53 protein-coding genes and 5 pseudogenes (2 of these 58 cut by a window edge) are annotated in these 56,467 nt (G+C 71.1%); 30 read left to right on the top strand and 28 right to left on the bottom strand.

All coding sequences use genetic code 11. The features are described from left to right. Both cysC and ACN269_RS15455 read right to left on the bottom strand, forming a co-directional pair. Positions 1-1,081, bottom strand: the 5' portion of a protein-coding gene (gene cysC, locus ACN269_RS15460) for an adenylyl-sulfate kinase (RefSeq protein WP_421473111.1). It extends 449 nt beyond the left edge of the window; only the first 1,081 of its 1,530 coding nucleotides appear in the window; the start codon lies at positions 1,079-1,081; its stop codon lies beyond the left edge, outside the window. 87 nt (positions 1,082-1,168) lie between these two features. Next, positions 1,169-2,683: a glycosyltransferase family 2 protein gene (locus ACN269_RS15455; protein WP_421473110.1), complete on the bottom strand. Its 1,515-nt coding sequence runs from the start codon at positions 2,681-2,683 to the stop codon at positions 1,169-1,171. Between the two features lie 273 nt (positions 2,684-2,956). Between ACN269_RS15455 and ACN269_RS15450 the strand changes: the two genes are divergently transcribed. The 5 genes from ACN269_RS15450 (at position 2,957) to ACN269_RS15430 (ending at position 7,192) form a co-directional block, all read left to right on the top strand. Next, positions 2,957-3,871, top strand: a complete 915-nt coding sequence (locus tag ACN269_RS15450; protein ID WP_421473109.1) for an ABC transporter ATP-binding protein — start codon at positions 2,957-2,959, stop codon at positions 3,869-3,871. Continuing rightward, entirely contained in the window at positions 3,864-4,769 is a 906-nt protein-coding gene (locus ACN269_RS15445; RefSeq protein ID WP_421473108.1) for an ABC transporter permease, read from the top strand. The genes ACN269_RS15450 and ACN269_RS15445 overlap by 8 nt, the downstream gene beginning before the upstream one ends. Next, positions 4,769-5,683: an ABC transporter ATP-binding protein gene (locus ACN269_RS15440; protein WP_421473107.1), complete on the top strand. Its 915-nt coding sequence runs from the start codon at positions 4,769-4,771 to the stop codon at positions 5,681-5,683. Before ACN269_RS15445 ends, ACN269_RS15440 begins: the two co-directional genes overlap by 1 nt. Positions 5,684-5,751: 68 nt before the next feature. Continuing rightward, complete coding sequence (locus tag ACN269_RS15435) at positions 5,752-6,462, top strand: ABC transporter permease subunit (protein ID WP_421473106.1); 711 nt, start codon at positions 5,752-5,754, stop codon at positions 6,460-6,462. 85 nt (positions 6,463-6,547) lie between these two features. Then, the gene (locus ACN269_RS15430) at positions 6,548-7,192 is read left to right on the top strand and encodes a hypothetical protein (RefSeq protein WP_421473105.1); all 645 of its coding nucleotides are present in this window, start codon (positions 6,548-6,550) and stop codon (positions 7,190-7,192) included. A gap of 47 nt (positions 7,193-7,239) precedes the next feature. On the opposite strand, the gene valS is transcribed toward ACN269_RS15430, so the two are convergent. The 6 genes and pseudogenes from valS to ACN269_RS15400 all read right to left on the bottom strand — a co-directional run. Further along, the gene (valS, locus tag ACN269_RS15425) at positions 7,240-9,804 is read right to left on the bottom strand and encodes a valine--tRNA ligase (protein WP_421473104.1); all 2,565 of its coding nucleotides are present in this window, start codon (positions 9,802-9,804) and stop codon (positions 7,240-7,242) included. 79 nt (positions 9,805-9,883) lie between these two features. Beyond that, complete coding sequence (locus ACN269_RS15420) at positions 9,884-11,764, bottom strand: ABC transporter ATP-binding protein (RefSeq protein ID WP_421473103.1); 1,881 nt, start codon at positions 11,762-11,764, stop codon at positions 9,884-9,886. Then, complete coding sequence (locus ACN269_RS15415; RefSeq protein ID WP_421473102.1) at positions 11,761-13,689, bottom strand: ABC transporter ATP-binding protein; 1,929 nt, start codon at positions 13,687-13,689, stop codon at positions 11,761-11,763. Before ACN269_RS15415 ends, ACN269_RS15420 begins: the two co-directional genes overlap by 4 nt. Positions 13,690-13,726: 37 nt before the next feature. Then, positions 13,727-14,236: a methylated-DNA--[protein]-cysteine S-methyltransferase gene (locus ACN269_RS15410; protein WP_421473101.1), complete on the bottom strand. Its 510-nt coding sequence runs from the start codon at positions 14,234-14,236 to the stop codon at positions 13,727-13,729. Next, positions 14,233-14,595 (bottom strand): annotated as a pseudogene (locus tag ACN269_RS15405) (DNA-3-methyladenine glycosylase family protein); the annotation flags it as partial. The gene ACN269_RS15410 and the pseudogene ACN269_RS15405, both read right to left, overlap by 4 nt. Positions 14,596-14,682: 87 nt before the next feature. Continuing rightward, positions 14,683-15,705: pseudogene (locus ACN269_RS15400) on the bottom strand (bifunctional transcriptional activator/DNA repair enzyme AdaA); the annotation flags it as partial. A 240-nt stretch (positions 15,706-15,945) separates the two neighbouring features. On the opposite strand from ACN269_RS15400, the pseudogene ACN269_RS15395 reads away from it, so the two are divergent. Continuing rightward, positions 15,946-16,371 (top strand): annotated as a pseudogene (locus ACN269_RS15395) (hypothetical protein); the annotation flags it as partial. 370 nt (positions 16,372-16,741) lie between these two features. Next, positions 16,742-17,476 (top strand): Type 1 glutamine amidotransferase-like domain-containing protein, encoded by a 735-nt coding sequence (locus tag ACN269_RS15390; RefSeq protein WP_421473100.1) that lies wholly within the window; start codon positions 16,742-16,744, stop codon positions 17,474-17,476. 7 nt (positions 17,477-17,483) lie between these two features. Here ACN269_RS15390 and ACN269_RS15385 read toward each other — a convergent pair whose 3' ends face one another. Continuing rightward, the gene (locus ACN269_RS15385) at positions 17,484-17,819 is read right to left on the bottom strand and encodes a hypothetical protein (RefSeq protein WP_421473099.1); all 336 of its coding nucleotides are present in this window, start codon (positions 17,817-17,819) and stop codon (positions 17,484-17,486) included. Between the two features lie 109 nt (positions 17,820-17,928). Here ACN269_RS15385 and ychF point away from each other — a divergent pair, with 109 nt between their 5' ends. After that, positions 17,929-19,014, top strand: coding sequence for a redox-regulated ATPase YchF (gene ychF, locus ACN269_RS15380; protein WP_421473098.1), 1,086 nt, complete (start codon positions 17,929-17,931; stop codon positions 19,012-19,014). Between the two features lie 112 nt (positions 19,015-19,126). On the opposite strand, the gene ACN269_RS15375 is transcribed toward ychF, so the two are convergent. Continuing rightward, the gene (locus ACN269_RS15375; RefSeq protein WP_421473097.1) at positions 19,127-19,411 is read right to left on the bottom strand and encodes a hypothetical protein; all 285 of its coding nucleotides are present in this window, start codon (positions 19,409-19,411) and stop codon (positions 19,127-19,129) included. Positions 19,412-19,504: 93 nt separating this feature from the next. Here ACN269_RS15375 and ACN269_RS15370 point away from each other — a divergent pair, with 93 nt between their 5' ends. Then, positions 19,505-19,903, top strand: a complete 399-nt coding sequence (locus ACN269_RS15370; RefSeq protein ID WP_421473096.1) for a CPCC family cysteine-rich protein — start codon at positions 19,505-19,507, stop codon at positions 19,901-19,903. A gap of 485 nt (positions 19,904-20,388) precedes the next feature. Here the strand turns inward: ACN269_RS15370 and ACN269_RS15365 are convergent, their stop codons facing one another. From ACN269_RS15365 to ACN269_RS15355, 3 genes and pseudogenes are all read right to left on the bottom strand, one after another. Further along, complete coding sequence (locus ACN269_RS15365) at positions 20,389-20,928, bottom strand: hypothetical protein (RefSeq protein WP_421473095.1); 540 nt, start codon at positions 20,926-20,928, stop codon at positions 20,389-20,391. Positions 20,929-21,409: 481 nt separating this feature from the next. Further along, a pseudogene (locus ACN269_RS15360) lies at positions 21,410-22,287 on the bottom strand (aquaporin); the annotation flags it as partial. Beyond that, entirely contained in the window at positions 22,284-22,652 is a 369-nt protein-coding gene (locus ACN269_RS15355) for an ArsR/SmtB family transcription factor (protein WP_421473094.1), read from the bottom strand. The gene ACN269_RS15355 and the pseudogene ACN269_RS15360, both read right to left, overlap by 4 nt. 77 nt (positions 22,653-22,729) lie before the next feature. Between ACN269_RS15355 and ACN269_RS15350 the strand changes: the two genes are divergently transcribed. Both ACN269_RS15350 and ACN269_RS15345 read left to right on the top strand, forming a co-directional pair. Then, on the top strand, positions 22,730-23,161 hold the full coding sequence (locus ACN269_RS15350; protein ID WP_421473093.1) for an ArsI/CadI family heavy metal resistance metalloenzyme: 432 nt from the start codon (positions 22,730-22,732) through the stop codon (positions 23,159-23,161). A gap of 104 nt (positions 23,162-23,265) precedes the next feature. Continuing rightward, a complete protein-coding gene (locus ACN269_RS15345; protein ID WP_421473092.1) occupies positions 23,266-24,027 on the top strand; it encodes a class I SAM-dependent methyltransferase in 762 nt (253 codons plus the stop codon). Between the two features lie 656 nt (positions 24,028-24,683). Here ACN269_RS15345 and ACN269_RS15340 read toward each other — a convergent pair. The 4 genes and pseudogenes from ACN269_RS15340 to ACN269_RS15325 all read right to left on the bottom strand — a co-directional run. Beyond that, a pseudogene (locus ACN269_RS15340) lies at positions 24,684-25,904 on the bottom strand (MFS transporter); the annotation flags it as partial. Between the two features lie 144 nt (positions 25,905-26,048). Beyond that, a complete protein-coding gene (locus ACN269_RS15335) occupies positions 26,049-26,780 on the bottom strand; it encodes a class I SAM-dependent methyltransferase (RefSeq protein WP_421473091.1) in 732 nt (243 codons plus the stop codon). Positions 26,781-26,988: 208 nt separating this feature from the next. Further along, positions 26,989-27,351, bottom strand: coding sequence for a PH domain-containing protein (locus ACN269_RS15330; protein ID WP_355050625.1), 363 nt, complete (start codon positions 27,349-27,351; stop codon positions 26,989-26,991). Positions 27,352-27,361: 10 nt separating this feature from the next. After that, complete coding sequence (locus ACN269_RS15325; protein ID WP_421473090.1) at positions 27,362-28,252, bottom strand: LysR family transcriptional regulator; 891 nt, start codon at positions 28,250-28,252, stop codon at positions 27,362-27,364. Between the two features lie 117 nt (positions 28,253-28,369). On the opposite strand from ACN269_RS15325, the gene ACN269_RS15320 reads away from it, so the two are divergent. Together ACN269_RS15320 and ACN269_RS15315 are read left to right on the top strand one after the other, a co-directional pair. Continuing rightward, positions 28,370-28,723, top strand: a complete 354-nt coding sequence (locus ACN269_RS15320) for a DUF1801 domain-containing protein (protein ID WP_421473089.1) — start codon at positions 28,370-28,372, stop codon at positions 28,721-28,723. Beyond that, positions 28,720-29,142 (top strand): VOC family protein, encoded by a 423-nt coding sequence (locus ACN269_RS15315; RefSeq protein WP_421473088.1) that lies wholly within the window; start codon positions 28,720-28,722, stop codon positions 29,140-29,142. The genes ACN269_RS15320 and ACN269_RS15315 overlap by 4 nt, the downstream gene beginning before the upstream one ends. Here ACN269_RS15315 and ACN269_RS15310 read toward each other — a convergent pair. After that, entirely contained in the window at positions 29,129-29,437 is a 309-nt protein-coding gene (locus ACN269_RS15310) for a 4a-hydroxytetrahydrobiopterin dehydratase (protein WP_355050624.1), read from the bottom strand. The genes ACN269_RS15315 and ACN269_RS15310 overlap by 14 nt on opposite strands. Positions 29,438-29,620: 183 nt before the next feature. Here ACN269_RS15310 and ACN269_RS15305 point away from each other — a divergent pair, with 183 nt between their 5' ends. Continuing rightward, positions 29,621-30,061 carry a (deoxy)nucleoside triphosphate pyrophosphohydrolase gene (locus ACN269_RS15305; protein WP_421473087.1) on the top strand — a complete coding sequence of 147 codons (441 nt, stop codon included), beginning with the start codon at positions 29,621-29,623 and terminating at the stop codon, positions 30,059-30,061. A gap of 243 nt (positions 30,062-30,304) precedes the next feature. Here ACN269_RS15305 and ACN269_RS15300 read toward each other — a convergent pair whose 3' ends face one another. The 6 genes from ACN269_RS15300 to ACN269_RS15275 form a co-directional block, all read right to left on the bottom strand. Next, positions 30,305-31,369, bottom strand: coding sequence for a succinate dehydrogenase/fumarate reductase iron-sulfur subunit (locus tag ACN269_RS15300; RefSeq protein ID WP_421473086.1), 1,065 nt, complete (start codon positions 31,367-31,369; stop codon positions 30,305-30,307). Continuing rightward, positions 31,366-33,294, bottom strand: a complete 1,929-nt coding sequence (locus ACN269_RS15295) for a fumarate reductase/succinate dehydrogenase flavoprotein subunit (RefSeq protein WP_421473085.1) — start codon at positions 33,292-33,294, stop codon at positions 31,366-31,368. Before ACN269_RS15295 ends, ACN269_RS15300 begins: the two co-directional genes overlap by 4 nt. Before the next feature lie 12 nt (positions 33,295-33,306). Further along, entirely contained in the window at positions 33,307-34,113 is an 807-nt protein-coding gene (locus tag ACN269_RS15290; RefSeq protein ID WP_421473084.1) for a hypothetical protein, read from the bottom strand. A gap of 233 nt (positions 34,114-34,346) precedes the next feature. Then, positions 34,347-35,753, bottom strand: a complete 1,407-nt coding sequence (locus ACN269_RS15285) for a TldD/PmbA family protein (protein WP_421473083.1) — start codon at positions 35,751-35,753, stop codon at positions 34,347-34,349. A 58-nt stretch (positions 35,754-35,811) separates the two neighbouring features. Beyond that, positions 35,812-37,248, bottom strand: a complete 1,437-nt coding sequence (locus ACN269_RS15280; protein ID WP_421473082.1) for a TldD/PmbA family protein — start codon at positions 37,246-37,248, stop codon at positions 35,812-35,814. 32 nt (positions 37,249-37,280) lie between these two features. Continuing rightward, entirely contained in the window at positions 37,281-37,829 is a 549-nt protein-coding gene (locus ACN269_RS15275) for a Uma2 family endonuclease (protein WP_421473081.1), read from the bottom strand. 226 nt (positions 37,830-38,055) lie between these two features. On the opposite strand from ACN269_RS15275, the gene ACN269_RS15270 reads away from it, so the two are divergent. The 5 genes from ACN269_RS15270 to ACN269_RS15250 all read left to right on the top strand — a co-directional run bounded on the left by ACN269_RS15270 (position 38,056) and on the right by ACN269_RS15250 (position 44,003). Beyond that, positions 38,056-39,099, top strand: coding sequence for an ABC transporter ATP-binding protein (locus ACN269_RS15270; protein ID WP_421473080.1), 1,044 nt, complete (start codon positions 38,056-38,058; stop codon positions 39,097-39,099). Further along, positions 39,096-40,115 (top strand): ABC transporter ATP-binding protein, encoded by a 1,020-nt coding sequence (locus ACN269_RS15265; protein WP_421473079.1) that lies wholly within the window; start codon positions 39,096-39,098, stop codon positions 40,113-40,115. Before ACN269_RS15270 ends, ACN269_RS15265 begins: the two co-directional genes overlap by 4 nt. After that, on the top strand, positions 40,112-41,119 hold the full coding sequence (locus ACN269_RS15260) for an ABC transporter permease (RefSeq protein ID WP_421473077.1): 1,008 nt from the start codon (positions 40,112-40,114) through the stop codon (positions 41,117-41,119). Before ACN269_RS15265 ends, ACN269_RS15260 begins: the two co-directional genes overlap by 4 nt. Before the next feature lie 8 nt (positions 41,120-41,127). Beyond that, the gene (locus ACN269_RS15255) at positions 41,128-42,114 is read left to right on the top strand and encodes an ABC transporter permease (protein WP_421473076.1); all 987 of its coding nucleotides are present in this window, start codon (positions 41,128-41,130) and stop codon (positions 42,112-42,114) included. A gap of 146 nt (positions 42,115-42,260) precedes the next feature. Then, a complete protein-coding gene (locus tag ACN269_RS15250; protein WP_421473075.1) occupies positions 42,261-44,003 on the top strand; it encodes an ABC transporter substrate-binding protein in 1,743 nt (580 codons plus the stop codon). Positions 44,004-44,069: 66 nt separating this feature from the next. Here the strand turns inward: ACN269_RS15250 and ACN269_RS15245 are convergent, their stop codons facing one another. Beyond that, on the bottom strand, positions 44,070-44,834 hold the full coding sequence (locus tag ACN269_RS15245; RefSeq protein WP_421473074.1) for a DUF427 domain-containing protein: 765 nt from the start codon (positions 44,832-44,834) through the stop codon (positions 44,070-44,072). Between the two features lie 145 nt (positions 44,835-44,979). On the opposite strand from ACN269_RS15245, the gene ACN269_RS15240 reads away from it, so the two are divergent. From ACN269_RS15240 to ACN269_RS15215, 6 genes are all read left to right on the top strand, one after another. Further along, positions 44,980-45,273 carry a hypothetical protein gene (locus ACN269_RS15240; RefSeq protein ID WP_421473073.1) on the top strand — a complete coding sequence of 98 codons (294 nt, stop codon included), beginning with the start codon at positions 44,980-44,982 and terminating at the stop codon, positions 45,271-45,273. Between the two features lies 1 nt (position 45,274). Further along, a complete protein-coding gene (locus ACN269_RS15235) occupies positions 45,275-45,952 on the top strand; it encodes a uridylate kinase (RefSeq protein WP_421473072.1) in 678 nt (225 codons plus the stop codon). 16 nt (positions 45,953-45,968) lie between these two features. Then, positions 45,969-46,583 (top strand): ATP-binding protein, encoded by a 615-nt coding sequence (locus ACN269_RS15230; RefSeq protein ID WP_421473071.1) that lies wholly within the window; start codon positions 45,969-45,971, stop codon positions 46,581-46,583. 124 nt (positions 46,584-46,707) lie between these two features. Continuing rightward, positions 46,708-47,709: a hypothetical protein gene (locus ACN269_RS15225; RefSeq protein WP_421473070.1), complete on the top strand. Its 1,002-nt coding sequence runs from the start codon at positions 46,708-46,710 to the stop codon at positions 47,707-47,709. Positions 47,710-47,780: 71 nt separating this feature from the next. Beyond that, positions 47,781-48,155, top strand: coding sequence for a DUF805 domain-containing protein (locus ACN269_RS15220; RefSeq protein ID WP_421473069.1), 375 nt, complete (start codon positions 47,781-47,783; stop codon positions 48,153-48,155). A 256-nt stretch (positions 48,156-48,411) separates the two neighbouring features. Continuing rightward, a complete protein-coding gene (locus tag ACN269_RS15215) occupies positions 48,412-49,050 on the top strand; it encodes a DUF7003 family protein (RefSeq protein ID WP_421473068.1) in 639 nt (212 codons plus the stop codon). Positions 49,051-49,104: 54 nt separating this feature from the next. On the opposite strand, the gene ACN269_RS15210 is transcribed toward ACN269_RS15215, so the two are convergent. Both ACN269_RS15210 and ACN269_RS15205 read right to left on the bottom strand, forming a co-directional pair. Next, complete coding sequence (locus tag ACN269_RS15210; RefSeq protein WP_421473067.1) at positions 49,105-49,857, bottom strand: SDR family NAD(P)-dependent oxidoreductase; 753 nt, start codon at positions 49,855-49,857, stop codon at positions 49,105-49,107. 33 nt (positions 49,858-49,890) lie between these two features. Beyond that, on the bottom strand, positions 49,891-52,035 hold the full coding sequence (locus tag ACN269_RS15205; RefSeq protein ID WP_421473066.1) for a prolyl oligopeptidase family serine peptidase: 2,145 nt from the start codon (positions 52,033-52,035) through the stop codon (positions 49,891-49,893). Between the two features lie 87 nt (positions 52,036-52,122). On the opposite strand from ACN269_RS15205, the gene mshB reads away from it, so the two are divergent. The 3 genes from mshB to ACN269_RS15190 all read left to right on the top strand — a co-directional run bounded on the left by mshB (position 52,123) and on the right by ACN269_RS15190 (position 54,049). Further along, the gene (gene mshB, locus ACN269_RS15200) at positions 52,123-53,049 is read left to right on the top strand and encodes an N-acetyl-1-D-myo-inositol-2-amino-2-deoxy-alpha-D-glucopyranoside deacetylase (RefSeq protein WP_421473065.1); all 927 of its coding nucleotides are present in this window, start codon (positions 52,123-52,125) and stop codon (positions 53,047-53,049) included. A 17-nt stretch (positions 53,050-53,066) separates the two neighbouring features. Then, entirely contained in the window at positions 53,067-53,504 is a 438-nt protein-coding gene (locus ACN269_RS15195) for a hypothetical protein (protein ID WP_421473064.1), read from the top strand. A gap of 80 nt (positions 53,505-53,584) precedes the next feature. Next, entirely contained in the window at positions 53,585-54,049 is a 465-nt protein-coding gene (locus ACN269_RS15190; protein ID WP_421473063.1) for a hypothetical protein, read from the top strand. Between the two features lie 193 nt (positions 54,050-54,242). On the opposite strand, the gene ACN269_RS15185 is transcribed toward ACN269_RS15190, so the two are convergent. Next, the gene (locus ACN269_RS15185; RefSeq protein ID WP_421473062.1) at positions 54,243-55,205 is read right to left on the bottom strand and encodes a GNAT family N-acetyltransferase; all 963 of its coding nucleotides are present in this window, start codon (positions 55,203-55,205) and stop codon (positions 54,243-54,245) included. Between the two features lie 79 nt (positions 55,206-55,284). Here ACN269_RS15185 and fdxA point away from each other — a divergent pair, with 79 nt between their 5' ends. Then, positions 55,285-55,611 (top strand): ferredoxin, encoded by a 327-nt coding sequence (gene fdxA / locus ACN269_RS15180; RefSeq protein WP_007464872.1) that lies wholly within the window; start codon positions 55,285-55,287, stop codon positions 55,609-55,611. Further along, on the top strand, positions 55,608-56,467 hold the 5' portion of the coding sequence (gene dapC / locus ACN269_RS15175; protein ID WP_421476358.1) for a succinyldiaminopimelate transaminase. 250 nt of this gene lie beyond the right edge of the window; the window shows 860 of its 1,110 coding nt (coding positions 1-860); the start codon lies at positions 55,608-55,610; the stop codon falls past the right edge of the window. The genes fdxA and dapC overlap by 4 nt, the downstream gene beginning before the upstream one ends.

The raw sequence follows: 56,467 nt of genomic DNA, 5'->3' as shown, positions 1-56,467 counted from the left end.
GGGTCACCGACCGGTCGCCGTTCTCCCGCAACGCGTCGGCCAGCCCTCGGGCGATGGTGGACTTGCCGGACCCGGAGAGGCCGGTCAGGAACACCACGAGCCCCCGGTGCCGGCGCGGTGGCCGGGCCCGGGCCAATTCCTTCGCCACCGCCGGCGGGGTGTGCCACTCGGGCAGGGGAAAGCCTCGGTCGAGCAGATCGTCGATCTCGTCCTGGGTGAGCGCGAGACGCCGGTTACGCGGCGGGATGTCCTCCCGCCAGCGCCACTGCCCGTCCCGGTTGTCGTACGCCAGCTCGCGCGGCACCAGCACCCGTAGGCCCGCCCCGGAGAGCATCTCCCCGGTGGAGAGCAGGTGGGTGACCCCGTACGCGGCCGAGACGCGGGCCCGCAGCAGCGCGTCGCTGATCTCGTCGCGGCGGTGCGACAACGGCACCGCCACCAGGGTGGCCGGGGGCATCCGGTCGCGGGCGGCGAAGATCGTACGCACCAGCGCCTCGGGTGCGAGCCCACCGACCCCGCCCTCGCCGACCGGGATCATCACCAGCAGATGGGCGGCCAGGGTACGGGCGGCGTGCGCGATCTGGGCGAGCTGCGGCCGGTGCAGCGGACGGTCGGCGATGACCCCGAGCACCCGGCCCGGGGGAAGCAGCGCCCGCACCTCCTCGGGGCTGCGTCGCAACCGCTGGAACGGGCCGTGAGCGCCGTCGCCGAGCCGCCGGAGCGGGCCACCCAGGCCCGCGACGCCCTCGCGTACCGGCCAGACGTCCGCCACGTCGAGGGCGGCTGCCGGCGCGCCCTCGGCGTCGGTCAGCACCAGAACCCGGCGGGTCTCGTCGCGCGGGTCGAAGCCCTGCGCCAACGCGGCCGGCACCTGCAGGGTCACCGGCACCTGCCACGGCGTGCCGTCGGCCAGCCGGCCGCGTCGGCTCACCGACACCAGGTCGGCACGGGTCATGAAGCCGGTCAGGGGGGCGTACGCGCCGGTCAGCAGCAGCTCCAGATCCGCGAGCTCACCGGGACGCGGCGTATACGCCGGCGCGTCCCGGAGCACCTCGTCGGGCAGCACCCAGCCGTTGCTCATTCACACCCCCCACTCGCTGACGGCACACAGTTTCGCAGCCGACCGCCGTTCGGTCGAGGCCGCCACTCCACGACGTGAGCGGTCGGGTCAGCGACGGACCCGGCGTCCCACCGCCGACCGCAGCCAGTTCCAGACCTTCCGCTCGTCACGGATCCGCGGCGTCGCGCCGTCGGCCGGGCAGATGAAGAGCAGCGGCAGCCGGGCGTCCTCGGTCCATCCGGCGTTGGTGATCCGTGCCTTGAGGAACCACTTACCCCGCGTACGACCGCCGTTGAGGGCCCGGAAGTCGATCGTGGTGGTGGCGCGCTGCACCAGATGGACGGTGTCGGCGTCGCCGGGCGCGGCGACCCGCTCGATCTGGAACTTCACCGGCAGGAAGATCTCGTCACCGGTCTCCCGGCGGCGGGCGACCACGTCCAGGCGAGCCTTACGGACCTGCGCGGTGGAGTCGAGCACGTCGGCGGAGATCTCGTCGACCGGGAGCACCAGCACGTCGCGTTCGCCGTCGGCGCGGAAGCCGATCGGCTGGTCCGCGGAGCGCAGCTCGGCCGCCACGCTCACCGTGACGGTGTGCTCGTTCGGCTCCAGCGCCTCGATCCTGGTGTGCCCGGCGATGCCCGACTCCCACTTGGCCAGCCGCCGCAGGTCCGCGACCCGTCCCCGTTCGACCAGGTACGCCACGGCCCGTTGCAGCGGTGGCAGGCCGGCCGCGACCCCGGGAGCGAACCGCTCCTGGATGATTTTCTGGGCTTCGGCGGCGACCTGCGCCACCCAGTCCTCGGGCGCCTCCAGGAGCCGCTTACCGCGCAGCCGGTTGATCATTTCGTTGCGCAGCCACCGCCGGTGCAGCCGGTCGCGCAGCGGCCCCGGCTCGGTGTGGGCGGTGACGACGTCGAGCGCGTCGCGCACGCTCGCGAAGTAGCTCGCCGGCTCCAGCCGGGCCGCGGTGACGTTCTTGGCGTCGGGCCGCTGGGTGTGGTGGTAGCAGGTGTAGTCGGACAGCACGCAGGTGCGGCGGGACGCGAAGTAGGCGCGTACGACGAACGAATGGTCCTCGAGCCGCCGCTTGCCGCCCTCCGGGAACCGCAGCTTGTGCTCGTCGAGGAAGGTGCGGCGGAACAGCTTGTGACAGGTCAGGCTGTCGATCAGCGGCGCGTTCTCCAGGGTGGCGTCGAAGCGGTTCTTGCGGAACAACTCCCGGGGCACACCGCGCCCGTGCCCGGCCATCTTCCCGATCACCAGGTCCGCGTCGTACTTCTTCGCGCAGTCGTAGAGCCGTTCCAGCGCCTGGTCGGCGAACCAGTCGTCGTCGTCGGCGAAGAACACGTACTCGCCTCGGGCCCGCTCGATCCCGACGTTGCGCGGGCGCGACGGCCAGCCCGAATTCTCGATGTGTACGACCTGGATGTGCGGGTGCTTGGCGGCCAGCTGGTCCAGCCGCGCGCCCGTGCCGTCGGTGGACCCGTCGTCGACGAAGATCGCCTCGAACTCGTCGGCGGGTAACGACTGGCGTAGCAGCGAGGCCACCAGCTTCTCGATGTGCGGGCCGCAGTTGTACGCGGGCACCACGACACTGACCTTGGGGACGCCAACCTCGACCATCACGATCCTTCCCGCGTCGGCGGTCGAATATCCCCCGGAACACTGCCCGGTGAACGGGAAGTGAATCGTGCCACCCCGGAGTGGACTTTCCGGCGGCGGGGTCCGGGTGAGCGCAGGACCGGCGCAAACGTTCACCGGACCACGGGGTCCGACTCCGCCTCGGCCGGACCGCCCCGATGGAACAGACCCTAGGGGTGCGGCGCCGCGAGGATCAGGGGAGCGCCGGGGGCGCGCCGGTGTCGACCTGGGGCATCGACTCCCTACGCTGGCCTGGTGACACTGATCGCGACCCAGTCGCTCACCAAGACGTACGGAGGTCGGGTCACCGCGCTCACCGATCTCACCGTCGCCGTCGAGCCCGGGATCATCGGCCTGGTGGGGGCGAACGGCGCCGGCAAATCCACCTTGATCAAGATTCTGCTCGGCCTGATCGCCCCGACCAGCGGGAAGGTGTCGGTGCTCGGCATCGACCCGACCGCCGAACCGGCGGCGGTCCGCGCCCGCGTCGGCTACATGCCCGAGCACGACTGCCTGCCACCCGACCTGTCCGCCGCCGAGCTGGTCACCCACCTCGGGCGGATCAGTGGCCTGCCGCGCACGGTGGCCCGCGAGCGCGCCTCCGAGGCGCTGCGGCACGTCGGGCTCTACGAGGAGCGCTACCGGCCGGTGGGCGGCTACTCCACCGGCATGAAGCAGCGGGTCAAGCTGGCCCAGGCGCTGGTGCACGACCCCGACCTGCTGTTGCTGGACGAGCCGACGAACGGTCTGGACCCGGCCGGGCGGGACGCCATGCTGGCGTTGGTGCACCGGATCGGCACCGAGTTCGGCATCTCCGTCCTGGTGTGCTCGCACCTGCTGGGCGAGGTGGAGCGGATCTGCGACACGCTGATCGCCATCGACGGTGGCCGGCTGCTGCGCGCCGACCACATCTCCGCGATGACCTCGGCCACCGACGTGCTGGCCGTCGAGGTCAGCGAGGGCACCGAGGAGCTGGCCGCCCGACTCGCCGCGCTCGACCTGCCGGTGGCGCGCGACGGTCGGCTGCTGCTGGTGCCGCTCGCCGACGACAGCACCTACGACCTGATCCTCGGCGCGGTCGCCGAACTGGACCTGCCGCTGCACCGGCTGGACCAGCGCCGGCACCGGGTGGCCGAACTCTTCGCCACGAGGGAGCTCACCCATGCCTGAGCCGTCATCCGCCGTCCGGTCCGCGCCGGCCGGCGTCATCCACGACATCGGCTACCAGCGCTACGAGGGCCCCCGCCTGGGCCGCCGGCACGTCTTCGGCGCGCTCTACCTGCACGGGCTGCGGACCATCTTCGGGCTCGGCCGCAGCGCCAAGGCCAAGATCTTCCCGTGGCTGGTGATCGGCATCGTCACCCTGGTCGCGGTGGCCCTGGCCGCCGTACGTAGCCAACTCGGTGAACCGGTCGCCACGTACGCCCAGTTCGCCGACGCGATGAGCTGGCTGGTCCTGTTCTTCGTCGCGGTGGCCGCGCCGGAGCTGGTCTCCCGCGACCTGCGCAGTGGTGTGCTGCCGCTCTACTTCTCCCGCCCGCTGCCCCGCGCCGACTACGCGATCGCCAAGCTGCTGGCGCTGGTCACCGGCCTCTGGCTGTTGCTCGGCGGGCCGCAACTGATCATGTTCCTGGGTGCCGCGTTCACCACCAAGGACGGCCTGAAGGGCGTCTGGAACGAGCTGCTCGACCTGCTTCCGGGCCTGCTCTACGCCGGGCTGTGGGCGGTGGTCTTCGCCTCGGTGGGGTTGCTCGTCGCGTCGCTGACCGGCAAGCGCGCGTTCGCCGCCGGTGGGGTGGTCGCCGTCTTCCTGATGACCACCCCGATCGTCGGCACGCTGAGCATCCTGCCGTCGCGGACGGCCAACGAACTGGCCGGGCTCGCCTCGCCCTCCACCCTGGTCCAGGGGGTGGGCATCTGGTCGCTCGGTGACCTGCTGGTCCCCGACAACCAGGGCGGTGGCCCGTCGATCGGCGGGTTCGGCCCGGTCTACGCCTTGGTCGCGGTGCTGCTGGTCGTCGGCGCGACCACCCTCCTGCTGGCCCGCTACCGGAAGGTCGCCTCCTGATGAGCAGCACGCTGAGCCTGACCGGGGTGTCCCGGTGGTACGGCAACGTGGTGGCCGTCAACGACATCAGCATGACCCTCGGCCCAGGGGTCACCGGCCTGCTCGGCCCGAACGGCGCCGGCAAGACCACGCTGCTGCACATGATGGCCGGATTCCTCGCCCCGTCGCGCGGCACGGTGACCCTCGACGACGAGCCGACCTGGCGGAACCCCGGCGTCTACCGCCGGCTGGGCCTGGTCAGCGAGCGGGAGGCGGTGCAGAGCTTCCTCACCGCGTACGAGTTCGTGCTCGCCAGCGCCAAGCTGCACCGACTGACCGACCCGGCGGCGGCGGCGCGACGCGCCATCGACCTGGTGGAGCTGGAGTCGGCGCAGGACCGTCGGATCGGCACGTACTCCAAGGGCATGCGGCAGCGCGCGCGGGTGGCCGCGGCGCTGGTGCACGACCCGCAGGTCCTGCTGCTCGACGAGCCGTTCAACGGGATGGACCCGCGTCAGCGGCTGCACATGATGGAGCTGCTGCACTCCCTCGGCGACTCCGGCCGGACGATCCTGTTCAGCTCGCACATCCTGGAGGAGGTCGAGCAGGTCTCCGGCACGGTGCAGGTGATGGTGGCGGGCCGGCTGGCCGCCTCCGGCGACTTCCGGACCATCCGTCGGCTCATGACCAACCGGCCGCACGTCTTCGCGGTGCGCTCCACCGACGACCGGGCGCTGGCCGTCGCCCTGATCGCCGAACCGTCGGTGAGTGGCGTCGAGCTGGACCGCGCCGGCCTGACCGTGCGCGCCGGCGACTACGGCGCCTTCACCCGGGCGCTACCCCGGATCGCCCTGCGCCAGGGCATCCGGGTGCGTCAGTTGGTGCCGTCCGACGAGTCCCTGGAGAGCGTCTTCTCCTACCTGGTGGAGGCCTGACGTGAGTGCGAGGAGTAAACGAGCGCAGCGAGTGAGCCCCGCAGTCACGAACGAAAGAGGCTGAGAACATGTCGACCATTACCTGGATCACCGCGCGCGGGCTGTTCGGCCGGCGCCGGTTCCTGCTGCTGCTCCCGCTGCCGCTGGTGCTGCTCGGCCTGGCCGTCCTCTGCCGTTCGCTGGGTGTGGACCCCCGCCAGTGGGGCCCGCCGGTGCTGGTCGGCCTCGGCCTGGCGGTGGTGCTGCCGGTGGTGGCCCTGATCATCGGCACGGGCGTGCTGGGCGCGGAGATCGACGACGGCACGGTCGTGCACATCCTCACCAAGCCGCTACCGCGCTGGCAGATCGTGCTGCCGAAGCTCGCGGTCGCGACCGGGGTCACCGCGGCCACCGTCGCGGTGCCGCTCTACGTCGCGGGCGTGCTCGCCGATTCGGTACGCCTCGGACTGGCGCTCGCCGCCGCGTCCGCGCTCGGCGCGCTGGCGTACTCGGCGCTGTTCCTCGCGCTCAGCCTCGTCACCCGGCGTCCGGTGCTGCTCGGCCTGGTCTACGTGCTGATCTGGGAGGGGCTGCTGGGCAACTTCGTCAGCGGCACGAAGGTGCTCTCCATCCAGCAGTACGTGATCGCCCTCGCCGACCGACTCGCCCCCAGCGGGCTGCTGGAGACCACCGTCTCGGTGCCGGTGGCCGGCGTGATGACCGCGCTGGTGAGCGTCGGCTTCACCGTGCTGGCGATCGACCGCCTGCGCTCGTTCAGCGTGGCCGGCGAGACGAGCTGAGGCGTGCGGAGTCCGGCCAGCCCTCCGGCGACGGGTAGGGCTGGCCGGATGGACCGGGCGGGTCCCACCGGCGAGGCTGGTGGACGTGACTGTCGAAGCGGAGCGCAGACCCTTGGCTGACCCGTACTCCCGCAGCAGCCGGCCGTGGTTGATCAGCCTGGCCGCTGCCGGCCTGGCGTCCGCGACGGTCGCGACGGCCGCCCAGGGCAGCGGCCGGTTCCACTGGTGGGCCGGCTTCATCCTGATCCCGGCCGCGCTGATCGCGGCCAGCGGCGGGCCGCTGCTGGCCCGTGGTGGTGGTCGCGCCTTCGCCGGGTACGTCGTCGCCTCCGTCGGGGCGCTGGCGTTCGTGGTGGGCGCGCTGCTGATGTTCGGTGCGATGGGTAGGGGCTGGCCACTGCTGGTGGTGCTGCCCTGCCTGGCGGTGGCCGGCACGTACGGCTGGCGGGCGGGCCACCCGCTGGCCCGTGGCCTGCACCGCGTGGTGGCGCTGCTCGCGCTGACCGGCGCGCTGGTCGGGGTGACCCTGCAACTGCTCCACGTCCGGGTGATCCACCTCGGGACGGGCTGGTGGGGCGCGTTCATGATGCTGGCCGGGGTCATCGTGCTGGGCAACGCGGTCGAGTTGGCCCGGCACCGGATCCCGTACCGGCTCCAGGCGATCACCCTGCTGGTCGGGCCCTCCGTGGTGGCCTTCCTGCTCGGCCTGCGCTTCCTGCGCGGCTGGTGACGGCCGGTCCGCCGCCGCCCCCGGGGGGTGGGCGGCGGCGGACCCGGTCAGAACGCGCAGGCGATCACGAGCTCCGGGGTGCGGTCGGGGAGCAGGTCGAGCTTGCCGATCCGGCCGGCTGCCCGCAGGTCGTCGGCGACCAGGGTGAGCTGCTCCAGCAGCGCCGCCGGGCCCAGTGCCTCGGCCAGCGGCACCTCCGCCTTCATCGACAGTTTCCGCTCCGACTTGGCCCGCCGCACCTGGCCCAACGCGTCCCCGGCCAGCCGCAGCAGCGCGGGCTCGCCCGTTCCCTCGATCGCTCGGGCCACCTCGTAGGTGGTGGGCCAGGGCGCGCGGTGCACCGACCCGTACCGCCACCACGACCAGATCTCCTCGGTGACGTACGGCAGCACGGGGGCGAACAGCCGCAACTGCACCGACAGCGCCGAGGCCAACGCGGCGCGAGCCGAGTCGGCAGCCGCTCCGGTGCCGTACGCCCGTTCCTTCACCAACTCGATGTAGTCGTCGCAGAACCGCCAGAAGAACGCCTCGGTCACCTGGAGGGCGGCCGTGTGGTCGTACCCGTCGAAGGCCGTGCTCGCGGCGCTGACCACCGTGCCCAGTTCGGCGAGCATGGCCCGGTCGAGCGGGGCCGTCGCCGACGCGCGCAGCGCGTCCGCGGCGCCCAGGCCGAGCGCGAACTTCGACGCGTTGAGCAGTTTGGTGGCCAGCCGACGGCCGACCTTGATCTGCGCCGGGTCGAAGGCCAGGTCCATGCCGGGCTTGCCGCTGGCCGCCCAGTAGCGCACCGCGTCCGAGCCGTGCTGCTCCAGTAGCGCGAGCGGGGTGACCACGTTCCCCTTGGACTTGGCCATCTTCTTGTGGTCCGGGTCGAGGATCCAGCCCGACAGCACGGTGTCCCGCCAGGGCAGCACCCCGTGCTCGAAGTGCGAACGGATCACCGTGTCGAAGAGCCAGGTCCGGATGATCTCCTGCCCCTGGGGGCGGAGGTCCATCGGGAAGACCCGCGCGAACAGCTCCGGGTCGATCTCCCAGCCGCCGACGATCTGCGGCGTCAACGACGAGGTGGCCCAGGTGTCCAGCACGTCCGGGTCGCCGACGAAGCCGCCCGGCCGCCCGCGCTGCGACTCGTCGAAACCGGGCGCCGGGTCGGTGGACGGGTCGACCGGCAGCGCCGACTCGTCCGGCGTGAGAGGGTGGGACCAGTCCGGCTCGCCAGTGTCGTCGAGCCGGTACCACACCGGCACCGGCACTCCGAAGAAGCGCTGCCGGCTGACCAGCCAGTCGCCGGTCAGGCCACCCACCCAGTTGTCGTAGCGGTGTTTCATGTGCGCCGGCACCCAGTGCAGCTCCGCGCCCCGGGCCAGCAGCGTCGCCCGCAGGTCGGCGTCCCGTCCGCCGTTGCGCAGGTACCACTGGCGCGTCGAGACGATCTCCAGTGGCCGGTCGCCCCGTTCGTAGAACTTCACCGGGTGGGTCACCGGACGCGGCTCGCCGACCAGGCCACCCGCGTCGGCCAGCATTGCGACGATCTCCCGGCGCGCGCCGTTGACGGTCTGCCCGGCCAGCGCCGCGTACGGACCCGAGGGCACCCCGGCCGGTGGCTCCGGCAGCAGACGCCCGTCCCGACCGATCACCACACGGGTGTCCAACCTCAGCTCACGCCACCAGGTCACGTCGGCGAGGTCGCCGAACGTACAGACCATCGCGATGCCGGTGCCCTTCGCGGGATCGGCGAGCGGGTGGGCGCGCACCGGCACCTCGACGTCGAACAGCGGGCTGCGCACGGTCGCGTCCACCAGATCGGTGTACCGCTCGTCGTCCGGGTGGCAGACCAGCGCGACGCAGGCCGGCAGCAGCTCCGGCCGGGTGGTGTCGATGAGCACCTCGCGCCCCCCGGGCCCGGCGAACCGCAGCCGGTGGTACGCGCCGGGACGTTCCCGATCCTCCAACTCGGCCTGGGCGACCGCGGTGGCGAAGCCGACGTCCCACAGGGTCGGCGCCTCCGCCTGGTACGCCTCACCCCGGCGCAGGTTGCGCACGAACGCCCGCTGGCTGGTGGCGCGGGCCACCCGGCCGATCGTCGTGTACGTCAGGGACCAGTCCACCGAGAGCCCGAGTCGCCGCCAGAGGGACTCGAAGATCTGCTCGTCGGCGACCGTCAGCCGCTCGCACAGCTCGATGAAGTTGCGCCGCGAGATCGGGGTCGGGTCACGGCGCGCGGCGTCGTCGACCGGGGTGGCCGGCGGTCGCCACACCGGGTCGTACGCCAACGCCGGGTCGCAGCGCACCCCGTACACGTTCTGCACCCGACGCTCGGTGGGCAGCCCGTTGTCGTCCCAGCCGATCGGGTAGAAGACCGCCCTGCCCCGCATCCGCTGGTAGCGGGCGACGGTGTCGGTGTGCGTGTACGAGAACACGTGGCCCATGTGCAGCTCGCCCGATACGGTCGGCGGCGGGGTGTCGATGGAGTACACGTCCTTCCGCTCCCGGGAACGGTCGAACGCGTACGTGCCCTCCTCCTGCCAGCGCTGCGCCCAGCGCTCCTCGAGCCCGTCCAGACTGGGACGCTCGGGAACGCCGGCGCGGGCCGTCCTCGCCGTATCGGTCATCTGCCGATCGTAGGCATCGGCCGGGTGCGGAACCACGCAGTTGCCGATCGCCGTCGCCGTTGGTCGGCCGGCGCGTGGCTCAGACGAGCGAGTCGCGCCACTGCCGGTGCAGGGCCGCGTACCGGCCGCCGGACGCGGCGAGCACGGCCGGCGAGCCGTCCTCCACGACCCGCCCGCCGTCGACGACCAGCACCCGGTCCGCGGTCTCCACTGTGGAGAGCCGGTGTGCGATCACCAGCGCCGTCCGGTCCCGCAGGATGGTGCCGAGTGCGCGCTGCACCAGCCGTTCCGTCGGCACGTCCAGCGACGATGTGGCCTCGTCGAGAATCAGTACGGTCGGGTCGGCGAGGAACGCCCGGGCGAACGCGACCAGTTGTCGCTGGCCGGCGGAGAGCCGGCCGCCGCGTCGGTGCACCTGCGTGGCGTACCCGTCGGGCAACGCCGCGATGAACTCGTGTGCGCCGATCGCCTGGGCGGCGGCCCGTACCTCGGCATCGTCGGCACCCGGTCGGCCGAACCGGATGTTGTCCGCCACCGTGCCGCTGAACAGGTGGTTCTCCTGCGTCACGAGCACCACGGCGCGGCGCAGGTCGGCGTCGCACACCGCGCGCAGGTCGATCCCGTCCAGCAGGACCGTGCCGGCGTCCGGGTCGTGGAACCGGGCCACCAGCTTGGCGATCGTCGACTTGCCCGCGCCGGTCGGCCCGATCAGCGCGACCGTCTGTCCGGCGGGCACCCGCAGGTCCAGTCCGGCGAGGATGGGGGTGTTCGCGCGGTAGCCGAACGAGACGCCCCGGAAGGTCAGCTCGCCGTGGCCGGGCCCGCGCGGCAGCGGCACCGGCCGGGCCGGCTCGGCGACGCCGGGCCGCTCGTCGAGCACCCCGGCCAGCTTCTCCAGCGCCGCCGTCGCCGACTGCAACGAGTTGTAGAACTGGCTCAACTCCTGCATCGGCTCGAAGAAGCGGCGCAGGTAGAGCAGGAACGCGGCGAGCACACCGATCTCGGTCCGCCCACCGAGGACCCGCCATCCGCCGTAGCAGAGCACGACCGCGACCGTGAGGTTGCCGATCAACTTGATCGCCGGCGAGTACGTGGCGATCAGCCGGAACGCGTGCAGGCTCGTACGTCGGTAGTCGTCCCCGAGCGTCACGAAGATCCGCTGGTTGCGCGGCTCCCGACGGAACGTCTGCACCGCCCGGATGCCCCGCATCGACTCGACGAAGTGCACGATCACCAGCGCGACGGCCTCCCTCGTCCGACGGTAGGCGGTGGCCGAAGCCCGGGCGAACCAGCGGGAGAGCCAGAACAGGAACGGGAACGCGAGCAGGGTCACCGCAGCCAGTGGCAGGTCCAGCCAGAGCAGGATGGCGGCCACCGACAGGATCGACAGCGCGGCGAGCACCAGGCTGTCGATCCCCCCGTCGACCAACTCGGCGATGCTGTCCAGGTCGCTGGTGAGGCGGGACACCATCCGACCCGACGTGTACCGCTCGTGAAAGCCCACCGACAGCCGCAGGAAGTGCCCGAACACCCGCTGCCGCAGGTCCAGCAGGACGGCCTGGCCGATGCGGGCGGAGAGGGTCAGGAAGCCTCGGCGGGCCGCGTACTCCGTCCCGGCAGCGGCGGCGAACGCCCCGGCCACGGCGACCAGTCCGGTGGCGTCTCCGGCGCGCAGCGGAGCGATGGCGCGGTCGATGCCGACCATGACCAGGTACGGGCCGGCCATCGCGGCGGCGTTCTGTGCGAGCAGCAGACCGACGGCGGCGGCGAGCCGCCCCCGGTGCGGGCGCAGCAGATCGGCCAGCAGGGCCCGGCTGTGCCGGCGCAGCCGGGCGACGGCCTCCGGGGTGTTCGCCTCGGCCCGACTCCGATCGGCCTCCGGGTCGGTGGCCGTCCCCCGCCAGCGGCTCAGCTCCGGCTCCCCAGCGGGAGACGGGTCGGCCTGCTCCGGGGACGTCACGAGCGCACCAGCCCCCAGCCGCCCGAGGTGGACGCGCCGGGTCCCGTCGGCCCGACGCTCCCGGGCCCGGTCCCGGCCCGGTGGACGGCGGCGGCCGGTTGCGCGGGCGGTGCTCCGGCGGCTCCCGGCTGCGCCTGCTGCCTGGGCCCCGGCTCGGCGGCGAGCAACGCCCGGTAGGCGGGCACCGTGGCGAGCAGTTCCGAGTGCCGGCCGATCGCGGCGATCCGTCCACCGTCGAGCAGGGCGACGCGGTCGGCCAGCGCGATCGTCGACGGCCGGTGCACCACCAGCAGCGCGGTGCTGGCCCGCAGCACCTGCCTTAGTGCCCCCTCCACCAGCGCCTCGGTGTGCACGTCCAGGGCGGACAGCGGGTCGTCGAGCACCAGCAGCGCCGGACGACCGAGCACCGCCCGCGCCAGGGCCAACCGCTGCCGCTGGCCACCGGAGAGGGACAACCCCTGCTCACCCACGCGGGTGGCCAGACCCCACGGCAGGTCGTACGCGAAATCGGCCTGTGCCAGCGCGAGGGCCGCGCGGACCTCGTCGTCGTCGGCGTCCGGGCGGCCCAGGGTGAGGTTCTCCCACACCGACATGGAGAAGAGGGTGGGCTCCTCGAACGCCACCCCGACCAGCCGGCGCAGCGAAGCCAGCCGCAGGTCGCGCAGGTCGTGCCCGTCGAGGGTGATCCGGCCGCCGGTCACCTCGTGCAGTCGGGGGACCAGCGAGAGCAGGGTGCTCTTGCCGCAGCCGGTGGCACCGACCAGGGCCAGCGTCTCGCCCGGCTCGATGGTCAGGTCGATCTCGTGCAGGACGCCGGTGGTCGTGCCCGGGTAGCGGAAGGCGACCCGTTCGAAGCGGAGCCGGCCCTGGACCGCGTCGCGGCTCAGGGTGAGCGCGTCGGGAGCGTCCACGATCTGCGGTGGAGTGTCCAGCACCTCCTGGATCCGGTCGGCGGCGGTGGCCGCCTCCTGCCCGTTGGCGATGATCCAGCCCAGCGACTGCACCGGCCAGATGAGCATCAGTTGGAGGCTGGCGAACGCCACCAGTTCCCCGATCGTGAGCGCGCCCCGCGCGGCGGCGGCGGCCCCGGCGACCAGCACCACACCCAGCGTCAGGTTGGGCACCAGGTCGAGCAGCGCCGCCGTGTTCGCCAGCAGCCTGCCCTTGCCCACGCCGGTGTCGTGCAGTGTCCGGGCCCCGTCGGCGAAGCGGGCGGCCAGCTCGGGCCCCCGCCCGTACGCCTTCATGGTGCGCAGGCCCTGCGCGGTCTCCTCGACCAGCGTCGCCACGTCGCCCTGCTGGTCCTGCATCCGTCGGGACGCGGTGTGGTAGTGCCGACCGAACCGGCGGGCGATCAGCAGCAGCGGTACGGCGCTGGCCGCGACCAGCAGGCCGAGCGCCGCGTGCAGGTGGATCAGCAGCAGCACCACCACCACGTAGGTGGTCAGGTTGAGCACCAGGAAGAAGACACCGAACGACAGGAACCGGCGGATCACCGACAGGTCGCTGGTGATCCGGGAGAGCAGCTGGCCGGACTGCCAGCGGTCGTGGAAGCTGGCCGGCAGCCGTTGCAGGTGCGCGTAGATGTCGGCGCGCAGCGCCGCCTCCATGCCCACCGCCGAGGACGACTGCACCCACCGGCGGATGAAGATGAGCACCGCCTCGACCACGCCGAGCAGCAGCGCCAGAGCACCGAGCTGGAGCAGGCCCGCAGGCTCGTGACGGGCCACCGGCCCGTCCACCACGCGCTGCACCACCAGGGGTACGGCGATGCCGGCGGCCGTGCCGGCCAGCCCCGCGACCAGCAGCCAGGCGAACTCGGCGGCGTACGGGCGCAGGTAGCGGCGCAGCCGCCAGAGGTTGTGCACGGGGTGGCGGCCCGCGGCGACCGGGGCGGCCCGGTCGCCGTCGCTCTCCACAGGCACTACCCGACGGTAGCGTCATTGGGTGCCCGCGTAGTTGTCAGCTTGCCGTCAACCGCCGCTCATGACCGAGAAGCCACTTCTTCACGTCCAGCCCCCAGCGGTAGCCACCGAGGCTCCCGTCGGTACGCAGCACCCGGTGGCAGGGCACGAAGAGCGCCGCGGCGTTACGCGCGCAGGCGGCCGCCGCGGCCCGTACCGCGGGTGGCCGACCGGCCAGCGCCGCGTACCCGGTGTAGGTGACCGGCGCTCCCGGCGGCACGTCCCGCAGCACCTGCCAGGCGTACGCCATGAACTCGCCGCCGGTGTGCTGCCGTACCGGCACCGAGTCGATGGCGGTGAGATCTCCGTCCAGGTAGGACCGGACGGCCACGGTGGTCGGCCCGAGGTCGGCGCGTTGCCGTACCGGCGCTCGCAGGCTCGGGTGGATCAGGGGCGGCAGCGCTGCCGGGTCGGGGGTGAAGCCGGCCGCCAGGACCTGACCGTCACGGTCGGCGAGGATGCTCAGCGGACCGGTCGGGGTGGTCAGGACGGTGCTGTCGATGCTCATGCCGCTCTCCAGAGTCTGATCGTGGCGTAGGACCGCCAGGGGCGCCACCGTTCGGCGTGCGCGTCGAGGGTCCTGTCGGGTAGGCCGAGCGCTGCTGCGCCCCGGCGGATCGCGAGGTCGCTGTGGAGGAGGACGTCGGGGTCGCCGAGGGCGCGCATGGCGAGGTAGTCGGCGGTCCACGGCCCGATCCCGGGCAGCGCGAGCAGCCGTCGCCTGGTCTCCGCCCGGTCACCGCCCGGCGCGAGGTCCAGATGTCCGTCCACCAGGGCACGGGCGAGCCCGCGAATGGTCTCCCGCCGCCGCACCGGCATCCCGAACCCCGCATCCGGAATCCCCAAAACCTCCTCCGCGGTGAGGAACCCCCGCAGGTCATCGCGTTGATCATGAAGTTGTTGTCGCGACACGCCGTCGTCGGTGGCAACAACTTCATGATCGACGCCGGAGGCCAGTAGGCGGGTCAGGGTGGTTCTCGCGGAGCGGACGGAGACCTGTTGGCCGACGATCGCGCGGACGGCCATCTCGAAACCGTCGACCGCCCGGGGGACGCGGATGCCCGGCTCGGCCGCCACCACCGGGGCCAGGGCCGGGTCCGCCGCCAGCGTGGCATCGACCGCCTCCGGGTCCGCGTCGAGGTCGAGCAGACGCCGGCAGCGGGCCACCGCCGGCGCGAGGTCGCGCAGGTCGGTCAGGCGCAGCGCCGCCACCACGTGCCCGTCCGCCGGGGTCAGGGCCACCTGGCCGGGACCGTGGGGTAACCGCAAACCCCGGCGGTACGTCCCGTCGCGTACCTCCTCGACCCCGGGCAGCGCCCGCACGGCGAGGAAGTCCAGCAGTGCGGAGGCGTGCAGCGGCGGACGGTACGCCAGCCGGAGCGTGATCGTCCCCGCCCCGATCGCCGCCAGCTGCCGCCCGCGAGCGGTCCGTAGCTCCGAGGGGGCGCTCGCGTACACCTCGCGGACCGTGTCGTTGAACTGCCGCACGCTGCCGAAGCCGGCGGCGAACGCGATCTCGGCCATCCCCAGCCCGGTCGTCTCGATGAGGATCCGGGCGGTCTGCGCACGTTGGGCCCGGGCCAGCGCGAGCGGCCCGGCCCCCATCTCGGCGCGCAGCATCCGGTGCAGGTGCCGCTCGGTGTAGCCCAGTCGGGCAGCCAGCCCCGGTACGCCGTCCCGGTCGACCACCCCGTCGGCGATCAGCCGCATCGCCCGGCCCACCACGTCGGCGCGGACGTCCCACTGGGGCGAGCCGGGCGCGGCGTCCGGCCGGCAGCGGCGGCAGGCGCGCAACCCGGCGCCCTGGGCGGCGGCGGCCGACGGGTAGAACCGGACGTTCTGCCGCTTCGGGGTGACCGCCGGGCAGGACGGCCGGCAGTAGATCCCGGTCGACGTCACGCCGGTGTAGAACCAGCCGTCGAACCTCTGGTCGCGACTGTCCACCGCCCGGTAGCACCGTTCGAAGTCCATCTCCACGCCACCGATGATGCCCCGCTGCTCAAGCCCTCGGCTGGCGGGAATCGGACCCGACCGTACCCAGCCGGGCCCAGCCCGGGCTGCCTCCCGCTGATCAAGAGGTTCGCGTCACGACACGCCGTGCCCGTGACGCGAACCTCTTGATCAGCAGGGCGGGGAGGCGGGCGCGGGAGATTTCCGCCCGGAAGTGTCGGTCGTCCCGGGTAACGTCTCGCCACCAACTCAAGAAGGGGGGCGGCGATGGCGAGCGTTGCGGGTTGGGTGGCGGCGTCGACACACGGCTCGATTCCGCCGTTACCCCGCGCCGTGGCACAGTCCTTCTACCGCCGGATGCGGGCCGTCGCGCCGGCCGCCGTCGGCGCCATCGAACGGGACCGCTCCGCTTACGAGGCGGAGCCGTTCGCCGACACCGCCTGCGGCCGGCTGGTCCGGTCGCTCGACGAGTCCGGTCTGCGGGCGCTCGGCATGTGGACGCATCACTGGTGCATGCGCTTCTACGACGACGACACGAGCGTCGGCCGGCGGCTGATCGGGGAGATCGCGGCCCGGCCCGGCCTCGGCTGGACGGCGGACGAGGTGCGCTGGATGCTGCGCGAGTCGATCGCCGCAGGCCCGGCGGCAGCGGACCGGTTCACCCTGCCCCGTGCCGCGGGCGCGCAACTGCCCGCGTCCGAGCGGCCGTTCGACGACCTGCCCGCCGAGATCGAGCCTCCTGCCGAAGGCGCGACGGCGAGGCGCCCGCCCGATGCGCAGGCGTCACCTTCGGGCGCGTCGAGCGTCACCGCCGCCGACCCGGCCAGCGCGCGTCCCGCCCTCATTCCCCGCCAACGCCGCGCCGGTTGAGCGGGTTTACCCGACCCCCCACGCCGGCCGAGCGGGTCGATCGACGCCGCGCCGGCCCAGCCGGCTGGTCGGACGCCGCGCCGGCCCATCGACGGAAGATCGGGCAGGTCGACGCGCCCGAGTGCGGACAGCCCTTGGCCAATGATCGACTACGGCAGGATGGACGGCAGAGCCACCGACGGAAGGACCGCTCATGCCCGCCAGCGAACCCACCATCCTCGCCACCAGCATGGGCTTCTTCCGTGGCGATCGGGGGCCGTCCGACCTGCGTCCCGGCCCGATCTTCGAGCTGGCCGCCGAGCTGGCCGAGGCCGGTCCGCAGCCACGGATCTGCTACCTCGGGCAGGCCGTCGGTGACCAGCCGACCTCCTTCGCCGCTGCCTACGGGGCGTTCGCCGGCACGCGGTTCCGGTTGTCGCACCTGGCGCTGTTCCCGATGCCGAACGTCGACGACGTCCGAGCCCACCTGCTCGCACAGGATGTGATCTGGGTCGGCGGCGGCAGCGTCGCCAATCTCGTCGCGGTCTGGCGGGCGCACGGGCTGGACGAGATCCTGCACGAGTGCTGGCAGGCCGGCGTGGTGTTGGCCGGCGTCTCGGCCGGCTCGATCTGCTGGCACGTGGGCGGTGCCACCGACAGCTTCGGACCCCGTCTGCGGGGCTACACGCAGGCGTTGGGTTGGCTGCCGTACGGCAACGGCGTGCACTACGACAGCGAGAGTCAGCGCCGGCCACTGATGCACGAGCTGGTCGGCGACGGGACGTTGCCGACCAGCCACTGCACCGACGACGGCGTCGGCCTGGTCTACCGGGGGAGCCGGCTGGTCGAGGCGGTCGCAGACCGCGAGGGCGTCTCGGCGTACGAGGTGAGCCGTGGCGCCGACGGCAGTGTGCGGGAGACGGTCATCGCGCCCCGCCTGCTCCGCTGAGCGCCGATCAGACCCGGTCCTCGAACGCGGCGCACACGGTCGCCCGTACCTGCGGCCCCTCGATTGCCCGCAGCAGCTCCCGGGCGAGGGCGATCTGCCGCGCCTCGTCGATCGACCGGTCCATCGGCGTCACCTCCACCCGCCACCGGAAGTAGAGGTAGTCGTCCTCGTCGGCGGCGGCGAGCCGCGGGTCGGCGTCCTCGTTGGTGTTGATCTCCAGCAGGTTGCCCCGGACGTCGACGGAGTCCCGGCGGTAGGGCGTGGCGTCGGGGAGCCGGGCGCGGATCAGGTCGAGCAGCTCCGCCGCCGTCAGCGGGCCGTCGACCATGATGAGGAACTGCACGTCTGCCACCTTGGCAGACGCGCCTGTGCGCGACCAGGGGAGAAGTCCGGTCGGCGGAATCGGAGCCGCGTGGACCGGCCTGTGCGGCACCGGCGTAAGCTGGCTCGTCGTGAGTCTCACCATCGGCATCGTCGGCCTGCCCAACGTCGGCAAGAGCACGCTGTTCAACGCGTTGACCAAGAACGACGTGCTGGCGGCGAACTACCCGTTCGCCACCATCGAGCCCAACGTCGGCGTGGTCGGGCTGCCCGACGAGCGGCTGGACAAGCTGGCCGAGATCTTCTCCTCGCAGAAGGTGCTGCCGGCCCCGGTGTCGTTCGTCGACATCGCCGGCCTGGTGCGCGGCGCGTCGAAGGGGCAGGGGCGGGGCAACGCGTTCCTGGCCAACATCCGCGACGCCTCCGCCATCTGCCAGGTGGTCCGGGCCTTCTCCGACCCGAACGTGGTGCACGTCGACGGCAAGGTCTCGCCGGCCGACGACATCGAGACGATCAACACCGAGCTGATCCTCGCCGACCTGCAGACCCTGGACAAGGCGCTGCCCCGGTTGGAGAAGGAGGCCAAGCTCCGCAAGGACCGGGCCGCCGCGGTCGCCGCCGCGAAGCAGGCCATCGAGGTGCTCGACGGCGGCACCACCCTCTACTCCGGGGCCGCCGCCGCGAAGATCGAGCTGGAGCACCTGCGCGAGCTGCACCTGCTCACCACCAAGCCGTTCCTGTACGTCTTCAACGTCGACGAGGCCGAGCTCGCCAACGAGGCGTTCCTCGACGAACTGCGTGCCCTGGTCGCCCCCGCCGAGGCCGTCTTCATGGACGCCAAGATCGAATCCGAGCTGGTGGACCTGCCCGAGGAGGAGGCCCGCGAGCTGCTGGAGTCGATCGGCCAGAACGAGCCCGGCCTCAACCAGCTCGTCCGCGTCGGCTTCCGTACGCTCGGGCTCCAGACGTACCTCACGGCCGGCCCCAAGGAGGCCCGGGCCTGGACCGTCCCGATCGGCGCGACCGCGCCGGAGGCCGCGGGTGTCATCCACAGCGACTTTCAGCGCGGCTTCATCAAGGCCGAGGTGGTCTCCTACGGCGACCTCGTCGATGCCGGATCGATGGCGGCGGCCAAGGCGGCGGGCAAGGTCCGCATCGAGGGCAAGGAGTACGTCATGCAGGACGGCGACGTCGTGGAGTTCCGCTTCAACGTCTGAATCCGACCCGTTGGGGCAGGTCAGGGCCTTGGACTGTTGGTCTGGGGCACGCCGGGGGCACAACGCCACGCTTCATCGACCGCGCGGCGGGTGCGTTCCTCCGAGTCGGGCATCAGGTGCCCGCAGGGCGACAGGACCAGGGTGGCGTTTTCGTGCCCCAGCCGCTCGGCGACACGATGACCGACTCACCCTGCATCAGAAGGACTGAGGCGTAGTGGTGCCGCAGGTCGTGACTCGTGGTGCCTTTCGGTAGTCCGGCCCGCTCGACGGCCGCTGAGAAGATCAGCGAGCCGTAGTAGTCGTGCCGGTAAGGGCCGGCGAATCGGGTCGTGAAGAGCGTGCGGTCGTCGGCCGGCGGGAAGTCGGCGGTGTGCGCGCGGAGAGCGTCAGCGACCACCTGGGGAAGCGGGACGGTCCGGCGCGATCGGCGGGTTGCGTTTCTGTGCTGAGCTCGATACTTGAACTGGATCGACAGCGATAGGTGCAGATGATGGACGAGCATGCCAGTAAGCAGGAGGGGCCGTCCGCAGAAGAACTCGCGAGCCGTACAAGGTGGTTTGAGCAGTACGTCGAGACGTTGAACCAGCGATCTGTAGTGGCTAAAGCGGGTGGCGAACCGTACGCATGCCCCTGCTGCCGGCACCCGACGCTTGAGGGGCGAGGTCAGTTCGAGATCTGCTTCGCCTGCGGCTGGGAGGACGACGGGCAGGATGACGAAGACGCCGACATGGTGCGAGGCGGCCCCAACGGTTCGCTCAGTCTGACGGATGCCCGGCGTGCCTACGCCGAACGGCCGGTCAGCCTGGCGGATGCGCGGCGTGCTTATGCCGAGCGACAAGGCCGTTGGGAAGAGCGCAGACGCCGCCGATCAGCCCCCGAGACGACCTGACGTGATCGGATCGCACGCCCGTCGCCTCGGCGCTCTCGCGGAGTGTCACCCAGGCCCGGAGGGCCGCCGCAGAACGACAGGGACGTTGACCGGTGAGGGTTGGGCCAGCAGCCGGCCGGGCCGCGCGGCCAGCAGCCCGCGCGGCGCAGGGGAGCGCACGCCGGCCGCGTCGGCGAGCTGGGGGCGGTCGCGGGGTTGCGGTTACTGCGCCTCCGGCGGGGGCGCTCCGGCTCCAGGATGCCGGGACTTCGTCGGCGGGTCGCGGTCCGTGGGTGGTTGCGGTAGGCCATCCCGCCTGCCACGGACCCGGGACGAGCCGAGCAGACCACCGCCCGGCTCGCCAGCGTCCGTACGTGCGTCAAGGTCAGCTTGACATGGCGGGCCGGGCGGCGGCCCGCTCCCCGGAGGGCCGGTCGATGGCAGACGGGATGGCAAGTCTGACGGGCCTGCTGCGCCGCTTGCTACCCGACGGTGGCGGCCGATGCCTACCGGTCGGCCGTTGCGCGGGCGATCAGGGGAGGCCCCTGGTCGGGCAGGACAACGATGAACTGCCACGGTCCGTGCTCGACCCTGGCAAGCCCGACCGATCCGTTGACGCTAAGCGCCGCGACCGTGGCGGGGCCGCCTTCGACGATCCGGTCCAGCCGCGCATAGTGCTTGGCGAGGCCGACGGCGGGGCCCTTGATCCACAGCTTGATCTCGGCACCTCGGCGCAGAGCGTCGAGCAGTTCCTCGCGCAACGGTCCCGCCGCAGCCGCCAGGACCCGGTCGTGCAAGCGTTCCTGTCCGCAGGGCCGGGTCGGGGCGACGGCGGCCTGCTGCCGGCAGGTCGGGCAGGCCGAGGCCTCCTCGCGGTCGAAGAGGTGTCGGTACAATTCGACCTGGTCCTCGACGAGGCCGCACAGGGTTTCCTCGCCGCCCCAAGCGTGCTCCACACCCGGTGTCAGCGGGCAAACTGCGGCGCCAAACTCGGCCAGGACCCGTGCAGTGGCAAAGGACCAGCCTTCTTGATCAGCAAAAGTCACGGCGCGAGGTTACCGACCTAAGGCTTGAGGCGTTGCACCTCGGCCGCCAAGATCAAGGCCAGATGCAGGCGAAGATCCTCCGGCAGCGTCGGGGCACACAGGGGGCACAAGACAGCCTGAAACGTCGTCAAACAGCGATCAACGCTCGCAACCCGGAACGCCGTCTGAGTAGGTGTTGAGCGTCGTCTCCACTGGTGGCGGGGTAGCGGCTCTGAAGTCCGCTTCAACGTCTGAAGCCGGCCTGTTGCACCGCCCAGCGCCTACGTGCCGCGCTACTGGAACGCGCCACCGTGGAGTGAACGCACACGCGCCGAGCGGTTCATCGCGGCTACGGGCGCGGCATGGGGACCGCGCTGGGCGATCTCAGTCGGTGGAGGACTGACCATCCCTGCCGTGGCCGGCATCATCCGGGCCGTGCCACAGCTGTGGCAGTACGACGCATCGCAGCGGTCCGAGCAGGGGACCCACCAAAGCGGCGGACCGGGTTGATCGTCTCGGCGGGTTCGCTGCCGGCGCTGCGGACCTCGACGGTGTCGCCGGCGAGGTGGCGGAGCCAGCCGGCGGCCATCTGCGAGCGGCCGGCGTTGTGCACGCAGACGAACAGGACGCTGGGCTTGTCGCTCATCGGGCCGCTGTCTCCTTGGCGAGGTGGGGTACGAGGACGTCATCGGCCGCGTCTGCGGCGTGGGGGTACCAGGCGGCGAGCGCGGCGACGCCGACCAGACCGCCGACGAGTTGGGCGACCACGAAGCCGGGCACCGAGGTGGGGGCGATGCCGGCGAAGGTGTCGGTGACGGCCCGGCCGATGGTGACGGCGGGGTTCGCGAACGAGGTGGACGAGGTGAACCAGTAGGCGGCGCCGATGTAGGCGCCCACAGCGGCCGGTGCGACCGTGGTGCGGTCGGAGCGGGCGAGGGCGAAGACCAAAACGACCAGGCCGGCGGTCGCGATCACTTCAGCCAGCCACAGGTTTGCCCCGACCCGTTCGGTACGGGACCAGGCGACGGCCGGCAGGTTGAACATCAGGTCAGCCAGCACCGCGCCGGTGATGGCTCCGCCGGTCTGGGCGGCGGTGTAGGCGGCGAGGTCCCGACCGGTGAGGCCGGTGCCGGCACGCCGGCCGAGCCACCAGTCCACGGCGGAGACGACCGGATTGAGGTGTGCCCCGGACACCGGCCCGAACGTCAGAATCAGCGCACCCAACGCGAGGGCGGTGGCGATCGCGTTTTCCAGCAGTTGGAGGCCGACGTCGGTGGGGGAGAGCCGGGCGGCGGCGATCCCGGAGCCGACCACGGCGGCGACCAGCAGGGCGGTGCCGGCGAACTCCGCCGATGCCCGCCGGGCCAGGGTGAGGCTCACGTGGCGGCAGCCGGGGCGGCGGAGATGTCCAGCAGCGCGCCGAGCTGGCGGAACGCCTCCGGCTTGACCCGGTACCAGACCCAGGTGCCGCGCCGCTCCGAGTCGACCAAGCCAGCTTCGCGCAACAGCTTGAGGTGGTGGGAGATGGTGGGCCCGGACAGGTCGAATGCCGGCGTCAAGTCACAGACGCAGATCTCCGGGACCGACGCGATCATCGACATCAGCCGCAGCCGGACCGGGTCACCCAGGGCCTTGAACAGCGGCGCGACCACCGCTGCCTGCTCGGCGTCCATCGGGCGGGCCGCGATCGGGGAGCAGCAGGCGACCGCGTTGAGGTCCGCCACCGGCAGCTCTTGTTTCGACATTCCTCTAGCTTGACAGACTTCAAAACAGGGTGCAACGTAGGTCTTGCTTCGATAAACATCTAGGCAAGGAGATGATCGTGTCCCGTGTTCAGCTCGCCCTGCGCGTGTCCGACCTGGAAGGCTCGGTCGCGTTCTACTCGAAGCTGTTCGGCGTCGACCCGGCCAAGCGTCGGCCCGGCTACGCCAACTTCGCCGTCGAGAACCCGCCGCTGAAGCTCGTCCTCATCGAGGGCGAGGCCGACCAGCCCACCGTGCTGGACCACCTGGGCGTCGAGGTGTTCAGCACCGACGACGTCACCGCCGCCACCAGGCGCCTCACCGACTCCGGCCTGATCACGCTGGAGGAGAACGACACCGAGTGCTGCTACGCCCTCCAGGACAAGGTCTGGGTCCGCGGCCCGGGCGACGAGCGCTGGGAGGTCTACACCGTCAAGGCCGACGCCGACACGCTCACCAAGCCGACCGACACCGAGCCGGCGGTCAGCGGAGTCGGCGCGGGCTGCTGCTGACGGCGGATCCGCTGGATGTCGGGGTGTCCGGCCGATAGGGACACCCTGACATTCAGGAGCCGAGGGATGATGTGGACACTGGCAGCGAGGGGACGGTGGGATCGATGGTGCTCAGCTCGTCGTTCGGTACGGCGGCGTCCGCGTACGACCGGCATCGCCCGGACTACGCGCAGGCCGCGGCGCGGTGGGCGCTCGAGTTCGCGCCCGGCTCGCGGGTCCTCGACCTTGGCGCCGGCACCGGCAAACTGTCCGCCACGCTGGTCGCTCTCGGTGTCGACGTCGTGGCGGTGGAGCCCGACCCGGCGATGCTCGCCGAGCTCGGCCGCGCGCTGCCGACCGTACGGGCCCTCCCCGGCAGCGCGGAGGCGATCCCCCTGCCGGACGCGTCCGTCGACGCGGTGCTGGCTGGCAACGCCCTGCACTGGTTCGACATGGCCGTCGCGGGGCCGGAGATCGCCCGGGTCCTGACGCCCGGCGGCATCCTGGCCGGCCTGTGGAACGTCATGGACGACCGGGTGGACTGGGTGGCCGCCCTCGAACGGGTCAGCGGGAGCGCGGCCATCGGACCGCGGGATACCTGGAGCAGCTGGCGCGCGGCCACGGCAGGCCTGCTCAGGCCGGGCGACGGGACTGCCGACCGTTTCGGTACGCCCGAACAGGCCGAGTTCCCCCACGGGCAGCGCCGGACCGCCGACTCGCTGGTCGCGACGCTCGCCACCCGGGCCGGGCTGCTGGTCATGCCGGAACCGGACCGGACGGCCACGCTCGACCGGATCCGCGAGTTCCTCGCTAAAAGGGCCGAGACCGCCGACGGTGACTTCACTCTGCCGATGCTGACCGGCGTCCTTCGCGCCCGCCGACTCTGACGGTCGCCGACGGCTGTTGCCGCTGCTGAATACACTCCTCGACCGTGACGTCCCGGGATCTACGACGGTTCGGCTTCGGCTACCTGGTGCTGTGGTTCGCGATCTTCGGTGCCGGCACCCTCGTCGGTGACGACCTGATGGTCATGCTGGTCGATGTCATGTCCGGGACGTGGCTGTCGCTGGTCGTCGTGCTGAGTTGGCTGCCGTTCGGGCTGCTCATGCTCCTCCTCGCTGCGGACTCGGCACGGGTCGACGCCCCGCCGATGCGGCAGCCCTGGCTCACCCCGATAGCGCTGTGTGGCCTCGTGCTGGCGGGCCAGTTTCCCACCATCCTCCGCAAAGAACGGCGTTCCTCGGACGCCTACCGGCTGGCCGCGCACACCCCTGTCGGCGAGGCGTTGGCCGCCGGTCTGGTCGGTGCGCTCAGTGCCGTCATGGTCTGGACGTTGCTGTTCCTCAGCGCGAGGTGGCTGCGCGGCAGGATCCGTGGCCAGCGCGTGCCGTTCTTCGACAACACCTGGGGACTGCGACCTCGAACCAGGCGGGTCTTCGCGACGGGCGCCGCCGCGGCGGTGCTGATCGGCCTCGGGCTCGCGCTCGCCCTGTGAGCGCCAGAGCCGCGAGCTGGACCGGCGCGACATCCCGACCGGACCTCCTGCGCTCCGCCGCAGCATCGCGAGCCCCGTGGCAGACAGCCCGAGCGCCAGAATCGCGGCACTGCTGAGGAGCAGCGTCGGCCGGGGGCCGAGCGCGCCGACCAGCGGGCCGCCGAGCATGGTGCCCACCGGCACCGCGAGCACAAGCACCGCGCTGTTCGCGGCGAGTACGGCGGGCAGCTGCTCGGTCGACGCGCTGCGCTGGAACAGCGCCATCGACGTGGACATGTACGGCGCCCAGATGAGGCCCGCCAGGGCGAACGCGGGCAGGGACAGGACGACGGGCGCTCCCAGACCGAGCGGCAGCATCGCCGCGCCGATCCCGATGACGATCCCGATGACCGTGGGCTGTAGCGGCCAGTGCCGAAGATGGCCGGCGAGCACGCCGCCGAGGAGGCCGCCGACGCCGAAGGCGGTGTAGTACGCGCCGAGCAGCGGCGCGGACGCGTGCAGGTCGTCGGTGACGTGCAGCGGCATGGCGACGTACACCGGGCCGAACAGCAAGAAGAAGGCGACGCTCAGCACCAGCAGGCCCAGCAGCGTGGGCTGACGGCGGATGAACGCGAAGCCGGCGGTACGGGAGGCGCTGCGCTCGTACCCAGGGATCGTCCCGGTGGTGGGGAGCGCGAGCCGATAGGTGAGCGCCAGCACCGCGAAGGTGGCGGCGTCGACGGCGATGACCCACACCGGGCCCGCCCAGCCGATCAGGATGCCGGCCAGCGGTGGGCCGACGATGGTGGCGAAGCCGGAGAGGGTGGTGAGCAGCGCGTTCGCCGGCAGGTGGTGTCGCTGGGGCAGCAACTCGGCGATCAGGGTGAACCGTCCGGCCGAGCCCCACGAGTGCAGGAGTGCGGAGGTGGTGAGCAGGACGACGTACAGCTCGACCGTGAGTATGCCGGCCAGGTGGGCGATCGGGATCGCGGCGAGCGCGGCGGCCCGCAGAATCGCGTCCCACCCGGCGAGCTGCGCGCCGCTGCGCCCGCGCAGCAGCCGGCCGAAGGCCACCGTTCCGACGGCGCTGGGCAGGGTGTACGCGGCCACGGCGACCGCGATCCAGAGACCGCGCTGACCGGTCGGTGCGAGCTGGATGGCCAACCAGGTCACCGCGACCATCGCCATGCCGTCGCCGAGAGCGGACACGGCCAACCCGGGTAGTACGCGTCGCAGCAGCGGATGACTGACCACCGGCCAGTACGGCGAGGTACGCGGGAAACGAGGCATGAGAACAGTCGACCGGGCGTCGGTGCCATGGTCCAGCAGGGGCTGCTGTCAGCAGAATCAGCCCAACGCGCAATGCGTGTCGGGGTCGACTCGGGTTCCCGGCGTCTGCACGTGAGACGACGCGGAACCCGAGTCGACCGACCGTTACCGCGTCCGGTAGACGGAGATGTGTGACGAACTCTCCGCCGAGAACGGCTGCCGGTCCCAGTCGGCGTACCGCTCGGTGAGCGCAAGGCCCGCCTGCCGCGCCATCTCGTCGATCTGGTGCGGCCACGCGTACCGCATCGCAAACGGCTTCAGGTGCACGCCGTCGTCGTCGAAGGTGATGGTCTGGCGGATGAAGCGCTGCGCCGGCCGGTCGTACCGGTGCACTCGGACCGTCACGGAGTCCTCGGTCACCTCACGGACCTGTAGCTGCTCGTCGGCGTCGAAACTGCTCGGGTCGGGAACGAACGTCTCGATGACGAACGCCCCGCCGGGCGACAGCACCCGGGCGACGTTGCGGAACAGGTCCGCCTGCCGCTCGGCGTCCACCAGGTTGAACAGCGTGTTGAAGACCAGGTACGCCAGGCGGAACGGGCCCTGCACGGCCACGTCCGCCATGTCACCGACGACCGTGGGGATCTGGTCGCCGCCGGGCTTGGCGCGCATCAGCGCCAGCATCTCCTCGGACGCCTCGATGCCGTGCACGCTGAGGCCGCGCTCGGCCAGTGGCAGCGCGACCCGGCCGGTGCCGATCGCCAGTTCCAGGACCGGACCGCCGTCGGCCAGATCGGCCAGGAAGTCCACGGCGGGCGTCGGGTCGGGGTTGCCGGGGCTGTCGTATCCGGCGGCCCACAGTCGGCCGAAGAGGCCGGGATCGTCGAAGACCGACATCAGCGGCCTCCGGGGTGGGTGTCAGTGGCGCATGACTTTCTGCTCACGAAGCCTCGTTTCCTCAAGTCGGATGACGTTCGGTCGGGGGGACTTCGTCGTGTTGGGCATGGCACTGCTCCCTTCGCGCGGCTGTGCACCGAGGACACCAGAGACGCCGGAAGCCCGGCAAGGCATTTACGCCCGCCGGGCTCCCCGTGAAGAAGGATCGTCAGGAGATGTGGTGCAGGATCACGTTGTGCACGTGGTGGCTCTTCTGCGCGCCGCGGAACTCCACCTCGTACGTGTGCGTGCCGACGTGGATCGCTATCGCGCCCGTGGAGAAGAACGACCCACCCCAGGACTTGTTGCTGACCACACTCACGCTGGTGATCTTCGAGTACGGGATGCTGGTGATCGCGTACCGCTTACCGACGAAGGAGCGGTCCTGGATGATCACGCGCCGGTCGGTCAGCCCGATGAACCCGGTGCCGGTGCCGACGGCGTCGTAGACGGCGATGATCTGCTCGCCGTCGAGCAGCCCACTCTCGATCTGCTGGACCTGCTCCTTGCGGTCGTACGCGATGTTCGCCATACGATTCAGGTTAGGAAACGGGTGCCACCGCGTCGGCAGCGGCGCGGACGAACTCGCGTACCCGGTTCGTGGTGTTACTGGGCAGCCAGACCGGCCCACGCTCGATGGGTGGCGCGTCGTGGATGGGCACGTAGGACACGTCGGGGCGCGGGTAGTAGCGCCGCGTGTGTTCCCCCACCGGTAGTACGCCCCGGCCCAGTGCCACCAGGGACAGCATCTCGGAGAAGGTGTTCCCCGCCGGCCCTTTCGGAACCGGTCGGCCGGACGGGGTGCGCTCCGGCGTGCGGTCCCGCTTGAAATCCGCCGAGGTGACCGTCGGGTACTGCACCACCGGGTGGTCGGCGAGCGCCTCCAGCGACACCGACGGTTGCCGGGCGAGCGGGTGACCGGCGGCCACCGCCAGCGCCCGGCCTTCGGAGAGCAGCGCCGGGCCGGTGGCCATCCCGTCGAAGGGGTACGAGGCGATGAGCACGTCCGTGGAGCCGTCGAGCAGCCCGGCACGGCTGTTGGACAACTGGGCCTCGTGCACCTCCACCCGGCAGTCGGGGTGCCGCTCGGTGAACAGGGCCACCGCCCGGAGCAGCACTGGCGCGGTCCACTCGCCGAGGAACGCCACCCGTAGCGTCCCGGTGACGCCCCGGCCGGCGTCGACCGCACGCCGGAGAGCGTCGTTCATCCCGGCGACCAGCGGGGCCAGGTCGTCAGCGAGCTGCCGGCCGATCGGGGTGAGCCGGACGACCCGACTGGTCCTCGCGAACAGCGGCGCCCCGACCTGGCGCTCCAGTTTCTTGATCACGTGGCTGACCCGGCCGGTGCTGACCCCCAGCCGCTCGGCGGTGCGGCCGAAGTGCAACTCCTCGGCCAGGGTCAGGAACGTCTCGACCTCGTACCGCTCCAGCACGCCGTTCCCATCGTTGACCGGCAGGCAACGATCGTAGCGAAATCAGATCTTGGTCCGGCTCTCCGGTCAGGGAATCGTGGGATTCACACGAACACCGCTCGACCGAGAGGCACCGAGATGAGCATCGACGGTTACCTGGCCGGCCTGGCCGATCCGCTGCGCGAGGTCGGGGAGAAGCTGACGCCCGTCATCGCGGACGCCCTGCCCGGGGCGACGGGAGCGACGTGGCACGGACACCCGGTCTGGGGTCTGGGCGACCGGCCCGGCCAACGCCCGGTCTGCCTGATCAAGGCCTACGGGTCGTACGTCACCTTTGGGCTGTGGCGGGGCCAGGAGATCGCGGACCCGTCCGGCCGGCTGGTGCCCGCCGCACGGGCGATGGCGACCGTGCGGCTGCGCGACGTCGCCGACATCGACCCGGCCCTGTTCGCGGGTTGGCTGCGCGCGGCGGCCGCGCTGGAGGAGGCGTGAGCGCGGTGCGGGTGACCGGCTTCGACCACCTGGTGCTGACCGTCGCCGACGTGGAACGGTCCCTGGACTTCTACTGCGGCCAGCTCGGCCTGGCGCCGGTACGGGTCGACGAGTGGCGCGCGGGGTCCGCCCCGTTCCCGTCGGTGCGGATCAGCTCCGACAGCATCATCGACCTCGTCCGGGGCGCGGCGCAGGGTACGAACGTCGACCACTTCTGCCTGGTGGTAGCGCCGTTGGACTGGGCGCAGGTGGTCGAGTCCGGCGTCTTCACCGTGCTGACCGGGCCGGTCGACCGGTTCGGCGCGCGTGGGTCGGCGACCTCGATCTACGTGCGGGACCCGGACGGCAACGTGGTCGAGTTGCGGTGGTATCCGCAGGACGCGGAGAGGGCTACGGGAACGGTCGTCAGGACTCGGTGACCGCCCGGTACGCGTCCTCGATGCGGGCGGCCAGCAGGACCTCACCCTCGGTCAGCGGCTCACCGTTGCCGTGCCCGACCCGGATCAGCGTGCTGTCGGACCGGCGGCTGATCTCGGGGCGCAGGTGCAGTGCGTCCGCCACGACCTTGACCCGTTCAGTCAGCGCCGCGTGTTGGGTATCGTCGATCACCAGCGTGCGCCGGATCTGCTCACCGTCGCGCGTCCAACCAGATAGCAAGGTCAACGCGTCGGAAAGGTAGTCGTGTTTGGCTCGGCTGCTGAACAGCACGCGCATCACCGCACCCCCCAAGCGCCGTTGCCGGCTTGTGGCCAAATCGTCGCCATCCCGTGTCTTGTCGGTGCCCTCTAGTCTGTCGTCGCCGGGTGGGGGTGTCCACGCCCACACTTCCGTGTTCTATTGGCCTAGCGGACGGCGTCGGTACCCAAACCGCCGATTGATCTGGCACCCTGGACGCCCGTGCAGACCGAACGGGCTAATGGTGGCGGGCGGGCCCAGCGACGGGACCTGAAGGTGATCGTGGGAGCGGCGATCATCCGGGACGGACGGGTGCTCGCCTGTGCGCGCTCCGCTCCGCCGGAGGTGGCCGGCATGTGGGAGTTCCCTGGTGGAAAGGTCGAGCCGGGGGAGGGCGAGACCGAGGCGCTGATCCGGGAGTGCGCCGAGGAGCTGGCCGTACGCGTCGAGATCGGTGCCCGGGTCGGCCGCAACGTCCGGATGGCCCACGGCCGCTCGGTGCTCAAGGTGTACGCCGCCCGCCTGCTCCACGGCGACGAGCCGCAGGCGCTGGAGCACCAGGCGCTGCGCTGGTTGACCGCCGACGAACTGGACTCGGTCACCTGGCTCCCCGCCGACGCCCCCATCGTGGCCGCCCTGGCCCCCCACCTGAAAACCCCCTGACCCCCCGGCCCCTGCCCGGCCCCTGGCCCCCGCCCCCCGGCCCCCGATTAGCCCCGTTGATCATGAAGTTGTTGTCATGACACGCCGAGCGGGATGGCAATAACTTCATGATCAACGGGGTCGGAGTCGGGGTGGGGTGGGGTCGGGGTGGGGTGGGGTGGGGTGGGGTGGGGTCCGAATCGGGGTGGGAATGGGGCGGGGGCTGTCGGCATCGCCGACAGCCCCCGTCTCCGGTGGTCTTGCTCAGTGCTTGTCCTGGTCCGGGTGCGCGAAGTTGAGGTGCTCCGGAGGCAGCGGGAAGGTCACGTCGTCGCCGAAGGGCGACGGCGCGGCCGGCCGGTCGAAGGTGAGCTCGGTCAGCGGCAGCTTGCCCCGGTCGTCGACCGCCGGAGCGGTCGGGTGGGGCACCTCCCGGTCCCAGTTGACGCCGGCCTGCGCCTGCGCCTCGGCCCGCTGGTCGTGCGAGCCACCCGCGTGCGAGTGCAACCCGCCCCGGGTCGCCCCCGACGACGTCGCCGAGCCCTGACGGGCGGTGGTCACGCTGGTCTGGGGCGTCTCGCCCCGGCGGAAGATCTTGCTACCAAGCCACACAAGGGGATCGTACCTGCGGTCGACGACGCGTTCCTTCATGGGGATGATCCCGTTGTCGGTGATCTTGATGTGCTCGGGGCAGACCTCCGTGCAGCACTTGGTGATGTTGCAGAAGCCGAGGCCCTGTTCCGCCTGTGCGTACTCCTTGCGGTCGGTCCGGGCGTCCAGCGGGTGCATGTCCAGCTCGGCCGCCCGGATGAAGTACCGCGGCCCGGAGAACGCCTGCTTGTTCTCCTCGTGATCACGGATCACGTGGCAGACCGTCTGGCACAGGAAGCACTCGATGCACTTGCGGAACTCCTGCGAGCGCTCCACGTCGACCTGCTGCATCCGGTAGTCGCCCGGTGCCACGTCCGCCGGCGGGGCGAACGCGGGCGTCTCCCGCGCCTTCTCGTAGTTGAACGAGACGTCGGTGACCAGGTCCCGGATGATCGGGAAGGTGCGCAGCGGGGTGACCGTGACCGTCTCGTCCTCGCCGAAAGTCGACATCCGGGTCATGCAGCCCAGCCGGGGCTTGCCGTTGATCTCCATGGAGCAGGAGCCGCACTTGCCGGCCTTGCAGTTCCACCGGCAGGCCAGGTCGGGCGCGTCGGTCGCCTGGAGGCGGTGGATGACGTCGAGGACGACCTCGCCCTCGTTCACCTCGACCATGTAGTCCTGCAGGTCGCCGCCGGTCTCGTCGCCCCGCCAGATCCGGAACTGACGCTTCGCGCTCATCGGTTGTCCGCCTCTCCAGCGTCGGCGACGAGAGCGTCGAAGTCGGCGAGCTCCTCGTCGGTGAGGTACTTGGCCAGCTCCGCCCGGTCGAAGAGGCCGATCAGCTCCGGCCGCATCTTCGGCAACGGCTTGCGGGTCAGCTGCACGGTGTCGCCGTCCAGGGAGCAGACCAGGTTCACCTGCCGCCAGGCCGGGTCCATCGTCGGATAGTCCTCGCGGGTGTGCCCGCCGCGCGACTCCTGCCGCTCCAGCGCCGCCTTCGCGGTGCACTCCGAGACGACAAGCATGTTGCGCAGGTCCAGGGCGAGGTGCCAGCCCGGGTTGTAGCGCCGGCCGCCGGCCGCGCTCACCTTGGCCACCCGCTCGCGCAGCTCGGCGAGCCGGACCAGGGCGTCCGCAAGCTCGCCGTGACGGCGGATGATTCCTACCAAATCCCCCATGACCGCCTGGAGGTCCTGCTGCAGGGTGTACGGGCTCTCGCCGGTGTCCCGCTGCAACGGGGCCAGGGCGGTCTCCACGGCAGCCTCGACCGCGTCCACGGCCACCTTCGGACGGGCGGACAGCCCGTCGGCGTAGCTGGCCGCGTGCCCGCCCGCCCGCTTGCCGAACACCAGCAGGTCGGACAGGGAGTTGCCGCCGAGGCGGTTGGAGCCGTGCATGCCACCGGACACCTCACCGGCGGCGAACAGACCGCGTACGTGGCCGAACGCGGCACCCGAGTCGGGGTCCACCTCGACGCCGCCCATCACGTAGTGGCAGGTCGGCCCGACCTCCATCGGCTCGGCGGTGATGTCGACGTCGGCCAGCTCCTTGAACTGGTGGTACATCGAGGGCAGCCGGCGGCGGATCTCGTCGGCGGAGCGCCGGCTCGCGATGTCCAGGAAGACACCACCGGCGGGGGAGCCCCGACCGGCCTTGACCTCGCTGTTGATCGCGCGGGCCACCTCGTCGCGGGGCAGCAGCTCCGGTGGACGCCGGTTGTTGTCCGGGTCGGTGTACCAGCGGTCCGCCTCCTCCTCGGTCTCCGCGTACTGCTTGCGGAAGACGTCGGGGACGTAGTCGAACATGAACCGCTTGCCCTCGGAGTTCTTGAGGACACCGCCGTCGCCACGGACCGACTCGGTGACCAGGATGCCCTTCACCGAGGGCGGCCAGACCATGCCGGTCGGGTGGAACTGGAGGAACTCCATGTTGATCAGCGTCGCCCCGGCGCGCAGCGCCAGCGCGTGGCCGTCCCCGGTGTACTCCCAGGAGTTCGAGGTGACCTTGTAGGAGCGCCCGACACCGCCGGTGGCCAGTACCACGGCCGGCGCCTCGAAGAGGATGAACTCGCCGGACTCGCGGTAGTAGCCGAACGCGCCCGCGACCCGGTCGCCGTCGAGCAACAGCTCGGTGATGGTCGTCTCGGAGAAGACCCGGATCCGGGCGTCGTACGAGCCGAACTCGCGCTTGTCCTCCTGCTGCAGCGAGACGATCTTTTGCTGGAGCGTACGGATCAACTCCAGGCCGGTCCGGTCGCCGACGTGAGCCAGTCGGGGGTACTCGTGCCCACCGAAGTTGCGCTGGGAGATCTTGCCGTCCTTCGTCCGGTCGAAGAGCGCACCGTACGTCTCCAGCTCCCAGATCCGCTGCGGCGACTCCTTCGCGTGCAGCTCGGCCATCCGGAAGTTGTTGAGGAACTTGCCGCCGCGCATGGTGTCGCGGAAGTGCACCTGCCAGTTGTCCCGGCTGTTCACGTTGCCCATCGCGGCGGCCGCGCCGCCCTCGGCCATCACCGTGTGCGCCTTGCCGAACAGCGACTTCGAGATGATCGCCGTCTTCTTGCCGGCGAGGCGGGCCTCGATGGCCGCGCGCAGACCGGCGCCGCCGGCCCCGATGACGACGACGTCGTAGTGGTGTCGTTCGATGCGAGTGGTAGTGGTCATGTCAGGGGCCCTTTAGTTGATGAACCGCAGGTCGTTGAACCAGCCGGCCGACAGCGCCATCACGTAGAAGTCGGTCAGCGCGAGAGTGCCGAGGGTGATCCAGGCGAGCTGCATGTGCCGGACGTTCAACGCCGAGACGAAGGTCCACGCCCGGTAGCGCACCGGGTGCTTGGAGAAGTGCTTGAGCCGGCCGCCGATGATGTGCCGGCAGGAGTGGCAGGAGATCGTGTACGCCCAGAGCATCACCACGTTGAGCAGCAGGATGATGTTGCCCAGCCCGAAGCCGAAGCCCTTGGGTGAGTGGAAGGCGAGGATCGCGTCCCACGTGTTGATCAGCGAGATGATCGCGGCGGCGTAGAAGAAGTAGCGGTGCAGGTTCTGACCGAGCAGCGGGAAACGCGTCTCCCCGCCGTACTCCTTGTGACCGTCCGGGACGGCGCAGGCCGGCGGCGACAGCCAGAACGACCGGTAGTACGCCTTGCGGTAGTAGTAGCAGGTGAGCCGGAACAGCAACAGGAACGGCAGGGTCAGCGCGGCGTCCGGGATGATCCACCAGCCGGGCAGGAACCGGCCGAAGTGCGAGGCCTGCTCGACACACCGGTCGGTCACGCACGGGGAGTAGAACGGGGTCAGGTAGTGGAACTGGTCCACCCAGTACCACTTGTGCATGAACACCCGGACCGTCGCGTACGCCACCCAGGCGCCGAGCCCGATCACCGTGATCATCGGGGCGAACCACCATCGGTCGGTACGCAACGTCTTCGCCGCGATGGCGGCGCGCGCCCGCGCTCCCCGCGGCCTCGTTGCCGTTGAAGTCATTCGAGTCGTCTCCTCGACGGGCCCGTACGGGCGGGCTGCTCTCTCCGGTCGGCACGCGGACCGGCGAACCCGCACCCGCTGCCACGTCATGCGCACACCAACGACCACGCCGGATCGACCGACGCAGCTAAGTGACACACGTTACGCCGATCTCTTCGAGCCGTCCGCGCAAGGGACCGTCCCGTGTGTCTGGCCTGTTGAAACGCCGAGGTGCGCGGACCGTCGCGGGGTGCTCAGCCCGACGCGCCTCCGGTGAAGTGCCAGGACGCCAGCCGCACCGAGGGCGCCTCCCACCAGGCGCCGTCCACCCGGTCCGGTTGGCGCACCGGCAGAGCACCCAGCCCGAGCACCGCGCCCGGCCCGAGCGCCCGGGGGTACGACTCGGTGAACCGCAGGTCGCGGACGGCCCGGACGACCGTGCCGTCCTCGATCAGCCACACCCCGTTGCGGGTCAACCCGGTGACGACCAGGCTCTTCGGGTCGAGCACCCGGGTGTACCAGAGGTCGCTGACCAGCAGCCCCCGTCGTACTCCGGCGACCAGCGCCGCCGTGTCCGCGTCGACCACCGCGCCGGCGGCCGTACCCGTGGTGTTCCGGCCCACCGCGCTGGCCGGGCCTGCCGCCGCAGGCGAGAGTCGGAGGTTGCGGGCCATCGGGCCCCAGGTGGCACCGCCCGCGATCGCGTGGCCGGTGGACTCCGCGCCCGCCTCGGCGGCGGTCCGCCGGTCGTGCGCGACGGCCCGCGTGGTGCCCGCCTCGACCAGGGTCACCGCCCGCCGGCCGGTGCCCTCGGCGTCGAACGGCAGGCCCGACGCACCGAGCGGATCGTCCACCAGGGTCACCAGCGGGTCGAACTGGGCCGCCCCCGGCTCGGCGAAGGACTGCCGCTCGGCGTACCGCTTGCCGTTGAAGCCGTACCAGGACAGGTTCTGCAACAGGTCTGCCACGGCGGCCGGTTCGAACACCACCTCGTAGCGCCCCGGCGGCAACTCGACCGGATCGGCTGCGGCCTGCGCCTTCGCGGCGGCCTGCGCGCCCAGCTCGGCCCCGTCCAGGTCGGACAGCCGGTCCGCGCTGCGCCGCGCGACGCCGTCGGCGCCGTCGCGGCGGGCGATGCCGTCCATCGCCGCCTCCGCCGACCGGCCGTACGCGCTGTGCCCCGCCGAGTTGGCGAACGCCGACGAGCGGTGCGCGGTACGGCAGTATCCCGCCGTGGTGAGCGGCCCGGCGGCCGCCACGAACGCGGCCACCCGGTCGGCCCGCTGGTCCGGCTCGGCGTGGGCGGTCGCCTCGTCGACGGGCGGCGCGATCGACGCGGGCGTGGGCGGCGCCAGGCCGGGCCACCCCGGGTCGAGCGGACCGAGGCGTGTCGCGGCCAAGGTCCGCTCGACGAGCGCGTGCAGCCCGTCCGTAGTGACGATGCTTCCGCTGCCGGCGACGGTGCGTCCAGCGACGTGCACCCGCAGCCGGACGCCGACCGTCGACTCGGAGACGTTCTGGTGGATGGCCGAGTTGGCGAAGCGGGTCAGCGCCAGATCCGCCCGGGTCGCCACCACCTCGGCCTGCGCGGCCGGGCCACCGAGCCGTCGGACCAACTCGACGACCTGCCCCGCCAGCTCCAACTCACTCCTCGCGCTCACGCGGGGCCACCTTTCGTTCGCGACTGCGGGGCTCGCAAAACCGGCTCACTCCTCGCGCTCACGCCGACACCCCCACCCGGACGTTCTTGAAGCGGGCCGGCGCGGCCGGGTGGCCGGTGTGCCCGATCTGGCCCGGCTGGCCCTTGCCGCAGTTGGGCGTCCCCCAGGGCACCGTCTCGCCGGAGAGCATGTCCATCGAACGCCAGAACAGCGGCCCGATCCCGGTGTACGTCGGATTGCGCAGCATCCGCCCCCGCCGACCGTTCTTGATCTCCCAGCCGATCTCGCAGCCGAACTGGAAGTTGAGCCGCTTGTCGTCGATCGACCACGAGCGGTTGAGGTCCATCAGCACGCCGTCGTCGGTGGCCGCGATGATCTCCTCCAGGGTGTGCGGACCGGGTTCCAGGCCCACGTTGGTCATCCGCACCATCGGCAGCCGGGCCCATCCGTCGGCGCGTACGCTGCCGCCGTAGTCGAGGCCCGCCACGGCTGCGGAGTCGCGACCCGCGAGCACCCCCACCCACCGGCCGTCGCGTACCGCGTCCCGCTTGACGGCGGGTGAGCCCTCGTCGTCGAAACCGAAGCTGCCCAGCGCGCCGGGGATCGTCGGGTCGATGGTGACGTTCATCAGCTCGGAGCCGTAGCGCAGCGCGCCGAGTTGGGCCAGGTCCAGCCAGGACGTGCCGGCGAACGCGGCCTCCCAGCCCAGGATCCGGTCCAGTTCGATGGCGTGGCCCACCGACTCGTGGATCTGCAGGGCCAACTGCTCGCTGCCGAGGATCAGATCCGTCTCGCCGGCCGGGCACGGTGGCGCGGTGAGCAGCGCCCGCGACTCCTCGGCGATCTGCGCGGCGTGCGCGGCCAGGTCGAGCGATTCGACCAACTCCCAGCCGGTGGTGCCGTACTGCCCTCGGTAACTGGGCCAGGACCGTCGTTGTGTCTCGCCGTCGCCGATGGAGGTGGCCGAGATGCCGCCGCCGCACTCGCGGATGCGCTGGTCGATGCGGTGACCCTCGCTGGAGACGAACCACTTCGCGGTGTCCCAGATCTGGTAGAGCCCCTCGGCCAGGTCCGCGCCGTGCTCGGCCATGGCGCGGGTCGCGCCGACCAGCAGGTCGCCCTTGTCGGACAGCGGAACCCCGAGCGGGTCGATCCGGCAGTCCGAGGACCAGCTCGCCGTCACGGCCTCGACCGCGACCAGGTCGACGGCGGGGCCGGGCACTCGCGCGCTGGCCATCGCGGTCCGGGTCGCCCGCCGGCCGGCGTCGCGGGCGGCGGCATCCGACAGATCGGGTACGGCGTGAAAGCCCCAACTCGCGCCGACCAGCGCCCGGACGCCGAGCCCGATGCTCTCGTCCTGGGTCAGCTCCTCCACGTCGCCGTTGCGCGCGGTCATCGACTCGTAGCGGCGGTGCATCACCCGCGCGTCGGCGTACCGGGCGCCCGCGTCGAGAGCGGCCTGGACGGCGGTGGTGGCCGCGTCGAACTCGGTCATGTGACGACCCTAGGGCAGCCGACCGACACCCGTCAGGGGACGAGATCCTCCGGCCGGATCGTGGCGCGGACCGGCTCGGTCAGCTCCAGCACCTCGCCGCGTTTCGTCGTTGCCCTCTCCACGTAGTGGCTGCCCTGCCGCTGGTAAAGGCGCATCGCGCCCGTTCCCTGCTCCACCAGCAGGTACCACTCGATGCCGGCTGCGGCGTAGTAATGCATCTTGAGGACTTTGTCGGTGGATGCGTTGCTCGGCGAGATGATCTCGCAAACCAGCCGCACATCGGCCGACTCGATGGTGGGTTCGTCGAGGTCGATGGCGTTGGTTACGACGAGATCGGGGATCGGTATTCGACCTGGCCGGAGGCGAACATTTACTGCCTCCAGCAGCTCAAGGCTGGCTACCTCCGCCGCTGCTTCCAGGATGTTGCCGAGCTTGCGGGAGATTCTTTGGTGACGCGGCGTGGGTCCGGGGGTCACGTGGAGGCTCCAGTCGAAGAGTTCGACGCGTTCCTGCGTCTCGCCGAGGGCGAGGAACTCCTCTTCGGTCCACGGACCTCCGTGATCGAACACCGCCGCGGTCATGGGTCACCTCCACCTCGTGCCACGGGCATCCTCCGCTGGTTGCTCGTCCAATGGTCGCACCTGACGTGCGGGTACGGCCATGAACGCCGGTGAATGGCGCGGTGACGGGCGTGCGGGGCTGATGCGGACTCGTTACGCTCGGGCCCGCTGACAGGTGCCGAAGTTGTAGCTTATTTTCACCCTCTGGACATTGTTGTAGGTTCTCTTCGTCACTGAGGGAGGTGCCGTGGACAGCTCGGATCCCTACCTGCGGGTGAGTGACCTGCGGGTCCGGTTCGACACCTCCGACGGCGTCGTGCGCGCGGTCGACGGGGTGTCCTTCGCCGTCGAGCGGGGGCGCACGCTCGGCATCGTCGGTGAGTCCGGCTCCGGAAAGAGTGTCACGTCGCTGGCCATCCTCGGTCTGCACGATCCCAAGCGGGCCACGATCACGGGGGAGATCTCCGTCGGTGGCCGGGAGCTCGTCGGTCTGCCCGAGGAGGACGTACGCCGACTGCGCGGCCGGGACATGGCGATGATCTTCCAGGACCCGCTCTCGGCGCTGCACCCGTACTACACCGTCGGCCGGCAGATCGCCGAGGCGTACCGGGTGCACCACCCGGAGGTCGGCCGGCGTGCGGCCCGGCAGCGGGCGGTGGACATGTTGGACCGGGTCGGCATCCCGCAGCCCGCCCGCCGCTTCGATCAGTACCCGCACGAGTTCTCCGGCGGCATGCGCCAGCGGGCGATGATCGCCATGGCGCTGGTCAACGACCCGGCGTTGCTGATCGCCGACGAGCCGACCACCGCGCTGGACGTCACCGTGCAGGCGCAGATCCTCGACCTGCTCGCCGACCTGCAGGCCGAGTTCCACTCCGCGATCATCCTGATCACCCACGATCTCGGCGTCGTCGGCCAGGTCGCCGACGAGGTGCTGGTCATGTACGGCGGGCGGGCCGTCGAGCACGGCAGCGTCGAGCAGGTGCTCCGCTCGCCGCAGCATCCGTACACCTGGGGGTTGCTCTCCAGCGTGCCGTCGCTGCACGGCGACGCGGACGCGGACCTGGTGCCCATCCCCGGCAACCCGCCCAGCCTCATCAACCTGCCGTCCGGGTGCGCCTTCCACCCGCGTTGCCGCTACGACGACCGGGTCGGCGACCGCTCCCGCACCGAGGTCCCCGAGCTACGACCGGCGGGCGGCGACGGCCACCTGGTCGCCTGTCACCTGAGCGCCGAGGAGCGGGCAGCGATCTACGCCGAGAACGTGGCATCCGTGGGGGTGGCCCGATGAGCGACGAACCACTGCTGCGGGTCCGCGGGCTGACCAAGCACTTTCCGGTACGGCAGGGACTGCGCGCGACCGGCACCGTGCGGGCGGTCGACGGGCTCGACTTCGACGTGCGACCCGGCGAGACGCTCGGCCTGGTGGGGGAGTCGGGCTGTGGCAAGACCACCACCGGCCGGATGCTGGTGCGGCTGCTGGAACCGACGTCGGGCAGCATCGAGTTCGGCGGGCGGGACATCACCCACGCCGGTCGGCGCGAGCTGCGCCCGCTGCGGCAGGAACTTCAGATCATCTTCCAGGACCCGTACGCGTCGCTGAACCCACGGCACACGGTCGGTCGGATCGTGGCGATGCCGTTGCAGGTCAACGGCATCAAGCCGCCCGGCGGGATCAAGGCGCGGGTGCAGGAGCTGCTGGAGCTGGTCGGGTTGAACCCGGAGCACTACAACCGGTACCCGCACGAGTTCTCCGGCGGGCAGCGTCAGCGCATCGGCATCGCCCGCGCGTTGGCGCTGCGGCCGAAGCTGATCGTCGCCGACGAGCCGGTGAGCGCGCTGGACGTCTCGATCCAGGCGCAGGTCGTGAACCTGCTGCGCGACCTGCAATCCGAACTCGGGCTGGCGTTCGTGTTCATCGCGCACGACCTGGCCGTGGTCCGGCACTTCTGTCAGCGGGTCGCGGTCATGTACCTGGGCCGGATCGTGGAGATCGGCGACCGGGAGGACATCTACGAGCGCCCGCAGCACCCGTACACCCGGGCGCTGCTCTCGGCGATCCCGGACGTCACGCAGCTCGGCCCGGCGGGCCGGATCCGGCTGACCGGTGACGTGCCCACCCCGCTCGACCCGCCGTCGGGCTGCCGGTTCCGGACCCGCTGCTGGAAGGCACAGGACATCTGCGCCACCGAGGAGCCGGCGCTGGTCGCGCGCGACGGCGGCCGGCAGGCCACCGCGTGTCACTTCCCGGAGTCCGCCGAGGCGGCCAGCGTTGCCGCAGCGACCGTCGAGGAGGTGTCGTCGTGAGCCTGTCCCCGGTGGAGGGTGTCGCGCTGGCCGAGATCGAGTCCGACCCGGACGCGAGCACGCCCGCCGCGAAGGGCGTCGTCGGCCGCTCGCCCGGGCAGCTCGCCTGGCTGCGGCTGCGCCGGGACCGTACGGCAGTTGTCAGCGGCGTACTCCTGGTGTTCTTCATGGTGTTGGGGTTGTCGGCCCCGCTGATCGAGATGGTCTACGGCGTGGGGCCGCGCGAGCAGTTCCAGAACCTGCTCGACGGCAACGGCATGCCGCTCGGCTACGTCGGCGGCGTCAGCGGCGACCACTGGTTCGGGCTGGAGCCGGCGCTGGGCCGGGACATCTTCATCCGATTGATCTACGGGCTGCGGACGTCCCTGTTCATCGCGATCGCCGCAGCCCTGATCACCGCCGCGATCGGCATCGCGCTCGGCGCGCTGGCGGGTTACCTCGGCGGTTGGCTCGACGCGGTGATCAACTGGATCACCGACCTGACCCTGGCCATGCCGTTCCTGATCATCGCGTTGGCCCTCACCCCCGCCATCACGCTGCGCTTCTACGGCGAGCGGGGGCAGGTGTCGTCGGCATTCGGGGTGGGTGTGCTGATCGCCGTGTTCGCGATCTTCGGCTGGACCAGCACGGCGCGTCTGGTGCGCGGGCAGGTGATCGCGCTGCGCGAGCGGGAGTTCGTGGAGGCCGCCAAGGCCAGCGGCGCCGGGCTCAGGCACATCATCTTCCGGCAGCTCCTGCCGAACATCTGGGCGCCGATCCTGGTGTCGTTCTCCCTGGCGGTGCCGCAGTTCATCACCAGCGAGGCCGCGCTGTCCTTCATCGGCGTCGGCCTCAGCGACGAGACGCCGAGCTTCGGCCGGATGATCTACGACAGTCTGGACTACCTCCAGACCGACCCGGCGTACGTGTTCTTCCCGGGCATCACGATCTTCGCGCTGGTGTTCGCCTTCAACCTCTTCGGCGACGCGTTGCGGGACGCGCTCGACCCGAAGTCGTCCCGGTAGGGGTCCCCATGACGCGATTTCTGATCAAGCGGCTCTTCTCGGCGGTGCTGACCCTCTTCGCGGTGAGCGTGTTGACGTTCCTGATGTTCTTCGCGCTGCCCCGCGACCCGGTGAGCAGTATCTGCTCCAAGAACTGCAACCCGGAGCGGCTGGAGCGGGTCCGCGACGACCTGGGCCTCAACGACCCGTTGGTCAGCCAGTACGCCGGCTACATGAAGGGCATCGTCACCGGTCGGGACCTGGGCAGCGCCCAGGGTGGCCGGTGCGACGCGCCCTGCCTGGGCTGGTCGTACGTCACCAACGAGGCGGTCTCGGACACCATCGCCCGGGTGCTGCCGGTGACACTGAGCATCGTGATCCCGGCGGCCGTCCTCTGGCTGCTGCTCGGGGTGGGGCTGGGCATGGTCTCGGCGTTGCGCCGGGGCACCTGGCTGGACCGGGCCGCCATCGGCTTCTCGCTCACCGGCGCGTCGTTGCAGCTCTACTTCGTGGGCGCGGTGCTGCTGCTGGTGTTCGTCTACAACCTGCGCTGGCTGCCGGTGCCGAGCTACACGTCCCTGTTCGACAATCCGGCGAAGTGGGCCAGTGGGCTGGTGCTCGCCTGGGTGGCGTTGGCATTCCTGTTCTCGGCGATCTACGCCCGGCTGTCCCGGGCGCAGATGCTGGAGACGCTCTCCGAGGACTTCGTCCGCACCGCGCGGGCCAAGGGCCTGTCCAAACCCAAGGTGTACGGGCGGCACGCGCTGCGCGCGGCGATCACCCCGGTGGTGACCATCGCGGGGCTGGACGTCGGTGGGGCGCTGGGCGGCACGGTGATCACCGAGACGACGTTCGGCATCCAGGGGCTGGGGCGTACGGCGGTGGACGCAGTGAAAGCCGGAGACCTGCCCACCATCATGGCCACCGTGCTGATCGCGGCGGTCTTCGTGGTGCTGGCGAACATGCTGGTGGACCTGCTGTACGCGGCCATCGACCCACGGGTGCGGCTGCGCTGACCCGTTCGTCGTCCCGCGCGTGGCCGCTGGCGAAATTTATCGACAACTGTTACACAAATTGTAGTTTTTCTTCCTTACGATCCTCGGGACGTCGGCGGTTCCCGCCCCGACGGAACCGCACGGCAGATGGGTGAAGGAGGTACTTCATGCGACCACGCGTGGCGGTTGCCGCAGGCGGCGCGATCGCTCTGGTTGTGGCATTGGGTGCGTGCTCGAAGAACACGGGCGAGGGCACCACGGTGGACAACAGCCGGCAGCAGACCGGGGTCATCGCGACCGACCCCAAGGACTCACAGGGGCCGGCGGCCGAGGTGAGCGGCGCCGCGAAGGGCGGCACCTTCACCATCATCCGGGAGTCGCCGATCTCCCACCTCGACCCGCAGCGGACGTACTCGTTCGCCGGCCTCATGACCAACCCGCTCTTCGCGCGCTACCTCACCACCTGGAAGGACGACGGCAAGGGCGGCCTGGTCCTCGTCGGTGACCTCGCCGAGACGCCGGGCAAGAACGTCAACAACGACTGCAAGGTCTGGGAATTCACCATCAAGGACGGGGTGAAGTTCGAGGACGGCCGGCCGATCACCGCCAAGGAGATCGCGTACGGCATCGCCCGCTCCTTCGACCCCGACCTCTCCGGTGGCCCGACCTATATCCAGGAGTGGCTGGCCGACACCCCGCAGTTCGACACCAAGTGGGACTTCAAGAAGAACAAGACGTCCCTGCCGCCGGGTCTGACCACGCCGGACTCGAAGACGCTGCGGTTCGAGTTCGCCAAGCCGCGCTGTGACCTGCCGTTCGCCGTCTCGCTGCCGACCACCGCACCGCTGCCCCCGGACAAGGACACCGGCATCGACCTGGACAAGCAGCCGTTCTCGTCCGGCCCCTACAAGGTCGCCAAGAACCAGGTCGGCGTGCAGCTCACGCTCGACCGCAACCCGAACTGGGACCCCAACACCGACCCGGTCCGGCACCAGTACCCGGACCAGTTCGTGTGGAGTTTCGGCCCGACCGCGGACGCCGCCAACAACCGGGTGATCGCCGACAACGGCGCCGACCAGAGCGCGCTCGCCTTCAACGCCGTACCCGCCTCCCTGGTCGCCAAGGTGGCCGGGGACGCCGCGCTGAAGTCGCGCAGCATCCTCTCGCCGACGCCGAGCGCCAACCAGCTCGTCATCAACAACCAGCGGGTCAAGGACCTCAAGGTCCGCCAGGCGCTCAACTACGCCATCGACCGCGAGGGCATGGTCAAGGCGCTCGGTGGCCAGAACGTGGCCGCCCCGCTGACCACGCTGATGCCGCCGGCCACGATCGGCTACAAGGCGTACGAGGCGTACCCGGCGGGCCCCAACGGCGACGTCGCCAAGGCCAAGGAACTGCTCGGCGGGCAGACGCCGGAGCTGGTCCTCGGTGTCGCCGACAACTCGACCGAACAGCAGCAGGGCGCCCAGCTCAAGGCCAACCTGGAGCGTGCCGGCTTCAAGATCACGCTGCGGAACATCTCGGACGACGCCAAGCTCGACGAGATCAAGAAGAAGGACAACCCGTGGGACCTGTACATCGGTAACTGGGCTGCGGACTGGCCGAGCGGCGCGGCGATCCTGCCGGTGCTGTACGACGGCCGCAGCATCAAGGCCGAGGGGAACAGCAACCAGTCGTACTTCAACGACCCGACGATCAACGCCGAGATGGACCGGATCCTGGCGCTCGCCCCGTCCGAGCAGGGCCCGGAGTGGGCCAAGCTGGACGAGCGGATCATGAAGGAGCACGCACCCGTGGTGCCGCTCTACGTCGACGTGGCTTACCACGTGCACGGCTCCAAGGCCGGTGGCGTCTTCGTCTCCAGCGTCTTCGGCTACCCGGCGTTCGTCAACGCGTTCGTCAAGCCGTAGGTCGTCGTACCGCGCGCGGGGCCCCTTTCGACAGCGTCGTCGAAAGGGGCCCTTGCCGATTCTTGATCAGTGAAAGGGCGTTGTCGGCCGGCTCAGTCGCTCGCCGTCGACGAAGACATCGACTTTCTCGTTGTAGAAGGCGATCAGGCCGGCGATCGGCAGGAGTGCGGCCGTCGGGAAGTCGTACGACCAGGCCAGGTCCGGGTGGGTCTGGTCACCGAGACGGATGGACCAGTAGTCGCTGGTCTGGCCCTTGTACGGGCAGGCGGTCCTCGTCGCCGACGCCACGAGGTGCTCGAAGTTCACGTCGGTCCGGTTGAGGTAGTAGCGAGGCGGTAGACCGGTTTCGAAGACCAGCACGGGCGATGTCGACTCGGCCAGGACGACCCCTTCCAGTTCCACCCTGACGCTGCGGGTGGAACGCACCGCGTCCACCCGCGCAAACGGGTTGCGGGGGTGGACGAAGACCTCTTCGTCCTCCTCGAACCACGCATCCATGGCTGCCCAGTCGAACCGGATCGTGTTCGCCAATCCGGCCAGCGCGTCGTCTCCGTACAACCGCCCGCACGAAGGACGGATCGTCTCGCCAACCTGTAGCCCGTGCAGCCGCGCGGTCCCGCGCGGGGTCACCTCGGTGTGCTGGCCCTCGATCAACAGGTCGCGATTCAGGTCGTCGACGGGGATGTAGTACTGCGGGAAGAACGGCCATTCCCACACGTACAACGCCCGCGTGGTGTCCAGTACCTGCTCGCCGCCGAGGAAGGCTCGGATCCGGCGAGGCACCGGCTCGATGTGACCGACCGGGACGATCATCTTCGGATAATCCGACACGTTGTCCTCCCGTGCGTTTGTTGCAGAGACCGTAACCGATGTCGCCTTTCGTGACGAGTCCTTCGCGGCAGAGGTCATGTGGCGTCGGCGACGCCGTACTGGAAGGGGTCCTGCCGTTCGGGCCTTTTCGCGGGAAGATGGCCGGGTGAAGCCGATCTACCCAGATGACGGCGATGTCGATCGGGACGCCGTACCCGGCCTGCGTCCCGTACCCACGGACGACGCCACGTCAGTCACGGTCGACGTCGACGGAGAGATCTTCGCTCTGCGCCCGAACGAATGCGACGGCACCGACTACACGTGGCTCAGCGGGCCGAACCCCGGCTACGGATTCGGTGTGGGCCCGACGCTCGGCCTGTCGCTCGACGAGCACCGGAAGAACATCCGTGACTTCCTGGCCACGGTCGATCCGGCCACCGGGCGCATCGAGGACGACTGACATGAGGCCGGGACCGCGCCGTGCGGAGCTGCTCGCCCGTCTCGCCGAGGCGGTCGGCTCCGTCGACGTCGCACACCCGGTACGGGTCGCCGTCGACGGTCCACCAGCCGCCGGCAAGACCATCCTCGCCGACGAACTCGCCGTCGTCCTGCGGAATCAGGGCCGCTACGTCATCCGCGCGACGGTCGACGACTTCCTCTTTCCCCGGGCGCGACGCTATCCGCGCGGCGAATACTCGGCCGAAGGCTGCTATTTCGACACCCACGACTGGGCGGCACTGAACCGGGTGCTGCTCGACCCCCTCGGACCGGGCGGCGATCGGGGCTTCCAGCCCGCGGTGTACGACCACGCTACGGATGCCGTGCTGTCCCCGCCGAGCAGGACGGCCCCGGCCGACGCCGTGCTGGTGTTCGACGGCGTCTTCCTCATGCGCCCGGAACTGATCGATCGGTGGGAGCTGCGCATTCTCGTGTCCTCGGCGATCGAGACGACGGTGGACCGTGCCGTGATCCGAGAGCGGCGGGTGTCCTCCCGGGCGGAGGTCGAACGGCGCTGGCGGGAGCGTTACATCCCCGCCCAGCAGCTCTACTTCGACATCGTGCGCCCGAGGGATCAGGCCGACTTCGTCGTGCACAATGACGAGCCGCAGAAGCCGGTCTGGCAGACCCGGGCACGCTGACCGTAGAGGAGCCGTGATGACGCGACCGACACTGTTCCTGACGGTGGGGCTCCCGTGTACCGGAAAGACCACCGCCGCCCGGCGGATCGAGGTGGAGCAGAAGGCGCTTCGGCTGACCAAGGACGAGTGGGTGAAGGCCCTCTACGGGGCCGAGAATCCGCCGGCGGCCTCGGACGTCATCGAGGGGCGACTCGTCGAGATCGGGCTGCGGGCCCTCGAACTCGGCAACAACGTGGTGATCGACTTCGGCCTCTGGGGCCGGGACGAGCGTTCCGCCCTGCGACAGGCCGCGGCCGACCTCGGCGCGGAGGTGGAGCTGCGCTACTTCGAACTCACCCCGGCCGAGCAGCGCGAACGGCTCGATCAGCGCCAGGCGGACGCACCCCACACGACGTGGCCCATGTCCGACGAGGAACTCGCCGAGTGGGCCGCCCGCATCGACGTCCCGACGCCGGGCGAACTCGACGGCTCCGAACCCGTCGACGACCCACCGGCCGGTTTCACGACCTGGAACGAGTGGCGCGCCGACCGCTGGCCGCCAACCCGCCGCGACCTCCCCGACGGTGACGCGCAGGCAGCAACAACCCTGATGTTGCTGCCTGCCGAGCCTCTGAAGCAGCAGCAACCCTGATGTTGTGACGATCGTGGGCCAGGGGAGGGTGGGCCTGAGGGCAACCACGGCGGATGGCGCGTCACGGGGGACTGTCGTACGCGCGGTTTAGCGTCGTCGGTGTCGACAGGCGGGGAGGCGGGTCATGACCGACTGGGACGGGGTGCGGTTCTGGGATGGCGGCAGCGAGGCCGAGGTGCGGGCGCGCCTGGCGGCGGGAGCCGACCCCTGCGCACCGCGCGGGCGTGACTCGGCCCTGCATGTCGCGGCGGAGCACTCGCCGCCCTCGGTAGTGGCGGCGATGGCCGCGGCGGCATCCGATGTCGATGTCCTGTCCGATGGCCGGTCCCCGCTGTGGCTGGCGGTTCAGTCGCGACGGCACGACAACGCCCGGGTGCTGGCGGCCGCCGGCGCGGACCCGTGGCAGTCGATGATGGCGGGATGGTCGCCCGGTCGGCTGAGCCTCGCCGGTCCCGAGCCTGACCTCTTCGGTGCCGCCCCTGCCGGTGTCGAACTGAGTTCGTCCGAGCGAGATGCCGTCGCGTTGGCCGGTGAGCTGGGCGATCGTCTGCAGGTCGACTATTACGACGGGACCGGGCTTCTCTGCGTCGCGGGCATCGACGCCTCGGAGGCTGTCCGTCGGCTCGACGCCACCCCGATGACCGAGGACGAGTTGCTCGCGCACTACGAGGTCGAGGTCGATGTCGACGAGGATCCCGAGCCGGGGGAGGAGGACGACTGGAGCTGGCTCTCGGAGATGAACGATCTGCTGCTCGTCGGCATCACCGATGTTCCTGGCGGCTGCGTGCTGACCCAGCCATGGGGATATCAGCCGCAGACACCCGTGGTGGGTCGGTCGCTGTCCGCCGGCACCATCGCCTACGGCCTGTACGCGAATCCGAAGAGCGGCAACCAGGGCAGCATCCACCGCGACGGGGAGACGATCGGCTGGGACCTGCACCCTGGCGGTGCCGCGTCGAGCACCGACACCAGTCAGGCGGTCCTGCTCAGCTATCTCTATCGACTGAAGGCTCCCGCATACGCCTGCGCCTTCGTAGGTCTGTGCCCTGCCGACGCGCGATGCATCACCGGTCCCGCCGACCGCTGGGTTCTCCTGCCCGAACGGGACTACTGGGCCAGCCGTTGACCCTGCGGCATCGATCTGCTTGCTTGCTCTCGCGATTACCATGGGAACCCCTCATTGAACGGGAGGCTGCCATGTCCTTCGGTACCGCCGTCAAATCGGTGCTCAGCCAGTACGTCGGCTTCGCAGGCCGGGCCCGCCGGTCTGAGTACTGGTGGTTCGCCCTGTTCACCGTTCTTGTCAGCATCGTCGCTTCCGTCCTGGACAACGCACTGGGATTGAATTTTGTCGACGGTTCGTCGAACGGTTTCATCGGCCTCGTCGTCTCCCTGGCACTGCTGCTGCCGACGCTGGCTGTCGCGGTGCGCCGCCTGCACGACACCGACAAGACGGGGTGGTGGCTGCTGATCGGCCTCGTGCCGATCGTGGGTGCCATCGTCCTGATCGTGTTCTTCGTTCAGGACGGCACGCCCGGAGCGAACCGGTTCGGCCCCAGTCCCAAGGGATGAGCGCCTTGCGCGGCACCCGGTGCGCGGGATGCAAGAGCGGGCGAAAGGCCCCCTTCCGACAGCCCTGCCGGACTGCCGATGCCAGCAGTCGAGCGCCTGATGCGACGACCTCGTTGCGGCGGACCCGTCCGCACAGGTGGCTACGCAGGAATTCCAGTTCCAGCGGAAGCAGTCGCTTTCCAGCGGGAGCAGTCGCTCGGCGGTGCCGTTCGCGGTCAGGTGGGTGCCGCCGCGTGACGCACTACACTGCTCGGCTGTGCGCCCGGCCGACATCCTCGAACAACTCGACGCCGCAGCCGAGGAGTTCCGGTTTCCGGACCTCGACAACGGCTACTACTACGCCGTCGACGCCCGGCTGCACGGATATCGGGACGTGGGGCGATGGGCGCTCATCGTCGAGAGAATCGGCTACTCGCCACGGGCCGGCAACCTCACCGACGTGCTCTACGTGTTCGGCAACTGCCTGACCAGCGGCGAACCTGGCACCGACAACGGCGACTTTCTCGACCGGGTCGACAACTGGGACGAGATAGAGGACCCGGACGAACCGGAGACGTACCGGGGCGGTCCCTTGGTACTTCGCGGTCAGGACATCGCCGTTGCCGGCGAATCGGGTGAGGAGCTGGTCGACGTGCTGCGTCGGCTTGTTCCGCGCCACCGTGAGCTTCTCCTGGCGGACGAACGGGAACTGCGCCGCCGAATCCCCGTCGACCTGCCCGAGGTTCTGCGGCTGGACGAATGGCACCACCCGGACCTGGCCGGCGACGCCCGGCCAAGCCAGTCCGAGACGTTCCGCCAGCTCGCCGATGTGCTGGCGACCGGTGACCTGACGCGGTACACGCCCAGATGGCCGAACACGCACTGGTCGCACTGGCCGGACTCGGGAAGTCTCTGACCGGGCGCAGGCCAGGGCGTACGCCGACCTGCTGCCGGCGCACCCGTCGGAGGCTCAGATCGCGAGGGCTCCGCCGTCCACGGGGAGGAGTACGCCGTGGATGTGTGACGCGTCGTCACTGGCCAGGAAGATCACCGCCGCGGCGGTGTCCTGCACGGTGCCCGTACGCCGGTCCGGGTTGCTCTCGGCGATCTCCTCCAGGAGCGGGCGGAGGTCCTGGTTGCTCTCCGTGAGGGTGGGGCCGGGGGCGACGGTGTTGACCCGTACCCCGTCGGCGGCCAACTCCGCTGCCCACGACCTTGTCAGCGAGTGCAGAGCCGCCTTGCTCGCACCGTACAGCGAGGTGAACTTGATTCCGTCCACTCCGCCGATCGAACCCATGTTGATCACCGAGCCACCGCCGTGCTCGACCATGCCGGGCACCAGAGCGGCCGTCAGCAGGTACGGGGCTTTGACGTTGACCTCCAGCACCAGGTTGACCTGTTCCTCGGTCGAGTCGGTCATGGGGTGCGGCGGCACGAGGAAGGCCGCGTTGTTGACCAGGATGTCGATCGGCCGACCCGCCAGGGCCGTCGCGTCCTGGGCGAGCCGGCGGATTTCGCTGCCGCCCGCGGAGAGGTCTGCCTCGACGAAGTGTGCGGTACCGCCCTCCGCGACGATCCCGTCGACGACCTGAGCGCCCTGCTCCGCGCCGAGCCCGGTCACGATGACGATGGCGCCCTCGCGGGCCATCGCCTCCGCCACGCCCCGCCCAATCCCGCTCGTCGAGCCCGTGACCAGTGCCGCGCGCCCCTCCAGCCGATTCACGTCGGTACCTCCGGTTGTTGCGCGCGGTTCGACTCACCGCAGATGCGTACGCAGGAACTCCAGTTCCAGCGGGAGCAGCCGCTCGGCGGTGCCGTTCGCGGCCATGTGGGTGGCGCCGGTCAGCGGCAGCACGGCGTGCGGCCGGCCGGTCGACAGCAGTGCCGCCGACAACCGGAGCGTGTGCGCGGCCACCACGTTGTCGTCCGCCATGCCGTGTACCAGCAGCAGCGGGCGGGCCTGGTCCGGACCGGTGACCGGCTCGGCGGCCAACTCGACGAGCGAGTGGTGCGCGTACACGTCCATGCCGTCCTCCGGCAGGCCGAGATAGCGCTCGGTGTACGCGGTGTCGTACAGCGCCCAGTCGGTCACCGGGGCGCCGGCGATGCCGCACTTGAACAACTCGGGGTGACGCAGCACGGCCAACCCGGCCAGCCACCCGCCGAACGACCAGCCGCGTACGGCCACCCGGCCGAGGTCCAGGTCCGGGTGCTTACCGGCGAGCGCGGTCAACGCGTCGATCTGGTCGGTCAGGATGACGTCGGCCAGCCGCCGGTGGATCGCCTTCTCGAACGAGGGGGCCACTCCCGGCGTACCCCGGTTGTCGATCGTGACCACCGCGAAACCGGCGTCGGCCCACCACTGCCGCTCCAACCACGCGGCCCGCGCCGCCACCACCTCTTGGTGGCCCGGGCCGCCGTAGATGTCCAGCAGCACCGGCAGTCGTCGGCCCGTCACGTGATTGTCCGGGTAGAGCACCGCCGCCGGGAGCCGCCGGTCGGTCACCCGTTCCAGCAGCGGCAGCGGAGAGTACGGCGGCTCGGCGGCCAGCGACCGCAGCTCGGTCAGCTCCTGGCCGCCGCGCGACACGGTCCAGCGCACCCCGGCGTGGTCCAGCGACGCCGTGCCGACCACCAGCACGTCGCCGCCCACGGCCGCCGTGTGCCAGCCCGAGTCGGTGGTGAGACGCCGGGCGTCCACCCCGCCGCCGATCGTCGTACGGACCCGGAACAGGTGCCGCTCGCTGGGCTCGCCATCGCTCGCCTCCACCAGCAGGTCGGCGGGGCCGCTGACGGCCGGCAACCGACCGACGACCCGCCGCACGTACAGCGAGGGTGGGGTGAGTAGCGTGCCGTCGGCGAACAGGCACCTCGCGTCGTACCCGTCGTGGGCCAGCTCACCCCCGACCAGCACCCGGCCGTCGGGCAGGTGCGCCGGGGTACCGGCGATCGGCTCCACCCAGCGCGGGTCGGCCAGCTCGGCGTGGACCTGCGTCTCACCCGTCCGTGGGTCCACGGCGAGGACCAGCCCGTGCTGCTGCGAGCGGCGCAGCACGGTGATCAGCGGGCTGCCCTCCGCCCAGCTCACCCCGGTCAGGTACGGGTAGGTCTCGCGGTCCCAGTGCACGTCGACCCAGCCGTCGTCGAGGTCCAGCAGGTGCAGGCTCACCTCGGCGTTCGGGCCGCCGGCCCGGGGATACGCGACGGCGGTCGGCGGACTGCCCGGCTCGGCCGGGTCGTGCAGGTGCCAGCGGTCCAGCCGGGACTCGTCCACCCGGGCGGCGAGCACCGTGCGTCCGTCCGGGGCCCACCAGTAGCCCCGGTACCGGCCGAACTCCTCGGCCGCGATGTGCTCGGCCAACCCCCAGCTCACGCCCGCGTCCTCGCCGGCCAACAGGGTGTCGGCACCGTCGGCGTCGATCACCCGCAGTTCGCCCCGGCGTACGCCCTCGGCCGCGTCGGTCACGTACGCCAGGCGCTCGCCGGTCGGATCCGGTCGAGGGTCCAGCACCGGACCGACGGCGGCCACCTCCACCACGTCGCCGTGTACCAGGTCGGCCCGGAACAGGCGTCCGGCCAGCGCGAACACGGCCACCCGGCCGGCGGCGTCCAACGCGTACGAGCCGATGCCGGCGGCGCTGAGCCGGAGCCGTTCCCGCAGCGCCCGCTCACCGGGGGTGAGCGCCCGTACGTCGCCGTCGTCGCCCAGCAGGGCCACTGGGTCGGCCACCAGCCGTTCCTCGCCGGTCGCCACGTCCAGCAGCCAGAGCGCGTCCGCCGGATCCTCCGGACCGGCCGAGCGCAGGAAGATCACCCGGGCGCCGTCCGCGGCCACGGAGACGGCCCGGGGCGCGCCGTGGCTGAACCGGCGGGTACGGGCGGCCAGCTCCGGAAAGTCCACAGGCCAAATCGTAGAGCCGCGCCGGGCGTGATGTGGCCGACCTGGGCGGACGCGTCCAACGACTCCCGGCCCCTACCGCCGGTTAGAGTGACCGTCGTGACGACGCTGCCCGACCGCCGCCTGCTGCTGGTCCACGCGCATCCCGACGACGAGTCGATCGGCACCGGCTCGACCATGGCCCACTACGCCGCCGCCGGGGCGCACGTCACGTTGGTGACCTGCACGCTCGGCGAGGAGGGCGAGATCCACGTACCGGCGCTCGCGCAGCTCGCCGCCGCCGAGGCCGACCAGCTCGGCGGGTACCGGATCGCGGAGCTGGCGGCCGCCTGCGCGGCGCTCGGCGTCGCCGACCACCGCTTCCTGGGCGGCGCCGGTCGCTACCGCGACTCGGGCATGATGGGCCTTGCGACGAACGAGCACCCCCGGGCCTTCTGGCAGGCCGACCTCGACGAGGCCGCCGGGCATCTGGTGGAGATCATGCGAGAGGTACGCCCCCAGGTGCTGGTCACCTACGACCCGAACGGCTTCTACGGGCACCCTGACCACATTCAGGCGCACCGGGTGGCGATGCGCGCCGTCGAGCTGGCCGCCGTCGAGGGCTGCGCCCCGGCGAAGGTCTACTGGACGGCCATGCCGTTGAGCGTGCTGGAGGCCGGCATGTCGCACTTCGCCGAATCCTCGGACAATCCGTTCGCCGGCATCCAGGACCTGGCCGAGCTGCCCTTCGGCACCCCGGACGAGCAGATCGCCGCCCGGATCGACGGCACCGACCAGCATCTCGCCAAGGAGGCGGCGATGCGGGCGCACGCCACCCAGATCCCGGCCACCTCGTGGCTCTACTCGATCGCGGGCAACTTCGGCGGCGAGTTCATGGGTGTGGAGTTCTTCACCCTCGCCGTCGGCGCGAAGGGTCCGGGTTTCGGCCCGTACGGCTGGGAGGACGACCTCTTCGCCGGGCTGATCGGAGAGGCCGACGCGGACCGCTCCCCGGTCGCGGCGGCCGGTCTCCGGTGACGTTGCCCGCCGCGCCGATGTCGGTCGTGAACGACCAGGACGCCCCGCCCCCGGCGGGGCCGCCGCCGCGCCTGCTGGACCTGGGCCTACGGGTGGCCGGCGGGATCGTCGTGGTGGTGGCCGGCGTGGTGACGGGGGTGTTGGAGCTGCTGCTCGCCACCGTCCGGGTCGGCGGGCAGCTCATCGGCGTCTCGGCGTTGCTCGCGGTCGGCGCGAACATCCTGCTGAGCTGGTTCGCGCACGAGGTGGTCGACCGCCGTTGGGCGGTGGCGCTGCCGGCGGTGCCGTGGTTCGCCCTGATGGCGGTGGCGGCCATCCGCACTACCGAGGGCGACCTGCTGCTGGCCGGCGACAACTGGGTCGGCCTGGCGATGATCGTGGCCGGCGCGATGACGTTCGCCGTGATGGGCTTCCGGCAGATCCTCGCCCCGCCATCCACGCTCCGCGCCTGGTGACGTCACACAGCTACGAGTGGTAGATATTCCTGCCAGGGAAGCGGCCCCGCGAGAAGGGGCGTACGGCAGGAGGTCGTGCGATGGACAGACGGTGGCGGATCACCGGGGTGCTCGCGGGTGGGCTCTTCGCGGTCAACGTGATCGCCCGCCTCATCACCCGATTCGTCTTCGACAAAGACGACGCTGCGGCCGACCGGGTCACCCTGGTGATGTTCGTGGTGATCGGGTTGACCCTGGCCGTGGTCGCCTTCCGCTGGGGACGCGCCCGGCCGCTGGCCGCCTGGGCGGGCGACGTGACGGTCGCGGTGTTGATCGCCATGGCCCTGACCGTGCTGGTCGGGCCGCTGCTCGTCGGCTACAACCCCTTCGGGGATGGCGCGGGCACGTTCTTCGCCATGATCTGGCTCTATCTGCTCGCCACCGGCCTCGGCGTGCTGGCCGGCTACCTGGTGGCGACCGCCCTCGGTCTCGACTACCGCTCGCAGCAGCTCAAGCGGTACGCCGAGGTCAAAGCCGCGAAGCCCCGCCGGGTAGTCCGCCGCTGACGCCAGCACCCCGCGCCACCCCTGCGAACCCCCGCGCCAAGCCGCACCTGCGCGCCGAGCCAGACCCCCGCGCCGATCTTGCACTTTCGGTCGCCGGCATGGGCAGGTTCGCCCTTTTTGTCGCCGCAGAAGTGCAAGATCGGCGTCGGAGTCGGCGTCGGCGCGGGCGCGGGGTGGGGGTGGGGGTGGGGGGTCAGGTTGGGGCTACTCGGGTCAGGTAGGTGTGGTGGGTGGTGAAGTTCAGCGTTCGGTAGAGCGCGATGGCGGGCGTGTTGCGCTGCTCCACCTGCAGGAACGCGTGTGTCGCGCCGGCCGACACGCCCCAGGCGGTCAGCTCGCCGATCACGCGTCGGGCCAGCCCCTGCCGACGGGCCGCCGGCACCACCTCGATCAGGCTGAGGCCCAGCCATCGCCCCTGGCCGGTCACCGTCGCCCGGCCGATCGCCGCCAGCGCGCCGTCGACGTACCCGTGGGCGAAGCGGACCTGGTCCACGGCGGTGAGCACGTGCCGGGCGGCATCCGGTAGGCCGCCCTTGCGGCCGGCAGCGATGGCGAGCCAGTCCGCGCTCGGCGCGGTCGCCAGCTCGACGACGGCAGCGTCCGGCCCGCCGAGGTCGACGGCGGCGAGCGGTAGGGGCAGGGACGCGGTCTGTACGAGGGTGGGTGGACGGGTGGTCCAGCCGCGCTCGTCCAACTCGGCGCCGACCGGTGCGGCGAGCGGTAGCGGTGTGTTGATCATCGCGGGCTGACCCCGCTCGGCGTACCAGCGCTCGACCGCGTCCACGGCCGCCGGCAACGGCCGGTCGGGATCGCCGATCGGCAGCGCCGAGTTGGCCCGGCCGGTCCAGCCCTCGGCCGAGCGCAGCAACCAGTCACCGAGTCGGCCGCGGGTCGGGGCGGGCCACGCCTCGTTGGCGGCCCGTTCCAGCGCCACCACCGCCGCGGCCGTCGGCCGGCGGGTCGGTGGCACCCGCTTCGCGCGGTGCACCTGCGCCACCGGGACGCGTAGCGGACCCTGTGCCGTGGCGAGGGTGAGATGAGTCTCGCTCAGCTCGACCAGCTCGCCGAGGGCGTCGCTGAACAGCGGGCGGCCTTCGCGAATCCCCACAATCCGACGGACCACGATCCGATGTCCCACATCCTGCTGTCGGAGCACGATCGACCCCCTCCCCGGCGAGATACTAGGCTCTTACCGTCGCGGGAGATCGCGGCGCGTCTTGCGGAGGAGAAGACCGGTGACCTACATCATCGCCGAGCCGTGCGTGGATGTGCTCGACAAGGCATGCATCGAGGAATGCCCGGTCGACTGCATTTACGAGGGCAACCGGATGCTCTACATCCACCCCGACGAGTGCGTCGACTGTGGTGCCTGTGAGCCCGTCTGCCCGGTGGAGGCGATCTTCTACGAGGATGACGTCCCGGAGCAGTGGAAGGACTACACCGGCGCCAACTACGAGTTCTTCGAGGACCTGGGCTCGCCCGGGGGCGCCTCGAAGATCGGCAAGGTGGAGAAGGACGCGACCTTCGTCGCCGCGCAGCCGCCGCGCGGCGAGGGCCACTGAACCGGCCCGCGCCGGTCTCGGCACGGCTGCCCGAGTTCACCTGGGACACCCTGGACGCCGCGGCCACCCTGGCCGCGGCGCATCCGGATGGCCTGATCAACCTCTCCATGGGTACGCCGGTCGACCCGGTCCCGGCGGTGATCCGTCAGGCGCTGGCTGACGCGTCCGACGCGCCGGGCTACCCGCTGACCGCCGGCACCCCGGCGCTCCGCGCCGCCATCGCCGGGTGGGTGGCCCGGGCCTGTGGCGCGGGCGTCGACGGGCTCGGTGTGCTGCCGACCATCGGCTCCAAAGAGTTGGTCGCCTGGCTGCCCACCCTGCTCGGCATCGGTCCGGGCGACGTGGTGGTCGTACCGTCGATCGCGTATCCGACGTACGAGGACGGCGCCCGGCTGGCCGGTGCCACCGTGGTCCGGGCCGACTCGCTCACCTCGGTCGGGCCGACGCCGCGGGTCCGGTTGGTCTGGATCAACTCGCCCGGTAACCCGACGGGTCGGGTGCTGCCCGCGGCGCACCTGCGCAAGGTCGTCGACTGGGCCCGGGAGCGCGGCGCGGTGGTCGCCAGCGACGAGTGTTACCTGCCGCTGGGCTGGTCGGCCGAGCCGGTCTCGGTGCTCTCCCCGCAGGTCTGCGGCGGCGACTACACCGGCGTGCTGGCCGTGCACTCGCTCTCCAAGCGGTCCAACCTCGCCGGTTACCGGGCCGGGTTCGTGGCCGGGGATCCGACCCTCGTCGCCGAGCTGCTGAAGATCCGTAAGCACGCCGGCATGATCGTGCCCGCGCCGGTGCAGGCCGCGATGGTGGCTGCCCTGCACGACGAGGAGCACGCCGTCGAGCAGCGGGAGCGCTACCGCGC

The sequence above is a fragment of the Micromonospora sp. WMMD736 genome, from assembly GCF_049179015.1.
Classification (GTDB): domain Bacteria; phylum Actinomycetota; class Actinomycetes; order Mycobacteriales; family Micromonosporaceae; genus Micromonospora.
This window is presented reverse-complemented; position numbering and strand designations above follow the sequence as displayed.

Bases quoted from the DNA above. Each gene is read 5' to 3' on its own strand.
- ACN269_RS15455 (WP_421473110.1), bottom strand. From the start codon at position 2,683: ATGGTCGAGGTTGGCGTCCCCAAGGTCAGTGTCGTGGTGCCCGCGTAC.
- ACN269_RS15445 (WP_421473108.1), top strand. From the start codon at position 3,864: ATGCCTGAGCCGTCATCCGCCGTCCGGTCCGCGCCGGCCGGCGTCATC.
- ACN269_RS15440 (WP_421473107.1), top strand. From the start codon at position 4,769: ATGAGCAGCACGCTGAGCCTGACCGGGGTGTCCCGGTGGTACGGCAAC.
- ACN269_RS15435 (WP_421473106.1), top strand. From the start codon at position 5,752: ATGTCGACCATTACCTGGATCACCGCGCGCGGGCTGTTCGGCCGGCGC.
- valS (WP_421473104.1), bottom strand. From the start codon at position 9,804: ATGACCGATACGGCGAGGACGGCCCGCGCCGGCGTTCCCGAGCGTCCC.
- ACN269_RS15410 (WP_421473101.1), bottom strand. From the start codon at position 14,236: ATGAGCATCGACAGCACCGTCCTGACCACCCCGACCGGTCCGCTGAGC.
- ACN269_RS15390 (WP_421473100.1), top strand. From the start codon at position 16,742: ATGCCCGCCAGCGAACCCACCATCCTCGCCACCAGCATGGGCTTCTTC.
- ACN269_RS15370 (WP_421473096.1), top strand. From the start codon at position 19,505: ATGGACGAGCATGCCAGTAAGCAGGAGGGGCCGTCCGCAGAAGAACTC.
- ACN269_RS15355 (WP_421473094.1), bottom strand. From the start codon at position 22,652: ATGTCGAAACAAGAGCTGCCGGTGGCGGACCTCAACGCGGTCGCCTGC.
- ACN269_RS15345 (WP_421473092.1), top strand. From the start codon at position 23,266: ATGGTGCTCAGCTCGTCGTTCGGTACGGCGGCGTCCGCGTACGACCGG.
- ACN269_RS15335 (WP_421473091.1), bottom strand. From the start codon at position 26,780: ATGTCGGTCTTCGACGATCCCGGCCTCTTCGGCCGACTGTGGGCCGCC.
- ACN269_RS15330 (WP_355050625.1), bottom strand. From the start codon at position 27,351: ATGGCGAACATCGCGTACGACCGCAAGGAGCAGGTCCAGCAGATCGAG.
- ACN269_RS15320 (WP_421473089.1), top strand. From the start codon at position 28,370: ATGAGCATCGACGGTTACCTGGCCGGCCTGGCCGATCCGCTGCGCGAG.
- ACN269_RS15310 (WP_355050624.1), bottom strand. From the start codon at position 29,437: ATGCGCGTGCTGTTCAGCAGCCGAGCCAAACACGACTACCTTTCCGAC.
- ACN269_RS15300 (WP_421473086.1), bottom strand. From the start codon at position 31,369: ATGAGCGCGAAGCGTCAGTTCCGGATCTGGCGGGGCGACGAGACCGGC.
- ACN269_RS15295 (WP_421473085.1), bottom strand. From the start codon at position 33,294: ATGACCACTACCACTCGCATCGAACGACACCACTACGACGTCGTCGTC.
- ACN269_RS15290 (WP_421473084.1), bottom strand. From the start codon at position 34,113: ATGACTTCAACGGCAACGAGGCCGCGGGGAGCGCGGGCGCGCGCCGCC.
- ACN269_RS15280 (WP_421473082.1), bottom strand. From the start codon at position 37,248: ATGACCGAGTTCGACGCGGCCACCACCGCCGTCCAGGCCGCTCTCGAC.
- ACN269_RS15275 (WP_421473081.1), bottom strand. From the start codon at position 37,829: ATGACCGCGGCGGTGTTCGATCACGGAGGTCCGTGGACCGAAGAGGAG.
- ACN269_RS15265 (WP_421473079.1), top strand. From the start codon at position 39,096: ATGAGCGACGAACCACTGCTGCGGGTCCGCGGGCTGACCAAGCACTTT.
- ACN269_RS15255 (WP_421473076.1), top strand. From the start codon at position 41,128: ATGACGCGATTTCTGATCAAGCGGCTCTTCTCGGCGGTGCTGACCCTC.
- ACN269_RS15250 (WP_421473075.1), top strand. From the start codon at position 42,261: ATGCGACCACGCGTGGCGGTTGCCGCAGGCGGCGCGATCGCTCTGGTT.
- ACN269_RS15235 (WP_421473072.1), top strand. From the start codon at position 45,275: ATGAGGCCGGGACCGCGCCGTGCGGAGCTGCTCGCCCGTCTCGCCGAG.
- ACN269_RS15230 (WP_421473071.1), top strand. From the start codon at position 45,969: ATGACGCGACCGACACTGTTCCTGACGGTGGGGCTCCCGTGTACCGGA.
- ACN269_RS15225 (WP_421473070.1), top strand. From the start codon at position 46,708: ATGACCGACTGGGACGGGGTGCGGTTCTGGGATGGCGGCAGCGAGGCC.
- ACN269_RS15220 (WP_421473069.1), top strand. From the start codon at position 47,781: ATGTCCTTCGGTACCGCCGTCAAATCGGTGCTCAGCCAGTACGTCGGC.
- ACN269_RS15195 (WP_421473064.1), top strand. From the start codon at position 53,067: ATGTCGGTCGTGAACGACCAGGACGCCCCGCCCCCGGCGGGGCCGCCG.
- ACN269_RS15190 (WP_421473063.1), top strand. From the start codon at position 53,585: ATGGACAGACGGTGGCGGATCACCGGGGTGCTCGCGGGTGGGCTCTTC.